This window comes from Gemella sp., assembly GCF_057272915.1.
On sequence record NZ_DBHIUF010000005.1, the window covers coordinates 1 to 55,685 of the forward strand.

45 protein-coding genes and 1 pseudogene are annotated in these 55,685 nt (G+C 32.1%); 37 read left to right on the forward strand and 9 right to left on the reverse strand.

What is annotated here, in order from left to right; genetic code table 11:
- The 9 genes and pseudogenes from ACO6OL_RS03150 to rpsI all read left to right on the forward strand — a co-directional run.
- Window positions 1–182 (forward strand): annotated as a pseudogene (locus ACO6OL_RS03150) (transposase); the annotation flags it as partial.
- A 418-nt stretch (window positions 183–600) separates the two neighbouring features.
- A complete protein-coding gene (locus ACO6OL_RS03155) occupies window positions 601–1,326 on the forward strand; it encodes a zinc metallopeptidase (RefSeq protein ID WP_399540766.1) in 726 nt (241 codons plus the stop codon).
- A 222-nt stretch (window positions 1,327–1,548) separates the two neighbouring features.
- Window positions 1,549–1,914 carry a holo-ACP synthase gene (gene acpS, locus ACO6OL_RS03160; protein ID WP_314160973.1) on the forward strand — a complete coding sequence of 122 codons (366 nt, stop codon included), beginning with the start codon at window positions 1,549–1,551 and terminating at the stop codon, window positions 1,912–1,914.
- Complete coding sequence (alr, locus tag ACO6OL_RS03165) at window positions 1,907–3,034, forward strand: alanine racemase (RefSeq protein WP_314160972.1); 1,128 nt, start codon at window positions 1,907–1,909, stop codon at window positions 3,032–3,034. The genes acpS and alr overlap by 8 nt, the downstream gene beginning before the upstream one ends.
- Window position 3,035: 1 nt before the next feature.
- Window positions 3,036–5,204, forward strand: coding sequence for a Tex family protein (locus ACO6OL_RS03170; RefSeq protein ID WP_485502107.1), 2,169 nt, complete (start codon window positions 3,036–3,038; stop codon window positions 5,202–5,204).
- Window positions 5,205–5,215: 11 nt separating this feature from the next.
- Entirely contained in the window at window positions 5,216–7,084 is a 1,869-nt protein-coding gene (locus tag ACO6OL_RS03175) for an acyltransferase family protein (RefSeq protein ID WP_485502108.1), read from the forward strand.
- A gap of 291 nt (window positions 7,085–7,375) precedes the next feature.
- Window positions 7,376–8,839 (forward strand): glutamate--tRNA ligase, encoded by a 1,464-nt coding sequence (gene gltX, locus ACO6OL_RS03180; RefSeq protein ID WP_314161113.1) that lies wholly within the window; start codon window positions 7,376–7,378, stop codon window positions 8,837–8,839.
- A gap of 258 nt (window positions 8,840–9,097) precedes the next feature.
- Window positions 9,098–9,535: a 50S ribosomal protein L13 gene (gene rplM / locus ACO6OL_RS03185; RefSeq protein ID WP_314161112.1), complete on the forward strand. Its 438-nt coding sequence runs from the start codon at window positions 9,098–9,100 to the stop codon at window positions 9,533–9,535.
- A gap of 19 nt (window positions 9,536–9,554) precedes the next feature.
- Entirely contained in the window at window positions 9,555–9,947 is a 393-nt protein-coding gene (gene rpsI, locus ACO6OL_RS03190; protein WP_003145894.1) for a 30S ribosomal protein S9, read from the forward strand.
- Window positions 9,948–10,236: 289 nt separating this feature from the next.
- Here the strand turns inward: rpsI and ACO6OL_RS03195 are convergent, their stop codons facing one another.
- Window positions 10,237–10,857 (reverse strand): hypothetical protein, encoded by a 621-nt coding sequence (locus tag ACO6OL_RS03195; RefSeq protein ID WP_314161111.1) that lies wholly within the window; start codon window positions 10,855–10,857, stop codon window positions 10,237–10,239.
- A gap of 229 nt (window positions 10,858–11,086) precedes the next feature.
- On the opposite strand from ACO6OL_RS03195, the gene ACO6OL_RS03200 reads away from it, so the two are divergent.
- From ACO6OL_RS03200 to ACO6OL_RS03220, 5 genes are all read left to right on the forward strand, one after another.
- Window positions 11,087–11,749 (forward strand): gamma-glutamyl-gamma-aminobutyrate hydrolase family protein, encoded by a 663-nt coding sequence (locus ACO6OL_RS03200; protein ID WP_485502109.1) that lies wholly within the window; start codon window positions 11,087–11,089, stop codon window positions 11,747–11,749.
- Window positions 11,750–12,023: 274 nt separating this feature from the next.
- Window positions 12,024–12,626 (forward strand): 30S ribosomal protein S4, encoded by a 603-nt coding sequence (rpsD, locus tag ACO6OL_RS03205; protein WP_003145898.1) that lies wholly within the window; start codon window positions 12,024–12,026, stop codon window positions 12,624–12,626.
- Window positions 12,627–13,053: 427 nt separating this feature from the next.
- Window positions 13,054–14,427, forward strand: a complete 1,374-nt coding sequence (locus ACO6OL_RS03210) for an amino acid permease (RefSeq protein WP_485502166.1) — start codon at window positions 13,054–13,056, stop codon at window positions 14,425–14,427.
- 722 nt (window positions 14,428–15,149) lie between these two features.
- A complete protein-coding gene (gene ald / locus ACO6OL_RS03215; RefSeq protein WP_314160543.1) occupies window positions 15,150–16,265 on the forward strand; it encodes an alanine dehydrogenase in 1,116 nt (371 codons plus the stop codon).
- 268 nt (window positions 16,266–16,533) lie between these two features.
- Window positions 16,534–17,907, forward strand: a complete 1,374-nt coding sequence (locus tag ACO6OL_RS03220; RefSeq protein WP_485502167.1) for an amino acid permease — start codon at window positions 16,534–16,536, stop codon at window positions 17,905–17,907.
- Between the two features lie 93 nt (window positions 17,908–18,000).
- On the opposite strand, the gene ACO6OL_RS03225 is transcribed toward ACO6OL_RS03220, so the two are convergent.
- The 4 genes from ACO6OL_RS03225 to uvrB all read right to left on the reverse strand — a co-directional run bounded on the left by ACO6OL_RS03225 (window position 18,001) and on the right by uvrB (window position 23,532).
- Window positions 18,001–18,546 carry a thermonuclease family protein gene (locus tag ACO6OL_RS03225; RefSeq protein ID WP_485502110.1) on the reverse strand — a complete coding sequence of 182 codons (546 nt, stop codon included), beginning with the start codon at window positions 18,544–18,546 and terminating at the stop codon, window positions 18,001–18,003.
- Between the two features lie 278 nt (window positions 18,547–18,824).
- Window positions 18,825–20,186, reverse strand: coding sequence for a UDP-N-acetylmuramoyl-tripeptide--D-alanyl-D-alanine ligase (locus ACO6OL_RS03230; RefSeq protein WP_485502111.1), 1,362 nt, complete (start codon window positions 20,184–20,186; stop codon window positions 18,825–18,827).
- A gap of 8 nt (window positions 20,187–20,194) precedes the next feature.
- Complete coding sequence (locus ACO6OL_RS03235; protein ID WP_485502112.1) at window positions 20,195–21,262, reverse strand: D-alanine--D-alanine ligase; 1,068 nt, start codon at window positions 21,260–21,262, stop codon at window positions 20,195–20,197.
- Between the two features lie 269 nt (window positions 21,263–21,531).
- Window positions 21,532–23,532 carry an excinuclease ABC subunit UvrB gene (gene uvrB / locus ACO6OL_RS03240; protein WP_485502113.1) on the reverse strand — a complete coding sequence of 667 codons (2,001 nt, stop codon included), beginning with the start codon at window positions 23,530–23,532 and terminating at the stop codon, window positions 21,532–21,534.
- Window positions 23,533–23,813: 281 nt separating this feature from the next.
- Between uvrB and ACO6OL_RS03245 the strand changes: the two genes are divergently transcribed.
- The 9 genes from ACO6OL_RS03245 to ACO6OL_RS03285 all read left to right on the forward strand — a co-directional run bounded on the left by ACO6OL_RS03245 (window position 23,814) and on the right by ACO6OL_RS03285 (window position 31,025).
- Entirely contained in the window at window positions 23,814–24,002 is a 189-nt protein-coding gene (locus ACO6OL_RS03245; RefSeq protein ID WP_485502114.1) for a hypothetical protein, read from the forward strand.
- A 140-nt stretch (window positions 24,003–24,142) separates the two neighbouring features.
- A complete protein-coding gene (locus ACO6OL_RS03250) occupies window positions 24,143–24,895 on the forward strand; it encodes an Rpn family recombination-promoting nuclease/putative transposase (RefSeq protein WP_485502115.1) in 753 nt (250 codons plus the stop codon).
- A 55-nt stretch (window positions 24,896–24,950) separates the two neighbouring features.
- Window positions 24,951–25,163: a hypothetical protein gene (locus tag ACO6OL_RS03255; RefSeq protein ID WP_485502116.1), complete on the forward strand. Its 213-nt coding sequence runs from the start codon at window positions 24,951–24,953 to the stop codon at window positions 25,161–25,163.
- Between the two features lie 310 nt (window positions 25,164–25,473).
- Window positions 25,474–26,373: an RluA family pseudouridine synthase gene (locus tag ACO6OL_RS03260; protein WP_485502117.1), complete on the forward strand. Its 900-nt coding sequence runs from the start codon at window positions 25,474–25,476 to the stop codon at window positions 26,371–26,373.
- Between the two features lie 390 nt (window positions 26,374–26,763).
- Entirely contained in the window at window positions 26,764–27,630 is an 867-nt protein-coding gene (fba, locus tag ACO6OL_RS03265) for a class II fructose-1,6-bisphosphate aldolase (protein WP_485502118.1), read from the forward strand.
- A gap of 232 nt (window positions 27,631–27,862) precedes the next feature.
- On the forward strand, window positions 27,863–28,900 hold the full coding sequence (locus tag ACO6OL_RS03270; protein WP_485502119.1) for a M42 family metallopeptidase: 1,038 nt from the start codon (window positions 27,863–27,865) through the stop codon (window positions 28,898–28,900).
- Between the two features lie 230 nt (window positions 28,901–29,130).
- Window positions 29,131–29,262, forward strand: coding sequence for a hypothetical protein (locus ACO6OL_RS03275; RefSeq protein ID WP_314160532.1), 132 nt, complete (start codon window positions 29,131–29,133; stop codon window positions 29,260–29,262).
- A 69-nt stretch (window positions 29,263–29,331) separates the two neighbouring features.
- Window positions 29,332–30,282, forward strand: a complete 951-nt coding sequence (locus ACO6OL_RS03280) for an Rpn family recombination-promoting nuclease/putative transposase (RefSeq protein ID WP_485502120.1) — start codon at window positions 29,332–29,334, stop codon at window positions 30,280–30,282.
- A 404-nt stretch (window positions 30,283–30,686) separates the two neighbouring features.
- Complete coding sequence (locus ACO6OL_RS03285; RefSeq protein ID WP_314160530.1) at window positions 30,687–31,025, forward strand: LPKTxAVK-anchored surface protein; 339 nt, start codon at window positions 30,687–30,689, stop codon at window positions 31,023–31,025.
- Window positions 31,026–31,164: 139 nt separating this feature from the next.
- On the opposite strand, the gene ACO6OL_RS03290 is transcribed toward ACO6OL_RS03285, so the two are convergent.
- Window positions 31,165–32,322, reverse strand: a complete 1,158-nt coding sequence (locus tag ACO6OL_RS03290) for an MFS transporter (protein WP_485502121.1) — start codon at window positions 32,320–32,322, stop codon at window positions 31,165–31,167.
- 9 nt (window positions 32,323–32,331) lie between these two features.
- Window positions 32,332–33,024, reverse strand: coding sequence for a CPBP family intramembrane glutamic endopeptidase (locus ACO6OL_RS03295; protein ID WP_485502122.1), 693 nt, complete (start codon window positions 33,022–33,024; stop codon window positions 32,332–32,334).
- Between the two features lie 368 nt (window positions 33,025–33,392).
- Here ACO6OL_RS03295 and ACO6OL_RS03300 point away from each other — a divergent pair, with 368 nt between their 5' ends.
- Both ACO6OL_RS03300 and ACO6OL_RS03305 read left to right on the forward strand, forming a co-directional pair.
- On the forward strand, window positions 33,393–34,766 hold the full coding sequence (locus ACO6OL_RS03300) for a glycine--tRNA ligase (protein WP_485502123.1): 1,374 nt from the start codon (window positions 33,393–33,395) through the stop codon (window positions 34,764–34,766).
- A 153-nt stretch (window positions 34,767–34,919) separates the two neighbouring features.
- Window positions 34,920–35,729: an HAD family hydrolase gene (locus ACO6OL_RS03305; RefSeq protein ID WP_485502124.1), complete on the forward strand. Its 810-nt coding sequence runs from the start codon at window positions 34,920–34,922 to the stop codon at window positions 35,727–35,729.
- A 222-nt stretch (window positions 35,730–35,951) separates the two neighbouring features.
- On the opposite strand, the gene ACO6OL_RS03310 is transcribed toward ACO6OL_RS03305, so the two are convergent.
- Together ACO6OL_RS03310 and ACO6OL_RS03315 are read right to left on the reverse strand one after the other, a co-directional pair.
- Window positions 35,952–36,347, reverse strand: a complete 396-nt coding sequence (locus ACO6OL_RS03310) for a type II toxin-antitoxin system HicB family antitoxin (RefSeq protein WP_485502125.1) — start codon at window positions 36,345–36,347, stop codon at window positions 35,952–35,954.
- A 28-nt stretch (window positions 36,348–36,375) separates the two neighbouring features.
- Window positions 36,376–36,558, reverse strand: a complete 183-nt coding sequence (locus ACO6OL_RS03315) for a type II toxin-antitoxin system HicA family toxin (protein WP_271965256.1) — start codon at window positions 36,556–36,558, stop codon at window positions 36,376–36,378.
- A 467-nt stretch (window positions 36,559–37,025) separates the two neighbouring features.
- Here ACO6OL_RS03315 and purE point away from each other — a divergent pair, with 467 nt between their 5' ends.
- From purE to ACO6OL_RS03375, 12 genes are all read left to right on the forward strand, one after another.
- Window positions 37,026–37,502: a 5-(carboxyamino)imidazole ribonucleotide mutase gene (purE, locus tag ACO6OL_RS03320; protein WP_485502126.1), complete on the forward strand. Its 477-nt coding sequence runs from the start codon at window positions 37,026–37,028 to the stop codon at window positions 37,500–37,502.
- Window positions 37,499–38,542, forward strand: a complete 1,044-nt coding sequence (locus ACO6OL_RS03325) for a 5-(carboxyamino)imidazole ribonucleotide synthase (protein WP_485502127.1) — start codon at window positions 37,499–37,501, stop codon at window positions 38,540–38,542. Before purE ends, ACO6OL_RS03325 begins: the two co-directional genes overlap by 4 nt.
- Window positions 38,535–42,212 carry a phosphoribosylformylglycinamidine synthase gene (locus tag ACO6OL_RS03330; RefSeq protein ID WP_485502128.1) on the forward strand — a complete coding sequence of 1,226 codons (3,678 nt, stop codon included), beginning with the start codon at window positions 38,535–38,537 and terminating at the stop codon, window positions 42,210–42,212. The genes ACO6OL_RS03325 and ACO6OL_RS03330 overlap by 8 nt, the downstream gene beginning before the upstream one ends.
- Window positions 42,212–42,913, forward strand: coding sequence for a phosphoribosylaminoimidazolesuccinocarboxamide synthase (gene purC / locus ACO6OL_RS03335; RefSeq protein ID WP_060914745.1), 702 nt, complete (start codon window positions 42,212–42,214; stop codon window positions 42,911–42,913). The genes ACO6OL_RS03330 and purC overlap by 1 nt, the downstream gene beginning before the upstream one ends.
- Window positions 42,906–44,357: an amidophosphoribosyltransferase gene (gene purF, locus ACO6OL_RS03340; protein WP_485502129.1), complete on the forward strand. Its 1,452-nt coding sequence runs from the start codon at window positions 42,906–42,908 to the stop codon at window positions 44,355–44,357. The genes purC and purF overlap by 8 nt, the downstream gene beginning before the upstream one ends.
- On the forward strand, window positions 44,357–45,361 hold the full coding sequence (gene purM / locus ACO6OL_RS03345; RefSeq protein WP_485502130.1) for a phosphoribosylformylglycinamidine cyclo-ligase: 1,005 nt from the start codon (window positions 44,357–44,359) through the stop codon (window positions 45,359–45,361). Before purF ends, purM begins: the two co-directional genes overlap by 1 nt.
- On the forward strand, window positions 45,358–45,921 hold the full coding sequence (gene purN / locus ACO6OL_RS03350; RefSeq protein ID WP_485502131.1) for a phosphoribosylglycinamide formyltransferase: 564 nt from the start codon (window positions 45,358–45,360) through the stop codon (window positions 45,919–45,921). Before purM ends, purN begins: the two co-directional genes overlap by 4 nt.
- Window positions 45,918–47,438, forward strand: a complete 1,521-nt coding sequence (gene purH / locus ACO6OL_RS03355; protein WP_485502132.1) for a bifunctional phosphoribosylaminoimidazolecarboxamide formyltransferase/IMP cyclohydrolase — start codon at window positions 45,918–45,920, stop codon at window positions 47,436–47,438. Before purN ends, purH begins: the two co-directional genes overlap by 4 nt.
- Window position 47,439: 1 nt before the next feature.
- Complete coding sequence (gene purD / locus ACO6OL_RS03360) at window positions 47,440–48,675, forward strand: phosphoribosylamine--glycine ligase (RefSeq protein ID WP_485502168.1); 1,236 nt, start codon at window positions 47,440–47,442, stop codon at window positions 48,673–48,675.
- Window positions 48,676–48,724: 49 nt separating this feature from the next.
- A complete protein-coding gene (gene purB / locus ACO6OL_RS03365; protein ID WP_485502133.1) occupies window positions 48,725–50,029 on the forward strand; it encodes an adenylosuccinate lyase in 1,305 nt (434 codons plus the stop codon).
- Between the two features lie 38 nt (window positions 50,030–50,067).
- Window positions 50,068–51,723 (forward strand): formate--tetrahydrofolate ligase, encoded by a 1,656-nt coding sequence (locus ACO6OL_RS03370; RefSeq protein WP_485502134.1) that lies wholly within the window; start codon window positions 50,068–50,070, stop codon window positions 51,721–51,723.
- Window positions 51,724–52,121: 398 nt separating this feature from the next.
- Window positions 52,122–55,685: trypsin-like peptidase domain-containing protein (locus tag ACO6OL_RS03375; RefSeq protein WP_485502135.1), on the forward strand; the 3,564-nt coding region annotated here is incomplete at its 3' end.

The window sequence follows — 55,685 nt, forward strand, 5'->3', positions numbered from 1 at the left end:
CTAGATATATGTTTACAGCTATTAAAACACTTAGAAAATATAAAAGACAGATTAAGAATACTATGTACTACAATGGGCTTTCTAACGGACCTTTAGAAGGAATTAACAACAAAATTAAAGTTATTAAGCGTATTTCTTATGGTTATAGATCTTTTAGTAACTTTAAAGCTAAAATACTCCTTGTATTCAGCTTATTTATACCTTCTGAAACTAACAAAAAACCTAGATATTCGAAAGAAGAGCGCCAAGATATTCTCAATAAAAAGAAAGAAATAAGACTAAAACGAAAAAATAGAAAAAAAGCTATACTACTTAATATAGCATAGCTTTCTCCTAATTTTCTAAATCAACCGAATTTGACAAAGAACCAATATATTATAGTACGATCTAGAAGTAAGTTACTTTTGGATCGTACTTTTTATGTTGAAAATTAAGCTGTAGATTAGATAATATTATGAAAAATAGAGAAAATCTAATGAAAAGTAATAAAAATAAATAATATGAATTATCAATGGTGAAATTTAGTCAAAATACTAGCAAATAATATTAGAACATGATATAATTCTTCTTATATACTTTACTAATTAGGAGGTAATCTATATGCCATTAGGATATTATGGAATGTCAGGAAGTTATATACTTTACTTTTTACTAATTATGCTGATTCCTTTATGGGCTCAATTCAAAGTAAAAAGAACATACGAAAGATATAAAAAAGTAAGAACAAAATCAGGATTAACTGGAAAAGAAGTTGCAGAAATTATAATGCAAGCAAATGGAATAACAGGTGTTAAAGTAGTAAGAGGAGAGGTTGAATTATCAGATCACTACGATCCAACTAATAACATAGTTGTACTTTCACCTATAGTTCATGATCAACCGACAGTTGCTTCAGTAGCGATAGCAGCACACGAAATTGGTCACGTTATTCAAGATAAAGTAGCAGACTATAAACCAATGAGATGGAGACACTCATTGGTACCGTTAGCAAATCTTGGAGGAAATCTATCAACTATTCTTATTATGGTAGGATTTTTATTAACGGGCTTAATTGGACAATATGGTTATACAATTGCTTGGATTGGAGTAGGATTAATGCTATTTGCAGTACTATTCCAAGTAGTAACATTGCCCGTTGAGTTCGATGCTTCAAAACGTGCATTAGAACAAGTGGTTGATTTAAATATCGTAGACGATCAAGAACACAGACACTGTCGAAAAGTTCTTGTAGCAGCAGCTTTAACTTATGTAGCAGCAGCAGTTGTAGCTTTAATGGAAATGCTGAGATTCGTCTTCATATTATTAAATAGTAATAATAGAGACTAATAAATTTTAAGATTGTCAATGAAAATTGGCAATCTTTTTGTTAAATTGGTACAATATTTTACAAAATATGCATTAAACGATTAATTTAATTATAGTGAAGAGTGTTTTAACAGAGTACTAAACTTATGTAAATAATAAAGCTGAATAACGAGCTAATATATCTTTCATAATATCTATATTAGTGATATAATATTGTAAGACTATATAATGAAGAGGTAAAAAATGATTTACGGAATCGGTTGTGATATCGTCGATATTCATCGCTTTGAAAAATATGTCGATGATAAAAAACGACTTGAAAAATTATATACAGAAAATGAATTAAATGAATTTTATAAAATAACAAATCATAGAAGGAAAATGGAGTTTTTGGCTGGACGTTTCGCTGTAAAGGAGGCTACTTCAAAAGCTTTAGGAGTTGGAATTTCCAAAGATTTTTCTTTTCATGATGTAGAAGTAAAAAAAGATGATAGAGGGAAACCTTATATTGAATACAAAGACTTTATAACACATTTAACGCTAAGCCATACTGATTCAACGGTTGTGGCATTTGTTATTTTAGAAAAAGGGGATAAGATTAATGATTAATGATAGACCAACACAATTAAGAGTAGACTTAGATGCAGTGTTAAATAACTACAATAAGTTAACATCTCTTAATAATAAAAAAATCGGCATAGCAATAGTAAAAGCTGATTCATATGGACTAGGTGCAAGAGTAATAGCTAATCATCTTTATAAAAATGGTGTTAGATATTTTGCTACTGCAACATTAGAGGAAGCATTAGAATTGAAAGATGTTATTTATGACAGTATGGTTCTTGTATTAGGAGTGACAAATCCCCAAAATGTAAAATATGCAGTAGAAAATAATGTATCATTAACGTGCCCATCTAAAGCATGGTTAGAAGAATGTTTATCTGAAATGAAAGATGTTGAAGGAAAATTAAAAATTCATGTTAAGATTGATACGGGAATGGGAAGAATTGGTATTTCTGATAAAGAAGAATTAGTTAAAATCGATAATCTACTTTCATCTGAGAAAATAGATTTTGAAGGGATATTCTCGCACTATTCTAATGCTGATGGTAGTGATAATAATTATGATGATTATCAAACTAAAAACTTCGATGAAAGAATAAAGCTATTTACGCATAAACCAAAATACATTCATATTGGGAATTCAGCTAGTACAGTAAAATATAGTGATAGAAAAGATCAGTATAATATGACTAGGCTAGGAATTACGTTATATGGATGTTATCCTAGCGAAAGTATCGAGATTTTAGATAAGGTTAAATTAGAACCGGTAGCTACATTATTAAGTAAGGTATCTCATGTTAAGAAGTTTTCAAAAGGAGAAAAATTAGGGTACGGAATTAGTTATGAAGCAAAACAGGATGAATATATCGCAACAGTTCCTATCGGTTATGCTGATGGTATTTTAAGGCGAGCTCAAGGATTCAAGATTAAAGTTGGGACAGAAGACTGTGAGATTGTAGGACGTGTTTGTATGGATCAACTTATGGTACGTTGTAGCGAAAATATAAAAGTAGGAGACGATGTTCTAATTTTTGGTGAGAATAATGGACAAAAAATATCAGTTGATGATTTTGCTACATATCAAGATACAATAAGTTATGAAATATTCTGTTGTATAAATAAACGTGTTCCAAGGGTTTATTATAAAAATAAAATGGAGTTATAGTATGTACGAGAAAATTACAAAAAATTTAGCTACTAAGTTAAAAATACAAGATAAGTATATAGTAAATGTATTAAACTTACTAGAAGAAGGTAATACAATTGCTTTTATCGCAAGGTATAGAAAGGAATTAACAAATTCTCTAGATGAAGTTGCTATTAAACAGATTCAGGATGAGTTTAATTATTTAAAATCGCTTGAAGAAAGAAAAGAAGAGGTAATTAGATTAATTTCAGAAAAAGGTCTACTTACTGAGGAATTGAAAAAAGATATCTTAGCTCAAGAAAAATTACAAAGGGTTGAAGACTTATATCGTCCTTTTAAAGAGAAAAAACGTACTAAGGCTACGATAGCTAAAGAAAAAGGCTTAGAGAAACTAGCTAACTATATTTTAAAACTTCCAAAATCTTTAGAAGATTTGAATAAAGAAGCTGCTAAGTATATAAATGCGGAAAAAGAAGTTAATAGTGTTGAAGAAGCTATCAACTATGCATTAGATATTATTGCAGAAAATATTTCGGATAGCGCTAAATATCGTGAGTACGTACTTGAAAACACTAGAAAATTCGGTCAGATTACATCAGTACTAAAAAAAGGCGGAGAAGAAAAAGACGAGAATGCTACTTATAAAAATTACTATGAGTTTGGAGAACAAATTTCAAAAATTGCTTCGCACAGAATTCTTGCATTAAATAGAGCGGAAAAAGAAGGAATAATTCGTGTAAGTATTGAAAATGATAAAGATAGACTACACAATTATATACTACGAGGATTAACGAAAAATCGTCAAACGGCTATTGGTGACTTGCTGTTAGAATGTATAGCTGATAGTATGAAGAGATTAATCTATCCATCAATTGAAAGAGAAATCCGTAGTGATTTAACGAAAAAAGCTGAGGAAGACTCTGTTGTTATTTTCTCAGAAAACTTAAAGCAACTATTAATGCAAAGTCCTCTTAAAAACAAAAAAGTTTTAGGAATAGATCCAGCATTTAGAACAGGTTGTAAAATGGCGATTGTTGATGAATATGGTAATTTTATAGATAAAATGGTAATCTATCCGCATAAACCAGCTTCAGCAGATAAGCAAGAAAAATCTAAAAAGGATTTAATTAAATTTATTAATAAACATAATATTAATTTAATAGCTATCGGAAATGGTACTGCATCACGAGAAACTGAGAAATTTGTAGTAGATAACTTAAAAGAAGCGGGATTAAAAATTGACTATGTTATCGTAAATGAAGCGGGAGCAAGTGTGTACTCAGCTAGTGAAGTAGCACGTGAAGAATTCCCAGACTTTAATGTAGAAGAAAGAAGTGCTGTGTCTATCGCACGTCGTATTCAAGATCCATTAAGTGAACTTGTGAAAATTGATCCTAAGTCAATAGGAGTAGGTCAATATCAACACGATATTACGCCTAAGTTTTTAGAAAAAGAGCTTACTTTCGTAGTAGAGACTGCGGTTAACAAAGTAGGGGTAAATGTTAATACGGCATCTGTTTCACTACTATCATATGTGTCAGGTGTTAATAAACAAATCGCTAAAAATATCGTAGCGTACCGTCAAGAAAATGGAAAAATAGAAACAATTAAAGAAATAGCCAAAGTACCAAGACTTGGTAAGAAGACATTCGAGCAATGTGTAGGATTCTTTAGAATACCTGATAGTAAAAATATTTTCGATGCTACAGGTATTCACCCAGAAAGTTATAAAGCAGCAGAGAATTTACTAAAAGAGCTGAAACTATCAACTAAAGAAGTAGGAACAGAAGAGTTTGCTACTGTAATAGATGGTGTAGATAAAAAAGCTCTAGCAGAAAAAATTGGTGTCGGTCTTGAAACGTTAGAAGATATAATTAAAGATTTAAAACAACCTTTGCGTGATGAGCGAGAGTCGTTTGCTAAGCCATTGTTAAAATCTGATATTTTAACTATTGATGATCTTCAGATTGGAGTTAAGCTAGCAGGAACTGTTAGAAATATTACGCAGTTTGGAGCATTTATAGATATCGGTCTTAAGCAAGATGCGATGGTCCATATTTCGAAAATTAGCAAAAATTATATAAAAAACCCACTTGACGTTCTTAGTGTAGGTCAGATTGTCGATGTTTATGTAATAGATGTAGATAAGCAAAGAGGTCGTGTCGCACTAGCAATGTTTAAAGATTAAAGGAGGTAAAAATGAGTAATAACAAATCAAAATACCTTCCAAGTATAGATAGTTTAAGGGCACTAGCAGTATTAGCCGTTATTATCTATCACGTTGATGTAAATTACCTACCGGGTGGATTTTTAGGGGTAGATTTATTTTTTGTTCTATCAGGATATTTAATTAGTTCATTAATTATTAAAGAACATAAAAATACAGGTAGTGTTAATTTATATAATTTCTACATAAGAAGGGCTAGACGTCTGTTACCAGCTGTTTACTTTATGATAACAGTTGGATTAGTAGTAATGGTTCTTTTCAATGAAGTACTGCTTCGTAAGAGTCACCTTGATGCTATATTTGGTTATATATATTCAAGTAACTGGTGGTATATTTTTCATAAACTAGATTATTTTGATAGTTTCGGTGCACAAAGTCCATTTAAACATCTTTGGTCTCTAGCGATAGAAGAGCAATTTTATATGATTTTTCCGTTGCTATTCTTATTAGTTAATAGAAGGGAAAAATCAAAAGATGGAACGTATAAATTAAATAAGAACTTTTTATATGTTGTTCTAGGATTAATATTAGTATCATTAATAGTGCATATACTTTTATTTGATATAAACAATATCAGTAGAATATATTTCGGTACTGATACTCGAGCATTTTCTCTACTTGTAGGAGTAGTAGGAGCAATCTTATATCCTATGGAGAGATTACATGCTAAGGTAACTCTGCAACAGAACTTAATATACAGCGTGGTTTCACTCGTGTCTATTGCTACTTTAATAACAGTAATGATTTATACATCTGAGTATAACACGTGGTTGTATAGAGGTGGTTTCCTATTAGTAGCAATTCTAGGTTTAATAGTTATAATCAGCAGCGGGAAACAACATACGCTAATGTCAAGATTATTATCATTTAAACCTGTGGTGTTTATTGGAAAAATTTCATATAGTTTATATTTGTGGCATTTTCCAATATTAGTATTGACTACACCAGTAGCAGAGGTCGGTAATCCTAATATTTATCTTGTAATATTAAGAGTTGTTTTAACATTTGTTGTAGCAATAGTTAGTTATGTATTTGTAGAAACTCCAATAAGAAAATTAGGTTTTAAAAAATATATAAGTGTAATTTTCAAAAGAATTATAAAACGTTCGAAAAAATCACGTAGAGTTTTTGCTAGTATTGCTACAGTAGTATCATTATTATTTGTTATGGGGATTACTGGAAAAGGTGTTCCATTTATTTCTACAGCTTTTGTAAAAGAGATGGAAGCAAATAAAGAAACTCAGTTTGTAAATAATGGGAATAATAAAGAGAATAAAGAAGAGCGAAATAATGATTCAAATAAAGAAAACAAAGATAACAATGAAAATAAAGATGAAAAAAATAATGCAGAGAAAAAATATAACTCTGTTGTAGTTATCGGAGATTCTTTAACAGTGGATATTGGAGAAAAATTCCAAGAATTATACCCAGGAGCTGTTATCGATGGAAAAATTGGTCGTCAGTTATACGTTGCTATAGAAGAAGCAAAAAGTTATTCTAAGTACAATAACGAAAATTCTGCGATAATCTTCCAATTAGGAACGAATGGACCATTTACTGAAAGTCAGATTGAAGACTTAGTAAAAGTGTTTGATAAAGCCGATATTTACTTTGTAAACATTAAGGTACCAAGAGCTTGGGAAAAAACTGTAAATGCAGCATTGAAACAAGCACAAGAGAAACATACTAACATTAATATAATAGATTGGTATTCAGTAGCAAACAGTAGTAAAAATTTATTTGAACCAGACAGAGTTCATTTAAATCAAAATGGTATTGTTGAGATGACAACATTAATTAAGAAAAATCTAAAACGACCAGTGGAAATTAAAGCAAATTAAAAATAATATAAAGAACTAAGTAGCAGGGAAATGCTATTTAGTTCTTTATTTTTCGCTTGTATAATAAATTGGTTGTATACTAAATCCGGGGCTTGGAAAAAATTCTAGCCGCTCATTTATTATATAACCATTTCTCTAAGATAAAGTGTTAATTTATTGATCTGTCATAGAAATAATAAAATTAAAGTGTCAATTCTGTTTGAAATATTTAACTTTCGTTGAAATATTAATATAGTTTGTGATATAATATTTTATGTTATAATTTATTGAATAATAAAAAAGGAGATTACTATGACAAAAGTAAGAGTAAGATATGCACCATCTCCAACAGGAAATTTACATATCGGAAATGCAAGAACTGCATTATTTAATTACCTTTTTGCTAAACACAACGGAGGAGATTTCGTATTAAGAATTGAAGATACGGATTTCAAACGTAACAAAGAAGAAGGTGAACGTAGCCAACTTAAATATATGAACTGGTTAGGTTTAGATTATGATGAAGGTATTGGAAAAGAAAAAGAATTTGGTCCATACCGTCAATCTGAGAGAATTGATATTTATCAAAAATATGCTGATCAGCTTATCGCTGAGGACAAAGCTTATAAATGCTACATGACAGCTGAAGAATTAGAAGCTGAAAGAGAAGAGCAAATCGCAAACGGATTACCACCACGTTACAGCGGAAAACACGCTCATCTTAGTAAAGAAGAGCAAGAAGCTTTTGAAAAAGAAGGTAGGAAACCTGCTATCCGTATCCGTGTTCCTCAAGACAGAACATACAAATTTGATGATATGGTTAAAGGTGAATTATCATTCGAAGGGCATGACTTCGGAGATTTCGTAATTATTAAAAATGATGGAGTAGCAACATATAACTTCGCTGTTGTTATCGATGACTACTTAATGAAAATTTCTCACGTATTACGTGGGGATGACCACGTTTCTAATACACCAAAACAACTTGTTGTGTATGAAGCATTAGGGTTTGAGCCACCAAGATTTGGTCATATGACGCTTATCGTTAATGAAAGTAAGAAAAAATTATCTAAACGTGATGAAAGTATCATTCAATTCATCGAGCAATATGATGAATTAGGGTACCTTCCAGAAGCATTATTTAACTTCATCGCTTTATTAGGATGGTCTCCAGAAGGTGAACAAGAAATTTTCACTAAAGAAGAATTCGTGAAAATCTTTGATGAAAAACGTCTGAGTAAATCACCAGCATTCTTCGATAATAATAAACTTACATGGATTAACAACCAGTACATCAAAGCTCAACCTTTAGAAAGAATCGTAGACTTATCATTACCGTTCTTCATTAAAGAAGGTGTAGCAACAGCTGAAGAAGTAGAAGCTAATAAAGCATGGTTTGAAAAATTAATTTCATTATACCAACCACAAATGAGTTACGGAGCTGAAATCGTTGAGTTAACAAAACAATTCTTCGTTGAGGATGTTAAATTTGATGAAGAAGAGTTAGAAATTCTAAAACAAGAAACTACAGCAACAGTATTCGAAGATTTCTTAACGAAAGTTGAAGAAGTAGAAGAATTCACAGCTGATAACATTAAAGCTTTAATCAAAGCGATTCAAAAAGATACAGGTGTTAAAGGTAAAAACTTATTTATGCCAATTCGTATCGCTTCAACAGGATCAATGCACGGTCCAGAATTAAACACAAGCTTAGAATTACTAGGTAAAGAACGTGTAGCTGCAAGAGTAAAAGCTGCATTAGAAACAATTAAATAATTCAATAAAGAAAATTAATAACGATAAATTAAGGGTGAAATAAATATATTAAAGTAAAAATTAGAGTATCCCTTAATTTTGATTTTTCGAGCTGAAAAAAGATAGAGAAATATAAATAAAAGTAAAGAAAATATCTTGACATTCGTCTTAAAATAAGGTATTATTACTTATGATATTGTTTATATATCTTCACGAGTAAGCCCCGGAAAACTTAGTCGTTATGACAGATTTAAAACAACATCTAGGAGGAAAAAAGACATGCGTCAAACATATATGGCAAAGCCATCAACTGTAGAAAAAAAATGGTATGTAATCGATGCTGAAGGTCAAACTTTAGGTCGCTTATCATCAGAGGTAGCTTCAATTTTAAGAGGGAAACACAAACCTACTTATACACCACACATCGATACTGGGGATAATGTTATCATTATCAACGCTGCTAAAATTGTGTTAACTGGTAAAAAATTAACTGATAAAATTTACCGTCGTCACACAATGCACCCAGGTGGGTTAAAAGAAAGAACTGCTGGATTAATGGTAGAAAAATATCCAGAAGAACTTTTAGAGCTATCTATCAAAGGTATGTTACCAAAAAATACTTTAGGTAGAGCTCAAGGTATGAAACTTCACGTTTACCGTGGAGCTGAACACCCACACGCAGCACAAAAACCAGAAAAATACGAATTACGTGGATAATATAGGAGGAAATTATTAAATGGCACAAGTAGAATATCGCGGTACAGGACGCCGTAAAAGCTCAGTAGCACGTGTAAGATTAGTACCTGGAACAGGGAAAGTTGTTATTAACAACAGAGAAATGCGTGAATACTTACCATTAGAATCATTAGTATTAGACTTAATGCAACCTTTAGAAGTTACATCTACTACAGGTAACTATGACGTTTTAGTTAACGTTAACGGTGGAGGATACACAGGACAAGCTCAAGCAATCCGTCACGGAATTGCACGTGCTTTACTAGAAGTAAACCCAGAATACCGTAAAGACTTAAAACCAGCAGGATTACTAACTCGTGACCCTCGTATGAAAGAACGTAAAAAATACGGTCTTCGTGGTGCGAGACGTGCTCCTCAATTTTCAAAACGTTAATATTGGTCTTATACCAAATTACGTCAAGACATCAGAGAATTTTCTCTGGTGTCTTTTTTTGTTTAAAAATAAAAATTGTTGATTTTAGTTTTTGGTAAATTGGGAGATGTAAAAATGAATGCACTAGAAAGCTAGGGTAGGCATCTAGGAAGCATTCTTCTACTTAAATTTTTCTCTTAGGCAGTATAAGGACAGTCTAGCAGTTCTTTATCTTGTATATTATGTTGAAAAAAACACTTGAAAAATTATCATATTTATAATAATCCTTCAAGTATTTTAAATTTATATATTATTCGTATATTTCTGAATCTTTAAGCGTAAATACTACTTCTGTTCCAGCTGGGTAATTATCTAACGATAATAGAAGTATTTTCTCTTCAACTTTTTTAGGTTTAATTTCGGCACTAACTTGAGCTATTTCATTTAACTCGTCGTATAAATTTTTAAACAATTTTGCATCTTTTACTTTAATTTTTGGATTGATTTGGTAAATAGGTGTTTCACCAAACCAAGTATCTTCATTTTGGAAATCAATCTCTGATTTTTCATTAACTTTTAATTTAATAGAAATATCATAGTCGAAAGTATATCTATCAAAAAGTTTAGCAAGACTGCTAATGTAGTCATGAGAACCTTTGTTAGAACGATTAATAAACTTTAGTTTAGCGCTGTAATCTATAGCATTAAGATCGAAAATCTCAGCCATTTTGAATACATCAAATTCATCGTAAACATCCGAAGTTACAAAATTGACTTTAACATCATATCCCACACGTTGAAATTCTTGATACTTTTCAAGGAGTAGTTCAGCTGAAGCATCTTCAATATTTTCCTTTATATTTGTAACAGATTCTTTTCCGTCTTCAATAACTTCTTGTTTAGGGTATTTAACTGTCAATATATAATTCATCCAATTATTCCTCCTTTAAATTTAGCACAATTATTATTATACATATCTTTCTAATTATTTACAATAGTATAGTATAACTTTAGAAAAATTAATATTTATCGGTGGAAAATATGTGCTAAAAAATTTATAATTTTCAGAAACATCTGAAAATAGTGAAAGCTTAATCTTGACATTTCTATATAAAATTTATATAATAAGTAACATGAATTTAAAAAGGAGGTCATTGCATATGAAAATAATTGCAATTTCAACAAGAAGTGTCGATTATCAATCGGATGCTGGTATAGCAAAAAGACGTTTATACATAAATGGTTATTTTTCAGAAGTCGCAGAAAAAGCTGGATTTATTTTATTCCCAGTTTGTTCTGATAACGGATTAGAGGAAATTGCAGCCATGTGTAATGGCCTAATAATTGCTGGAAGAGATAGAGACATAAATCCTAAGTATTATGGAGAAAAGCCATTAGAAGGATTAGAGTATCCAGATGATCCTTATGAGGATGAGTTGGACTTTAAACTTATTGAACTTTTTGAGAAGCTTAATAAGCCTATCCTAGGGATTTGCAGTGGATTACAAAGTTTAAATATCTATCACGGAGGAACTTTAAAACAACACATAGATGAACACTCTAGTAAAGAAGAGTTAATTCGTCATAATATTGATATAGAAGAAAATTCATTTGTTCATAGCTTATATGGAGATAAAACTGAAGTGAACTCAATTCATCATCAAGCAATAAAAGATGTTGCTGAAGGATTCAAAGTTACGGCTGTAGCAGATGATGGAACTATTGAAGCGATAGAGAAAGGAAATCTTATCGGTCTACAATGGCATCCTGAAGTGGATTATGAAGTAGATACGTTCAAAAAGTTTCTCAATCTATGTGAGTAAATAGGTAGTCTTAAATAAAACAAAATAAAGAAAAAAATAATAATATATTATCAAAATAGTTGACTATTATCTAAAATAATGGTAAACTATTCTTTGTGTAAAATAATAGCAGTGGATTAATTGTTATTGCCTCTATGTTATACATTTTTTAATGTGGCAACCCGTAGCCTATGCTGCTAGGCGAAGTTCCAGTTTTATAACATATACAACAACGATAATCGTGCTTTTTGTTTTCACAACAATAAAAACAAAAAGATAAAAGGAGGAGCACATAATGGCTCGTTTTACAGGTTCAACTTGGAAAAAATCTCGTCGTTTAGGAATTTCACTAAGCGGTACTGGTAAGGAGTTAGCTAAACGTCCTTACGCACCAGGACAACACGGTCCTAACTTAAGAAAAAAACTATCTGAGTATGGTTTACAATTACAAGAAAAACAAAAACTTCGTTACCTACACGGTATGAACGAAAAACAATTCCGTAAATTATTCGATAAAGCTGGTAAATTACAAGGTCTTCACGGGGAAAACTTCATGGCATTACTTGCTACACGTTTAGATTCTGTAGTATACAGCTTAGGTTTAGCTAGAACTAACCGTCAAGCTAGACAATTAGTAAACCACGGACACGTTCTTGTAGATGGTAAAAAAGTAGACATCGCTTCTTACGCTGTTAAACCAGGTCAAGTAGTTTCAGTAAGAGAAAAATCTAGAAACCTTGAAATCATTAAAGAAGCTGTTGAAATCACTAACTTTGTACCTGAGTACTTAACTTTTGATGCTGATAAATTAGAAGGATCATTAGTAAGACTTCCAGAAAGAAGTGAATTACACCCAGAAATCAACGAACAACTTATCGTTGAGTACTACAGCCGTTAATAAAACAAAGCCCTTTAAACTCATGTTTAAGGGGTTTGTTTTTGTTTTATGCGTAAAATCAGAGTAAATCTCTATAAATCATTGCTGAGTTTGAAAGCTAAAAATTCTGAATTTAAAAAAGTTCATATGAGAATACATAGACGCAGTAGTTTATTGAAATCTAAAAAAACTTTTTTGATTTCTAATAAACTTTGTGGGGGAACTAGATGGAATCATTACCCTGAAATTCTGATTTTTTAATCACTCTTTTTTATTGTAAAAATTATATCTTTAACAATAATTATATATTATTTTATTAAGATTATTCATAGTAAACTTTTTTCTTTACTTACATAAGTAAAAGCATTAGTAGTAATAATTATTTAATTGTGATATAATTAGTAAATATTATTAATAGTGAATAATATTTATTTTAAAATAGGAGGATATTATGAACGTTTTTAGAAAAAAATCGATTGACTCTATTTTAGCAGAGTCAAGAAATAAGACGTTAAATCCGACGATGAGAACAATGGATTTAGTTCTATTTGGAATCGGAGCGATTATAGGTTCAGGAATTTTAGTATTGACTGGTAAGGCTTCTGCAGAAGCAGGACCGGCAGTTGTATTTTCTTTCCTAATTGCAGGGTTAGCGTGTTGTTTAGCAGCACTTTGTTATGCGGAATTAGCTTCAACTATACCATCAAGTGGTAGTACGTATACTTACTTATATGTAGCAGTCGGTGAAATTGTAGCTTATACGATAGGTTGGGTATTAATAGGTGGATATGTTCTTACTGCAGCTACAGTAGCAAATGGTTGGTCAAGTTATTTCTCGCGTTTATTAGCAGGTTTAGGTATAGAAATTCCTAAAGAATTTTACACATTACCTGCAGTAGGTGGATATGGTAACATTCCAGCAATAATCATCGTATTATTAATTACTTTTATTCTATCAAAAGGTACTTCAAGTAGTAAACTTGTAAATAACCTTATGGTAGCTGCGAAAGTAGGTATTGTAGTTTTATTCATCGTGGTTGGTGTATTTTATGTAGAACCAACTAACTGGACAAATAACTTCGCGCCATCAGGTTTCTCAGGAGTAATGTTAGCTGCGACTACTGTATTCTTCGCATACTTAGGATTTGATGCGATTTCTACTTCAGCAGAAGAAACAATCAATCCAGAAAAAGCTTTACCAAAAGCTATTATTATTACAATGTTAGTTTGTACAACGTTCTATATTCTAGTGTGTTTAGTACTTACTGGAGTTGTTCAATATAATAGACTTGGAACTGGAGATGCCTTGGCATTTGTACTAGAAGAAGTAGGTCAAAATAAAGTAGCTGGTATCGTATCTCTTGGAGCGGTAATTGGTCTTATGGCTGGTATATTATCATTCATGTATGCAGGAATCCGTATTACTTATACAATTGCACGTGATGGATTGTTACCAGAAAAATTAACTAAAGTTAATGAAAATAAAGTACCAAGTACAGTAACCTGGGGATTAGGAATCGTGACAGCGTTATTAGCAGGATTTTTACCATTAGGAAAATTAGCTGATCTTGCTAATGTAGCATCAATTATTGCATTCGCATTAGTAAGTTATACAACTATCGTATTCTACAAAAAATTCCCAGATTTAAAACGTGGATTTAGAGTACCAGGTATGCCAATTTTACCGATTATTTCTATCATCTTATTTGGAGCATTACTATATAGTGTTACATTAACAACATGGATTATCTTTGTTGTTTGGGTTATAGTAGGTATGATAGTTTACTTTACATTCTCATATAAGAATAGTAAATTAAAATAAAAAATAGATTTATTTTAGAAATTAAAAAGAGTCATGAATTAAAGGTTCATGATTCTTTTAATTTAATATAAAATTAAAGTTTTAAAGTATGAATTGTATATTTTAACTTTAAAATATCAAATGAATGCTAGAATTAAGAGAATGACACTTTTGGTATTTGTAGTTTCATCATAAAATATAGAGAAAATTTATTCTTTGTAATTCTATATTGGCAATGAAAATAAAGTACTAAGTGTTAGAAAAGATAAAAAAATTAATAATGTTCAAAAAAATAGTAGTTATAATACATTGGGAAATATTGTGTTATTTATTTCGTATTATTTTCATGATTTAATAACATTTTATATAGGAATATTAGTATAAATTAATTTTTTATAAATTTTTTAGTGTTCTAGAAAAATAGAAAAATTTAGCAAATAATTTTGTATAATTTAATAGAAAAATAAATAAGAATAGTTATAGTACAATCTTAAAACAGTAATTAAAAGGAAATGAAACAGCTGTTTTTCAAATTTCTTTTCTTAAAATGATTGATACTTATTTTCATAAGAATTAGTATTAAATTATTTTTATAAAAACTGGTTTAATAACATTTTTAAGCTTACGTTTCTTAAAAAAATGTAGAAAATATTTTCATAAAAACTTTCATTAGAAAAACGCTTTCATAATTAAAAGGTTTGTGTTATTATATAAGTACAGAGAAAAATTAGGAGGTAAGGGAAATGATTATCGGAGTACCAAAAGAAATTAAAAATAATGAAAGTAGGGTATCTGCTATACCAGGTGTAGTGAATGAATTAGTATTAGATGGACACACTGTATATGTAGAAAAAGGAGCAGGTTTAGCTTCGGGTATTTCAGATGCTGAGTATGAAAAGGCAGGAGCTGTTCTTGTAGAAAAAGCTGAGGATGTATGGAATAAATCAGACTTAATATATAAAGTTAAAGAGCCAATTCCATCAGAGTATAAGTACTTTAGAAAAGGGTTAATTATTTATACATACCTACACTTAGCAGCAGACGCAGAATTAACGAAAGAAATGGTTGATTCAGGTACTATTGGTATAGCTTTTGAAACAGTAAAAGTAGGAAGAGGTTTGCCGTTATTAAGACCTATGAGTGAAGTTGCCGGAAGAATGGCTGTACAAGAAGGGGCAAGATTCTTGTCGAAAGTACAAGGTGGTAAAGGTATCTTATTACAAGGTGTACCAGGAGTTCAACCAGGACATGTTGTAATTATAGGAGCAGGTGTCGCGGGTACTGCTGCGGCAACGGCCGCTGTGGGTCTTGGAGCACGTGTAACAATGATTGATGTAAACTTAGATGCATTAACAGAATTATCACACGTTTTCGGTGGTAAAATTGAAACTCTTTACTCTAATAAGTTTAATATTGCAAATGCTATTAAATCAGCTGATTTAGTAGTAAGTACGGTATTAATCCCAGGAGCAAAAGCACCAAAATTAGTGACTAAAGAGATGGTAAAAGATATGCCAGATGGTGGTGTAATTGTCGACGTAGCTATTGACCAAGGTGGTACAACAGAATATACTGAAGGACGTCCAACAAGTCATGATAATCCAGTATTTGTAGAAGAAGGAGTATTACACTACTCAGTAGCTAATATTCCAGGTGCAGTAGCACAAACATCAACTTATGCACTTTGTAATGCAACGGCTAAGTATGTCAAAGTTATTGCCAAATTTGGGGTAAAAGAAGCAGTAGCTAAATTCCCAGAATTAGTGCCGGGTGTGAACGTAGCTAATGGAAAAGTTACATTTAAAGCAGTAGCTGATGATTTAGGATATGAATATACTCCTGTAGAAGTCGCTTTGTAATATAATAATGAATTTTAAAAATATAAAATAGTTGAAAATTTGTATAACTTGAGTGCTCTATCTGTTATAGGGCACTCGCTTATTGTTTCAGGAGTTTATAAAAAGAAAATTATATTCATTGAAATATATAAATAGTAAAATATTTATTGGAATATTAAGGAGAGAACTATGTGAGTCTAAGTAATGATAGTAAAAGGTTTACAAATATGCTATAATTTAATTAAAGAATATTAGTAGGGAGAATATTTAATAAATAATAGGAGGATTTATTATGAGTATTTTAAGAAAAAAATCAGTTGAATCTATTTTAGCAGAAGCTAGAAGTAAAACTTTAGCTCCAACGATGAAAACGATGGATTTAATTCTATTCGGAATCGGGGCGATTATAGGGTCAGGGATTCTAGTATTAACTGGTAAAGCATCAGCAGAAGCAGGACCAGCGGTAATCTTCTCATTCTTAATCGCAGGGGTAGCGTGTTGTTTAGCGGCACTTTGTTACGCGGAATTAGCTTCAACAATTCCATCAAGTGGTAGTACATATACATACCTTTATGTATCAATTGGTGAAATTGTAGCCTATATTATAGGTTGGGTATTAATAGGAGGATATGTTCTTTCCGCAGCCACTGTATCAAATGGTTGGTCTAGTTACTTCTCTCGTCTACTGGCAGGTTTAGGTATTGAACTCCCTAAAGTATATTACACTTTACCGTCAGATGGAGGATATGGTAACATCCCAGCTATCGTAATTGTATTATTAATTACATTCTTACTATCAAGAGGTACGTCAAGTAGTAAACTTGTGAATAACCTTATGGTAGCTGCAAAAGTTGGTATCGTAATCTTATTCATCATTGTTGGATCAATGTATGTTGAACCAACACACTGGACAAATGATTTTGCACCTACAGGTTTCTCAGGGGTAATGTTAGCAGCCACTACAGTATTCTTTGCTTATCTTGGGTTTGATGCGATTTCTACTTCAGCAGAAGAAACAATCAATCCAGAAAAAGCTCTACCAAAAGCTATCATTGTCACTATGATCGTATGTACAGCATTCTACATCTTAGTATGTTTAGTATTAACAGGGGTTGTTGAATACAACCGTCTTGGATCTGGGGATGCATTAGTATTCGTACTTGAAGAAGTTGGTCAAAACAAAGTTGCTGGTATTGTTTCTCTAGGGGCAGTAATCGGACTTATGGCTGGTATTTTATCATTCATGTATGCAGGTATCCGTATCGCTTATACAATTGCACGTGATGGATTATTACCAAAAGTATTCACTAAAGTTAATGACAACAAAGTACCAAGTACAGTTACATGGTCTTTAGGATGCTTAACTGCAGTATTAGCAGGGTTCTTACCACTAGGGAAATTAGCAGAACTTGCTAACGTAGCTTCTATTATCGCATTCGCATTAGTAAGTTACACTACTATCGTATTCTACAAAAAATTCCCAGATGTAAAACGTGGATTCAGAGTACCAGGTATGCCAGTATTACCAATTATCTCAATTGTATTATTCGCAGCATTACTATACAGTGTTACATTAACTTCATGGATTATCTTCTTCGTATGGGTAATCGTAGGATTAATCGTATACTTCACATATTCATATAAACATAGTAAAATTGAATAGAATATAAAAATAAGAATCGACTATAACTTTTAGGTTATAGTCGATTTTTTATGTCTTAAAATATAATGTATATAGTAATAAATTTTTTATAAATTAGGTATTTGACCATAGATTTCGTTTATTACTTTTTGCTTTATTTTGTGCTTTTTTATACTTATCTAAGTATCTTGTATCTGGTGGTTTTACATATTTTATTTCAGCCAGACCTGCCAGCAATAACTCTTCTTGAACACTTTTTCCGTCTGCATAAACATAGCACAATGCTCTATGATATTTATCTTCTTTTTCATAAACATCAAATTCAATTTCAACATCTTTAGCATTAGATAATAGTTTACCATTTAATTCACTAGCTTCTGGTCCATATTTCTGAACATCCACACCAGGTTTTACAGTTTCTGGTGTATCAATTAATAAATATCTCACTTTCAATTCATTGTTATTGAAGTTTACTATAATAGTGTCACCATCAACTTTTTTTATAAATTTAACCTTATATTTTGTCTTATCTCCCTTGATAGAAACTCCATTAATAGTTGCTTCCTTATAACTTTCACCAGTCTGATTAATTATTAAAGTGATAATTAAAAATATTGCCGTGAAAAAAATAAAGAAAATAATAAATACCTTTTTATTCATAATGATTCCCCCTCAATATTAATTTTAACACTTTTGAAGTTTGAGATAAAGTTATATCGATTTTAATTATAGAAATAACCGAGATAATAAAAAGGGAGTGACTCGACAAAATCGTGATTTCTTAAGAAACAAGATTTTGTCGAGTCACTCTCGGAAAGTTTATTAGATATCTAAAAGCTTTTATAAAGCGAATTTAGATATCAATAAACCATTGCGTCTATGAGTTCTCATATACACTTTGTTAAAATTTAGGATTTTTGGGTCATCACCATATTCTCTTACTTCGTTATCTCTTCAATAATAGTCTCTAGTTTCATAGAACGGCTTGCTTTGAATAAGATAATTTCGTTTTTATGTTTGTTATTTTTTAGATATTCACTAACTTCTGCTGTAGTATGGAAGTGTAGTGTTTTTATTTTGTCGTTTTTAATTTGTTTAGTAATGTTTTCTGCTAGTTCACCAACGCTGATTACTAAGTCAATATCGTTTGTGTTTTCAGATATATATTCTCCAACTTCACCGTGATAGTTAACTTCGTTAGGTCCTAGTTCGAACATACTTCCCAGTACAAGTGTTTTATAATCGAAGTCATCATAACTACTTACTACATCAACACCAGCTTTCATAGAAGTAGGGCTAGCGTTATATGCATCGTTGATTATTAGTGAATCCTCTTTGTAAGAAATACTTTGTAGACGCATGCCTGTTATTTCCACGGTATTTTCAATAGCTTTGCGGATTTCTTCGTTAGTTAATCCGATTTTACTCGCGATTGCTGTTGCGAACATAATGTTATATAGGTTATGTTTTCCTTTTAATTTTGTGAAGTATTGTTCGTCGCTTATATTAAGTTTGAAATCAATTTTATCACGTGTAATTGTGTAGTTTTCTAGAATAATATCGTTATAGCTATTTTCACCACATGATGTTGCGTTAATTTCTGAAGAATCTACTAATGTTTTTAGAAGAACTTCATCTCCGTTATATACGAAATATCCGTCTTTCTTCATACCGTTAGTAATTTCAAATTTTGCCTTAGCAATGCCTTCACGTGATTTGAAGAATTCAATATGACTTTCACCGATATTAGTAATTACTGTATAATCAGGTTCAACTAACTTAGATAAAAAGTCAAGTTGTCCGAAACCATCAGCCCCCATTTCAAGAACTAGTATTTCACTGTCTTCAGGCGCAGCAAGAATAGTTAATGGCACACCAAGTTCGTTATTAAAGTTTCCTTGTGTTTTGTGAACTTTATATTTTGTTGATAATACACTTGTAATAATATCTTTAGTAGTTGTTTTACCATTACTCCCTGTAATTGCGATAGTTTTGGCATTTAAACTTTCTAAATAGTGTTTTGCTAGAGTTTGAATTGCTTCGTAACTATCATCAACGTAGATAATATTGTTATTAGAAACAAAATTGTCTTTTAACGATAAACTTGCTGCAGCACCTTTTTCAAAGGCACTTTCTATATAGTTGTGACCATCGACATTTTCACCTAAGAAGGGAATGAATAAGTCACCTTGTTTAACTTTTCTACTATCAATAGCGATACCAGTAATTTCTATATTACTAGTAATATTCGCTTTTTTAGCATTTAATATTTTTTCTAAATCTGTAACTAAATATTTCATGGTTAATCCTATTCTTCAGTTAATAAGTTTTTACGATCTTCATAACGCTCTACAGCTAGTGCGAATAGTTCTTCGATAATTTCTGAATAACTCACGTTCATGTTTGCCCATAGAGAAGGGAACATTGAGAATGGAGTGAATCCAGGCATTGTATTTACTTCGTTAATGAAAATCTCTCCTTCTTTAGTGTAGAAGAAGTCAGCACGAACTAAACCAGAACCGCTGATTGCTCGGAATGCAGTTGCTGCCATTTCTCTAAATTTAGGATATAGAGTAGTATCGATTGGCGCTGGAATATCCATACGTGATTGTCCATCTGTATACTTAGTTTCGTAATCGTAGAAATCAGTAGTAGAAATATTTACGATTTCACCTGGATCTGTAGTTTTTACTTCATTGTAACCAAGAACGGCAACTTCGATTTCTTTAGCACCTACAGCTCCTTGCTCAACGACGATTTTTTTGTCGAATTTAAGAGCTTCTTCGATACCTTTTACTAATTCATCTTCATCGTTACAGCGACTAATACCAACTGAAGAACCTAAGTTAGCAGGTTTTACGAATAGAGGATATTTAAGATTTTCATTAATCTCAGCGACAAGAGCTTCTTTTTTGTTTTTCCAAGTGTATTCGATAAAGTGAACGTATGGAAGTTGTGGAAGGTCATAAGCAGCGAATAATTGTTTCATAACTACTTTATCCATACCAGCAGCACTTGAAAGTACATTGTTACCAACATAAGCAATATCCATGATTTCTAGTAACCCTTGGATTGTTCCATCTTCACCGTTTGGTCCATGAAGAACAGGGAAGACGATATCGAATTTACGTCCATCTTCAAATAATAATCCACTGATATCATTGTCAAAGTTAGAAAAAACTAAGTTGTGTTGATCAGTTACGTCTGATGTAATTTTTTCACCACGTGCCCAGTTACCTTCTAATGAGATAAAGATAGGGAATACGTTGTATTTTTCTTTGTCTATTGCGTTAATAATTGATTTCGCTGTTAAAAGTGACACTGAGTGTTCGGCACTTTTACCACCATATACAATTCCGATATTTTGTTTTGTCATGTTTAAATCTCCTAAGAAATAAAAATTGTTTTTTTTATTATAATGCATAAATTTCAATATACACATATTTTAATTCAGTTATGATCGAAATTTGTTAATTACGATGCAAAACTAACATACCTTATTATATCATAAAAACTTAAAAGTAGAATAAATTTGTAAGATATCATAGAATAAATTTTTTTGAAAATATAAATCATTTAAAATAGTATAGAAGCAACAGAGGACTATTAGTTAAAATAGCATAGTTGCTTCTATAATTCACTATTTTATAGTTTATATTTCTCCTTTAGTTCTGCGATAGTATCACGAAGTTTTGCAGCTTGTTCGAATTCGAATTTTTCTGCAGCAGCGAACATTTGTTGTTCTAATTCTGCTAAGTGCTCTTCAATATTATCATCGTTGATATTTGCAGTTTCTTCAAGTTCAAGAATCTCTTCATCGTTAGCGACTTCTTTCTTAGCGCTGATAGAATCACGAATATCTTTAATAATAGTTTGTGGGGTAATACCATGTTCCTCATTATATGCCATTTGAATTTCACGACGACGATTTGTCTCATCAATTGCTTTTCTCATACTTCGAGTAATATTATCTGCATACATTATTACACGACCATTCGCATTACGTGCAGCACGTCCAATTGTTTGAAGCAGTGCTTTATCTCCACGTAGAAATCCTTCTTTATCTGCATCCAAAATAGCCACAAGCGACACTTCAGGAATATCTAGACCTTCACGTAGTAAGTTGATTCCAATAAGAATATCGAATTTACCAAGTCGAAGATTTCTAATTATTTCTGTACGTTCTAATGTTTTGATATCAGAGTGTAGGTATTCTACTTTTAAACCATTTTCTTTCAGATAAGCTGTCAGAGATTCCGCCATTTTCTTTGTTAAGGTAGTGATAAGTACACGTTCTCCTTTAGCGATAATCTTCTCAGCTTCTTTAGTAATATCAAACACTTGGTCACTAACAGGGCGAATATCTATAATTGGATCTAGTAGACCTGTAGGACGAATGATTTGTTCAGTTATTTTTGTACTATGCTCTAATTCGAAGTCTCCAGGTGTTGCTGAAACAAAAATAGCTTGATTAAGTTTTTTCTCAAATTCCTCAAAGTTTAAAGGACGGTTATCCAACGCTGTCGGTAGTCTGAATCCATAATCAACAAGCACTTGTTTACGAGCTCTGTCTCCGTTAAACATACCACGAACCTGAGGAAGGGTAACATGCGATTCATCGACTACTAGTAACCAATCATCTGGGAAGTAATCTAGTAGTGTGTATGGGGTACTACCAGGCTCACGAAGTGTAAGATGAAGAGAGTAGTTCTCTATTCCTGAACAGAATCCCATTTCTTCCATCATTTCAAGGTCATAGTTAGTACGTTGTTCAAGACGTTGTGCTTCTAGAAGTTTATTTTCCATATTTAGAACTTTTAATCTTTCTTCTAGTTCAGCTCGTATTCTCTTAATCGCTTCTTTAGTTTTTTCATCACCCGCAACGAAGTGACTGGCAGGATATATTGCGATATGTTCAAGTTCACTTAATACTTCTCCAGTTAATGGATTAATTTCACGAATACGATCGATTTCATCACCGAACATCTCTATACGAACAGAATTTTCACTACGAGATGCTGGGAAGATTTCAATTACATCACCGCGAACCCTAAAATTACCACGAGTAAATTCGATATCATTTCGCATATATTGAATGCTGATTAGTTTTTCCATTATTTTATTACGATTAATTTCATCACCAACACGTAATGATAGAACTAGCGATGAATATTCTTCTGGTGAACCAAGACCATATATACAGCTGACACTTGATACGATAATAACATCATCACGATCGAATAGTGAAGATGTTGCACTGTGACGTAGTTTATCAATCTCATCATTCACAGATGAATCTTTTTCTATATATGTATCTGTAGATGGAACGTATGCCTCTGGTTGGAAGTAATCATAGTATGAAACGAAGTACTCAACTCGGTTATTCGGGAAAAATTCTTTAAGCTCATTGTATAATTGCCCAGCTAATGTCTTATTGTGAGCTAGCACTAAAGTCGGTTTCCCTACATTTTTTACGATATTAGCTATAGTAAATGTCTTACCAGTACCAGTTGCACCAAGTAATGTTTGATATTTTTCACCATTATTTAAACCTTCAGTAAGTTCAGCAATCGCATTAATCTGATCCCCCTTAGGATCGTACTTACTCTGAAGATCAAAATCAACATGTAATCTATTAATTTCCAAAAAATCCACTCCTTATATAGCTTGTTCTGTGAGTTAATAGTACAAATTAAAATAACTCACACAAAAAGTTAATTAATTCTTTCTATAACATTATAATATAGATAGGGGAATAGTGAAAGAAAAAGTAATTAGTATTAAAGATTATAATTATTCATATTTATAATTGAAAATCTAAAGAAATTAACCGTAAAATACTATATATCAATGGTATAGCGAATATTACTATGTTATAATAATGATATAGGAGATTGTAATTAATCACATTTGGGAGGTGTGCAATTATGAAAAAAGTTAGACATGAACATGTAAAGCCAACAGAGGATTTAGTGGCTAAGAAAATATTCTCTAATACAGAGATAACATCAGCTTTTATTAGCGATATACTAGGTCTTCCGGTTAAGTGTACAAAAATTTTAGATGGGACTCAAATTCATTCAAGTTTTGAGGACGATTGCCCTTTAAAGGTGTGAATTTTAAAAAAAGTTTATAAGAAAACTCATAGACGCAGTGGTTTATTGATATCTAAATTCGCCTTATAAAGGCTTTTTATATATCTAATAAACTGTGCGGGGGTGACTCGACAAAATCGATTTCTTCGAAATCACGATTTTTGAGTCACTCCCTAGACGTCTTAGCTGAATTAGATGATGGTACTCAAGTTATTATAGAAATACAAGTAGCTAAGCAGTTGGAATTTTTAAAAAGATTGTGGGTGTATATATGTAATCAGGTATCAAAAAATATGGATACAATAAGATTACAACTAGGTCGAACTAGTCCTATATATTCAGAGTTGATACCAGTTTATTCAGTCTCAATTCTAGAAAAAAATTATTTTGATGATGATACAGCTATAAGAAGTTTTAGTTTAAGAGATGATGATACAGATAAACAGCTAAAAGTTGATGTAAAAGGGATAAAGGAAAAAAGAAATTTGATAACTATGGCATTTTTAGAGCTGAGTAAATATAATCCTGATATCAGAGAAAACTATAATAAAAAAAGATGGTTAGAATTATTCTCTAATCAACCGTTTACTCAAAGTCAAGACGAAATAATAGAAAGTGCTGATAGTTTGATGGAGTATAAAAATTGGAGTGAGGAGGAAAAAGCTATGTATGATGAAAAGACAAGGAAATATGATGCATATGTAGATGCATTGCAATATAAGTTTGTGGAAGGTTTAGAGTTAGGACGAAATGAAGGAATAGAACAGGGAATAGAGCAAGGGCGAACTGAAGAGCGAGAGAATTCAGTAGCGAGATTTATTAAATATGTAAAATTAGGAGTAATCTCAAAAAAAGATGCATGCCAAGATTTAGGTATGACAGAAAAAGAACTTGATAAATATTTACAAGCATAAAAAAATTGAGATGTAAATAAAATTCTTCATTGATAAATGAGGTGATTGAGAGAAGATGTATGATGAAAAGATAAGGAAATACGATGCATATGTAGACGCGTTGCAATATAAGTTTGTAGAGGGAATAGAAAAAGGACGAAGTGAAGAAAGAGAGAATTCGATAGCTAGATTCATTAAGTATGTAAAATTAGGAGTAATCTCGAAAAAAGATGCCTGTCAAGATTTAGGTATGACAGAAAAAGAACTTGATAAATATTTACAGGCTTAGTAGCTAAAAAATACTATGCAAAACCAATCATATCACTAAAATTGTATACAATAACTGAGAGTGATAAAGAATCATAGTTTGAATAAACAGATTCTAAATTGTCGCTCTCATTTTTTGTTCTCGATAAATATAAATTGCATCAAATTTCGAAGCGGTATTTATTTCTGATTTAATTTATATTTGAAATTTTTCATTGAAAAATTTTGAATAGTGTAATAAATACTATATTTTTAAATATTTCTACTATATTTTATTTTGTTTTTTCGAGTGTATATGTTAAGATAGTATAGTATGAAAAAAGGAGGAAGTAATGGATACACAAAAAATTATATATACTTCACCGAAAAGTGAGAGAATTGATAAATTTTTACAACAAGAATTAACAGATGTTTCTAGAACAAATATCCAGAACTTAATATCTGAAGGTTATATTAAAGTAGATGGAGATAATATTAAAACAAATTATAAATTAAAAGAGGGTAATGTTGTTACTATCGATTACAAAGAGCCTGAAGAGTTAGACGTTGTAAAACAAGATATCCCAGTGGATATTGTTTATGAAGATAATGATTTAATCATTGTAAATAAAGCTAAAGGTATGGTTGTTCATCCATCTGTAGGACATAAAGATGGAACATTAGTTAATGCCTTATTATTCCACAGTGAACTTTCAAGTATTAATGGTACAATTAGACCAGGTATTGTTCACAGAATAGATAAAGATACATCTGGATTATTAATCGTTGCAAAAAATGATAAAGCACACGTTAAATTATCAGAAATGATCGCGAATAAAGAGGTTAAGAGAAAATATTACGCACTAGTACACGGAAGTATTAAGCATGACTACGGGACTATTGATGCACCAATCGCTCGTAATCCGAAAGAACGTAAAGAAATGGCAATTATCGATGAAGGTAAACCATCTATTACACACTTTAAGGTTGTAGATAGATTTGAAAAATATACGCTTATCGAATGTGAATTAGAAACTGGGCGTACTCACCAAATTAGGGTACACATGAAATATATTAATCACCCATTAGTAGGGGATCCAGTATATGGTCCAAGAAAAACATTAAATACAAATGGACAGTCACTTCATTCGAAAAGTATCGAATTTAATCACCCAATTACTGGTGAACATCTATACTTTGAAACAGAAATTCCAGAGTATATGGTCGAAACAATGTCTAAATTAGATAAATAGAATATTTTATAACATATCACTTCAAATGTTGGTAATTGTTGCCAACTTTGAGGTGTTTTTTTAAAAATTTCATTCTGTATTAGTATAGATTTGCAATATAAGAATTATTTTCTTAGAAAATTAAAAAAGTAAAAATTTTAGAAAAAACAGTAATGTAATTGTAGAATAAAAGACTAAAATAGCGATTAAATTAAATCTGTATACGTTATCAATTAAACCTTGAGATGGCAAAGAATAGAGGAATTAATATACAAGGATTTTGTTAATAACATACATAATTTTGTTAATAACATACATAATTGAAAATTATTAAATAAAATAGTTTATTTTTTCTAAAAAGTGTAGTATTATAATATATATATTAGTAGTTATTTAAGGAGGACAAATAACATGGTATTAGTACCAGCAAAAGACATGCTTGTAAAAGCAAGAAAAGAAGGATATGCAGTAGGGCATTTCAATATCAATAACTTAGAATGGACAAAAGCTATCTTAGCAGCTTGTGAAGAAGCGAAAAGTCCAGTAATCTTAGGTGTAAGTGAGGGAGCAGCTAAATACATGACTGGTTTCAGAACTGTTGCAGCTATGGTAGAAGCTATGGTTGAAGAAATGAACATCACAGTTCCTGTTGCATTACACTTAGACCACGGTTCATACGAAGGAACTCAAAAAGCTATCGAAGCTGGATTTAGTTCAGTTATGTTCGATGGATCTCACTATCCATTCGAAGAAAACATTGCTAAATCTAAAGAAATGATCGCTTTAGCTCACTCTAAAGGATTATCAATCGAGTGCGAAGTAGGTTCAATTGGTGGTGAAGAAGATGGAGTTATCGGTACTGGTGAATTAGCTGATCCAAACGAATGTAAAACAATGGCTGACTTAGGAATTGACTTCCTAGCTGCAGGTATTGGTAACATTCATGGTAAATACCCTGAAAACTGGGCTGGATTAAGCTTTGAAACTTTAGAAAAAATCGCTGAAATCACTGATGGTATTCCATTAGTATTACACGGTGGTTCAGGTATTCCAACTGACCAAATCCAAAAAGCGATCTCTCTAGGAGTATCTAAAGTTAACGTTAATACTGAATGTCAATTAGCGTTTGCTGAAGCTACACGTAAATATGTTGAAGAAGGTGGAGATCTTAAACCTAAAGGATTCGACCCTCGTAAATTATTAAACCCTGGATTTGAAGCTATTAAAGCTATGGTTCACGAAAAAATCGATATCTTCGGTTCAAGAAACAAAGCATAATAACTACGCAATTTTATATAAAGGGCTGAACCAAAAGTCCTGAACTAAAAAAAGTGTATATGATAACTCATAGACGCAGTAGTTTATTGATATCTAAATTCGCTTTATGAAAGCTTTTTAGATATCTAGTAAACTATGCGGGGGTGACTCGACAAAATCAATTTCTACGAAATCACGATTTTTGAGTCACTCCCTTTTGTTTATATACAATTTTAGATAAAGGAGCATTTCTATGCAACAAACAATAGATTATTTAAAAAAACTTACAAGCATTCCTTCACCAACAGGTTATACGAGAGAAGTCGCAGATTACATAGTAGGGGAAGTAGAAAGATTAGGTTATACAGCAATCCGTACTAATAAAGGTGGAGTAAATGTAGTAGTTAAAGGTAGGGACGATAATAAACACCGTGTCGTAACAGCTCACGTAGATACATTAGGAGCGATGGTACGCGGTGTTAAAGCAGATGGTCGCTTAAAAATGGCTAAGATAGGTGGTTATCCATGGAATATGATAGAAGGTGAAAACTGCCTTGTTCACGTAGCTAGTACAGGAAAAACTGTTAGTGGAACTATCTTAATACATCAAACTAGTACTCATGTATATAAAGATGCAGGAACTGCAGAACGTACTGAAGATAATATGGAAGTAAGATTAGATGCGAAGGTAAGAAATGAGAAAGAGACACGTGACTTAGGTATTGATGTAGGTGATTTTATAAGCTTTGATCCTCGTACAATAATTACAGAAACAGGATTTATAAAAAGTCGTTTCTTAGATGATAAAGTTAGTGCTGCGATTCTTTTAGATTTACTAAGAAAATATAAGGAAGAAAATATAGAGTTACCTCAGACAACACACTTTATGTTCAGTGTTTTTGAAGAAGTAGGGCATGGTGCTAATTCAAATCTTCCGAAAGAAGCAGTAGAATACCTAGCCGTTGATATGGGAGCTATGGGAGATGACCAACAGACTGATGAATATACAGTATCAATCTGTGTAAAAGATGCAAGTGGTCCGTATAATTATGAATTCCGTAATCATCTAGTACAATTAGCAAAAAATAATGATATTCAATATAAATTAGATATTTATCCATATTATGGAAGTGATGCGTCAGCTGCGATGCGAGCAGGTGCTGAAGTAAAACATGCATTGCTAGGTGCAGGGATAGAATCGAGTCATTCTTATGAAAGAACACATATAGATTCAGTTAAACAAACACATAAGATGGTAGATGTATATTTACGAAGTGAATTAATAAAATAAGTATGAATTAAGTTGAGAAAAAAATAGTGATAAAATTTAATGTAAATTGATTTAATAAGCTTTTTAGATATATAATAAACTTTGCAGGGGAAGACGATAAAATCGATTTCTTAGAAAATACGATTTTTGAGTAATTCCCCTGTTTAAAGTTTTTTTGGCGTTAATTAATATTCGCATAAATTATTTATATATGATATACTTTAGGTAACAGCAAAAGGGAGGTGGATGCAATGGGAGAGCGTCATAAAAATATATATACAATTTATGATTTAGCGGTTAAAAAAGTATTTCGTAATGAAGAAGTGGCATTACAATATGTAAAGAATATTTTCGGATTGCAGCGGAAAGGGCGAAGCTTATAGATTGATGACTTACTTAACTGTTTATAATAAAATAGTTCTCTATAATATAAAATGGGGAGGGAGAATACAATGAAAGAACGACATAAAAATATAAAACCAATTTACGATTTAGTGGTTAAAAAGGTATTTCGTAATGAAGAAGTGGCATTGCAATTTGTTAAGGATATTTTCGAATTACCCGCAAAAAGTGCTAAGCTTATTGAAGGAAATCAAATATTCGCAGCAAACAGTAATGTAGAATCAGACTTTAACATAGCTGTGGATATTCTTGTCGAATTAGATAACCACGCACAGGTAATTATCGAGGTGCAACTTGCTAAACAAGTATTTTTCATTAATCGAATTTGGGCATATTTATGCAAACAGGTTAATGATAATATTGAGAGACTAAAACAAAACGAAGAAGAGAAGTTGGCGATTTATAAAAAATTACCACCAGTATACGTAGCAGCTATCGTCGATAAGAACTACTTTGAAGGCGATGAAGCTATAAGTACTTTTTTAATCAAAGAAGAAACTAGAAATACAGAATTAAAAATGTACGTAGAAAATAATACTAAAGACATTCCGTTATTAAAAATAGTATTTCTAGAATTAAAAAAATATAGAGAAAACTTAAACAACGATTATAAAAAAATTAGATGGCTGGAATTTTTTGGAAACAAACAGTACACAAACGAACCTGATGAGGTACTTGTTAAAGCCGATAATTTATTAAATCTTAGAAACTGGAGCAAGGAGGAAAAACGTATGTACGATGAAGCAACAAGACAACAAGACCACTACTGGGCATCATTGGCTTATGCACAGGAAGAAGGACGTGCTGAGGGTATGAGACTGGGGATTGAACAAGGAATTGAACAAGGAATTGAACAAGGAATTGAACAAGGAATTGAACAAGGTATTGAGCAAGGAAGAATAACGGCAATAGTGAACTTAGTAAAAGAAGGTATTATTACAAAAGAGTTGGGAGCACAAAAATTAAATCTAAGTGAGCAGGAGCTCGGAACCTATTTATAGGAGAACAGAAATGTATGTACGATGAAGCAACAAGACAACAAGAGTATAACGGGGCTTCATATACAGATTTATTAGTAGTTTATTGGGAAAGATAGTGTGGGATAGTGAATTAATAAAATAAGTATGAAGAATAATACTTAGTTTAATGTAATATTTAGTTTAGTTAAATGAAAGTTCAAGTTATTTACGTAACTTATAACTAAAGGTTTAGCTTTAAAATAAATACTATATAAAAAATATAAAACGGCTAATTAATAGCACTTTTCTATTACATTTTAACGAAAAATAATAAAAAACTTAAGAAAAAAACTTGACTTTTAACATGAAAATCACTATAATAACTATATACGATAATCTGTCGTATAAAAATCAAAAAATTATTATTTAAAAGGAGACTTAATACTATGAAAAAACAAGTATTATTATCAGTATTTGCTGCATCTCTATTCGCAGCAGCACCTGCAGCATTAGCTCAAGAAGTATCAGCACCAAACGGAGTTACAGCATCAGATAACGCTGTTACAGGAACTTCAAAAGATGATTCACACGACTTAACTTTTGAACAAGTAACTCCAGAGCCATTCAACAAAGCTCAAGTAGATTCTTCAAAAGCTAAAACTGGAAAAGCTAACAACGCTACTGTAGATAAAGACGGTGTTGTACGTGGAAAAGGAAAAGCTATGGCACCAGCTAAAAAACCAGCTGGACAAAAAGCTTTACCAAAAACTTCAGCAGTTAAATAATACTGATACAAGTAAATAGAAAAGGATGTTTGATTAATCAAACTCCTTTTTTATTTTATATTTCATTTTATGTATTTATTATATACATAAAGACCTCAAGATTTCAGAGTCGCATCTGGTTCTTGAGGTCTTTTTTCTGTTATCTAATTGTTTTTATTCTTGTCGCGACTGCTGTACCGAGAGCTGCGATAATTGCTGATGCGTAGAATACGTATGAAGTACTAATATCCCATAGAGCACCCATGATGTACAGTCCTACTGCCATACTAAGTTGGAAACAGATGGCTGTGTATAGATTTTGCATATCGATAATTTCTTTATTGTTGTAATCTTTATTCAGTATTAAAATAAAGGCGATATGAGCAACCGCGAATGTAATCGCATGGAATGTCTGCATAATTGTGAAAACATAGATGTTGTGGAATATAGCTAATGCTCCCCAACGAATGATAGCACAAACACCAGCGAATACCATTAGATTTTTTGGCTTGATTCTTTTAACCAATCTTTTCGAGAAGATAAAGAATATTATTTCCGCAATAACTGATACGTTAAGAATAACACCAGAAAGCCATTTTGCTGATATGTTCATACTTTCTAAATATAGTGCATTGTAGTTATTGTATGCAGTATGTGAAAGTTGGTATAGAAATACAGTGATAATAAGTAAAATTGCATTTCTATCTTTTAAGACCCAACTGTATAAGCTTTCTTTTTCTTTTTTCGTATTTGGTTCTTCAAAGCTTAGACTTTTTACCAGCTTAGGCTGTGGTAAGAACATGAATACTAAATATAATGCAACTAAGAATATTAGTATGTAATATAAAGCTTCGTTACCAACATAACCTAAGATTCCACCGATAATTATACCGATTACCGTAAATCCTAATGAACCATATGTTCTAGCTTTTCCGTAGTCTATATTTTCTTCACGTAAAAATAATGACGCTAGTCCTTCGACTAGGGGACTCACCATGAAGTAAATCATACCGAATAAAAATGTAATTAATCCAAGTACTATTTTTTCATTAGTAAAGCCGTAACTCACCGCAAGAATTAATCCAATTCCCACAGATAGTTTCAAAGTGATATCAATATTATATTTTTTTATTAAATATGGACTTAAAAATATTCCACTAATAACCCTTGCAATATAAAGCATTGAAAATATCGAACTAGCCTCTAAGACACTCAAGTTTTTTACCGATGTTAGATAAACCATCCAGAATGGTAAGAACGTCCCAGTTACTAAAAATTGTAAAAAGTAGTTAGTGGATAACCATGTTTTTGATGTCATATTTACCTCCTATGTGAAATATAGTTGAACTAGCACGACTAAGCTATTCATAAGAATATGCGACACTATTGGTGTAAGTATACTTTTAGTCTTTACATATAGAAAACTAAACACAAAAGACATCCCGATATAAACTATCATAATAGCAGAAATACCATCATGAGGTAGAGCGAAGATAATTCCTGTTACTAATGCTGGAATCGTAAATCTAATCCATTCCTTACTACCAATCATAGCATCATAAAAATATCCAAAGACTGCTTTCCTAAAGAATAGTTCTTCCATAATAGGTCCAAGAACCGCGACATAGAGAATGAAATAAGGTTTTACTCTTATGATTTCAACGACATTATTTGTGTTTCTACTTTTAGTCTCAAAACTAAAAAAGTTTGATAGGTATACTAACAAACCATTTATAAAACCTTGTAATAACATCATTGAAACAAATCCAATAATTCCAATCGCGATTAATGTAATAGGATTATATATACTCTTTTGTCTATCAATATCATTTCTGCTTTTTCTGGATAAGATACTAAGAATTAGTGTTGCAATTAATGACAGAAATAGTACAATGGTAACACGTCTATCTATAGTTATATTTCGAGGGAGTTGTAGTGGAAGAATAAATACAGCGAGTAAATAAATCAATCCACTAAGAAGTAAGTGGCTCACATTGCCACGAGTGAATGAAAATCTCATAAACCCTCCTTAAATTATTTTGTTAAATTCTATTATAGCATCTATAATTTACATATACAACTGTTATTGTTTAATATATAAGTAAATTTAGAATGATAAATCATTGCTATAATATGATTTCAAGAAATTTTCAGAAAATATTCGTTTATTTCTCTTGAAAGTTTATCAATTTAATGTTAGAATAAAATAAAAGTAAGCGAGCTGATGATGGTGAAAGTTCAGCAACAATATTGGCATTAAATACAACTTAATATTGATAAAGTTGAGTTTTTACTAATCAGGGTGGAACCGCGGAAATTATTTCGTCCCTAGATGTGCTACGGCATATCTAGGGCTTTTTATATTTTAAAATTAGGAGGAAAAAAACAATGGAGAAAATTTTATCTCTTGCAAAAAATAGAGGATTCGTATTTCAAGGATCTGAAATCTATGGTGGACTAGCTAATACTTGGGATTACGGTCCATTAGGAATTGAATTAAAAAATAACGTAAAAAAAGCATGGTGGAAAAAATTCATTCAAGAATCACCATATAATGTAGGATTAGATGCAGCTATCTTCATGAACCCACGTACTTGGGAAGCATCTGGACACGTAGGTAACTTCAGTGACCCTATGATGGACTGTAAAGTTTGTAAATCACGTCTTCGTGCTGACAAACTTATCGAAGAATATTACTTCAATGAAAAAAATGAAGATGTAGTAGTTGATGGTCTTCCGTTTGAAGAATTAGAAGCTATTATCGACCGTGAAAACATTAAATGTCCAGAATGTGGTAGCCATGACTACACTAACATTCGTCAATTTAATCTTATGTTCAAAACGAACCAAGGTGTAGTAGAAAACTCTACAAGCCAAATATACCTACGTCCAGAAACTGCGCAAGGTATCTTCGTAAACTTTAAAAATGTTCAACGTAGTATGCGTAAAAAATTACCATTCGGTATTGGACAAATCGGTAAATCATTCCGTAACGAAATTACACCAGGGAACTTCATCTTCCGTACTCGTGAATTTGAACAAATGGAATTAGAATTTTTCTGTGAACCAGGAACAGAATTAGATTGGCACAAAACTTGGAAAGATAATTGTGAAAAATTCTTACTAGACTTAGGTATGACTAAAGAAAATATCCGTCTACGTGACCACGATCAAGAAGAATTATCACACTATTCTAATGCAACTACTGACATCGAGTTCAAATTCCCATTCGGTTGGGGAGAGCTTTGGGGTATTGCTTCAAGAACAGACTACGACTTAAAACAACATATGGAACACTCAGGTCAAGATTTAACTTACCAAGACCTAAGCACAAATGAAAAATTCATCCCATATTGTATCGAACCATCTGTAGGGGTTGATCGTGTTCTTCTAGCATTCTTATGTGATGCTTACAACGAAGAAGAGGTTGGGGAAAATGATACTCGTACAGTTCTTAAATTCCATCCAGCGTTAGCTCCATACAAAGTTGCTATCTTACCGCTTTCTAAAAAATTAAGTGATAAAGCTGTTGAAGTATATCAACAATTAGCTGTGGACTTTATGGTTGATTTCGATGAAACTGGATCAATTGGTAAGAGATATAGAAGACAAGATGAAGTTGGTACTCCATTCTGTATCACTTATGACTTCGAATCAGAAAACGATGGAATGGTAACAGTTCGTGATAGAGATACTATGGAACAAACTCGTATTCCAATCGCTGAATTAAAACAATACATCGAAGAAAAAATTAAATTCTAATTAATGAACACTCGGAACGTTAGTTCTGGGTGTTTTTTTGCTCTTTGTTAAATTCGGAGCATGGGAAAAATCTCTTAAGAAATATAGAGGGCACTTGTAATTATCTAAAGAATAATGATATTATTTAATTATAGAAGATTACGGAGGTAATTTATGATTAAACATTTATTTTCTGATATAGATGGAACAGTTCTTAACAGTAAGGGAGAAATATGTGAAGTGAATATTAACGCTATAAAGAAAAGTGGATTACCTTTTACTTTAGTATCAGCGCGTTCGCCTCAAAAAATGGAGAATATAATCAATACACTAGGGATAGATGGTATTCATGTTTCATTTAATGGCGCATTAATTTTCGAAAAGAAAAATAATGAGAATATAATTTTATATAGACAGCCGTTAGATTTTATAGTAGCAAAAAATTTGGTATTAGACATAAGAGATAAATTTCCTAGTACTGGAATTAGTTTGTATGATGAGCTAAATTGGAATATTGATTTAGAAACTGATGCGATAATAGGAGAATATAATATTGTAAAAGTTGCTTATAGTATTGTAGATTTTAAAGAGTTTTTCAAAGAAGAAAAAGATATTTATAAAGTCTCTTTTATTGAATATAATAAAGAAATTTTTGAAGAGATAGTAGATTATGTGCAAAAACAATATTCAAATGAAGAATTAACATTTCAACAATCACTTAATGGATACTTAGAAATTACGCATATGAACGCTAAAAAGTCTAAGGGGATAGAATTTATTAGTGATTTTGAAAAGCTAACTAAAAATGAATTAGCAGCATTCGGTGATGGACAAAATGATATACCAATGTTCGAGACTGTAGGATATTCAGTTGTTATGGGAAATGCTACTGATGATGTGAAAAAGTATGCAGATTATGTTACAAAATCAAATAATGAAGATGGAGTAGCATATGCTATCGAGAATTTTATTAAAAAGATATAATAATTTTAAAATAGTGTATATGAGAACTCATGAACGAGGTTTATTGATATCTAAATTCGCTTTATAAAAGCTTTTTAGATATCTAATAAACTGTGCGGGGGGGTGACTCAACAAAATCTTGTTTCTTAGAAATTATAATTTTTGAGTCACTCCCTTTATTAATTACTTATATTAAATTAAAAATAAAAACAGTGGATTTATTCCACTGTCTATTTAACTTTGTTATACTCCTAATTCGTTTTTTAACGCTTGCTGTAATACTTGTGAAAAGTTTATTTTTTTCTCTTTCCCTAAGTCTACTAACCATTTTGGTAAAGTAACCATTTTATTTACTGCTTTGTTTTCTTCTCTACGTCTAATAAAATCAGTATCAACATTAATTAATTGTAATTGTTGATTGGTGTCTAATTTAGCTTGTAACTCTTGATATGTACTTGGTTTTGGTATACTCATTTTTTCATCTTCTAATACTAATAAATAACCCTCTAGAGCGTCTTTACTCATGTATAAAGCTTCTTCTAAATTATCACCAAAAGTAATACAACCTTTTAAATCGGGAAATGTTATATCTATATAATCTTTTTCTTGTGTAAATACTGCGTAATACATATATTTCATGTGGTTAACCTCCTAAAATCAAGGGGCTTTATTTCAAGCCCGCTTGTTTTAATATCTTTTGTGCCGTACCTTTTGGTAAATCTCTCTTTGGGTGTGGTACGGTTATAAGATAATCTTTGTTAGGGTGCTTAAATTGGTGGTGACTTCCTTTTATTCGGACTTCTTGCCAACCTAATTTATTAAGCTGTTTTATTAATTCTTTCGAACTCATGAGTTTACCTCCTAACGATATATATTTTAACATATGTTTTAACATATGTAAATATTTTTTTAGAAGATTATTAATTTTAATTTTTTTCATCTTAAAATATTCTTATTTTGCTTTTCAGTTTCTAAAATGATTTATACCAAAAAATAGGTTTTTTCATCTAACTTTGGAGAGCTTTCGGAGAGTATTTTTTAAAAGTCAAGTGTATCAAGGATCTAGAGTGCTTAAAAATTAAATGTCTGTATTTAATTATGCAAATCAATATTTGGAATAAGAATTAAACGAAAAAAGTTCATGAAATATTTAGTAATTCAGATTAAAAATAAAAAAATATCCGATTTTTCTCTAGATACTACTTGATAAATATTTAAACAAGTAGTATAATTTTATTTGTAGACGTACGATAAAGATATTTTACGCAAATATATGATTAAAAAACGTACATTTAAATAAAAAAAGGAGCTTAAAGTATGAAAGTTGCGGTGATTATGGGTTCGAAATCGGATTATACGACGATGGAAGAAACTTGTAAGTTGTTAGAAGAATTCGAAATTCCTTTTGATAAAAAAGTAGTAAGTGCACATAGGACACCAGATTTATTAGTTGAATTTTCAAAGAATGCAAGAAGTAATGGCTATTCTTTAATTATAGCTGCGGCAGGAGGGGCAGCACATCTTCCGGGTATGGTTGCTTCTATGACGACATTACCAGTCATTGGTGTTCCGATTAAATCGAGTGTTCTTAGTGGAGTTGACTCATTGTATTCAATAGTTCAGATGCCTGCAGGTGTTCCGGTCTTAACTATGGCAATAGGTGTAGCAGGTGCAAAAAATGCGGCTATTAGTGCTTTGTCAATACTAGGAATCACTAATAAAAAGTATGCTGATAAATACGAACAATTCAAAAAAGAACAAGAAAGAATAGTATTGGAAGAGATGAAACTATGATTAAGACAATTTTACCAGGAAAAACTATTGGAATAATCGGTGGCGGTCAACTAGGAAGAATGCTTGCTATGAGTGCCAAGGAGATGGGTTATAAAATTGCTGTTCTAGATCCTAGCGACAGCTGTTGCGCTAAAATATTTAGCGATGTTTTTATTCAAGCAGAGTTTAATGATTTCGCAAGTGTAGAAAAGTTATGCTCGCTTAGTGATGTCATTACTTTTGAATTTGAGAATATTGATGCCGCTTCTTTAGAAAAGTTAGAGAAAAAGTATAACATTGTTCAAAGTGCGGAAGTATTAAGAACTACGCAGCATAGATATTATGAAAAAGAATTTGCTAGAAAACTAGAGATACCAACAGTAGACTATATATATGTTGAAGAAGATACAAATGTGGAAATAACAAAACCTTATTTAATGAAAACTGTACGTTTTGGTTATGATGGAAAAGGTCAGAAAATGATAAATTCTAGTGAAGAAGTAGAACCGCATACGTTATTAGAAGAATTCGTTAAACTTGATAAAGAAATCTCGGTAGTTGCGGTTAAAGATAAAGATGAGGTAAATATTGTCGCAGTAGTAGAAAATGAACATAGAAATAATATCTTATATCGTTCGAAAGTTCCTACTACAGCAACTAAAGAACAAGAAGCTCTTGCGATTGAGTATACTAAAAGAATCCTTAGCAATTTTGACTATTATGGGGTACTTACAGTTGAGTTCTTTATAAGTGAAGGTAAGGTGATTTTTAATGAAATAGCACCACGAGTTCACAATTCAGGGCATATAACGATGCAGAGTGCAACTAAGAGTCAATTTAGAGCTCATATTGAAGCTATTTGTGGCTTAAAAGTAGGTAAGATAGAGAATAAAGAAACAACACTTTATAATATACTTGGTCAAGATTTAGAGTATTTTATAGATGTGTATAAAAATAATGGTGGGTACTTACATTTATATGAAAAAGAACCACGCCAAGATAGAAAAATAGGACATATTAATTTTTACGGTGATGTAATTTTAGGAGGAGAACATGACTAATAAACGAATTTTTGTAAAGAAACGCAATGGATATAATAAAGAAGAATTACAACTAAGAGATAACTTGAACTTAGAGTTTAATCTAGGTCTTGACTCTGTGGAGTTGTATGTAATTTATGATGTCTTTAATATTGATGAAGAAACTTATGAACTGGCTAAAACTTCTGTGTTTTCTGAGATTGTTGTTGATGAAGTATTTGAAGATATTGAGCTTAATGATGGGAAGTACTTTGCTTATGAAGTTCTACCTGCTCAATACGATCAAAGAGCTGACAGCGCAAAAGAAAGCATAAGATTGCTTAACTCAAAAAGTAAAGCAACTGTACGAAGTGGCAAGCTAGTTCTTTTTAATAAACAGTTAACAGATGAGCAACTAGAACTTGTAGAAAGCTACTTAGTAAATCCTATTGAAGCTCGTAAGAAAGATTTATCAATTCTTGACTTCACACTAGATTCTACTCCAAAACCACTAAAAGACTTAGCTGGATTTTTAGAGTTTGACAAAGATGCGTTACTTGGTCTTAAAAAAGAATTTTCTCTAGCGATGAATATTGAAGACTTAGTATTTATTCAAGATTATTTCAAAAAAGAAGGTCGTGTACCAACTGAGACTGAAATCTATGTGTTAGATTGTTATTGGAGTGACCATTGCAGACACACTACATTTGAAACTGTATTGGATGAAGTTAAAATTGAGTCAGAACTTTTCCAAAAAGAGATGCAAGATGCATTTGATTATTACTTAAATGTCCGTGATGAGCTTGATCGTAACGATAAACCTATCACGCTTATGGATATGGCTAGTATCATTGGTAAATACCATGTAAAAGTACTAAAAGATGAAAATATTGAAGTAAGTGAAGAAATTAATGCGTGTTCATTCTTTACTACTATAGAAAATAATGGTGAAAAAGAACGTTGGTTAATCCAATTCAAAAATGAAACTCACAATCACCCAAGTGAAATCGAGCCATTCGGGGGAGCGAGTACTTGTATAGGGGGAGCTATTAGAGACCCACTATCAGGACGTAGTTACGTATATCAAGCTATGCGTATTTCAGGAAGTGGTAATGTATTACAAAAACGTGAAGATACTCTAAAACACAAACTTCCTCAAGTGGATATAGCTAAAGGAACTGCACATGGTAACTCATCATATGGTAACCAGATTGGTCTTGCGACTACTTTTGTCCGTGAATTATATGACGATAGCTATGTAGCTAAACATATGGAAGTTGGTGCTGTAGTCGGAGCCGTTAAAGACGGAGATTATAAACGAGAAACTCTTGTCAATGGTGATATTGTTGTAATGATAGGTGGTAGAACTGGTCGTGATGGTATTCAAGGTGCGAGTGGTTCAAGTGTAGAACATACTAACGATTCATTAAATACAATGTCTAGCCAAGTTCAAAAAGGTAATGCGCCTGAAGAACGTAAGTTACAACGTTTATTTAGAAAACCAGAAGTTACAAGACTTGTTAAAAAATGTAATGACTTTGGAGCTGGTGGTGTTTGTGTAGCTATCGGTGAACTTTCTGATGGTATTGAAATTCATTTAGAAAAAGTTCTTACTAAATATCAAGGTCTTAATGCGACAGAACTTGCTACTAGTGAATCTCAAGAACGTATGGCAGTAGCGATAGATAAAAAAGATTATGAGACATTTATTCGTGAATGTGAAAAAGAAAATATTGAATACGCTCATGTTGCTACGATAACTAATAGACGTAGATTAGAAATGTATTATAACGATGAGAAAGTTGTTGATATGAGTGCTGATTTCTTAGAAACTAGTGGTGTTCGTCAAAGATCATCAGTTACGATGAAAGATAATACTGCCGCTAATCCATTCTTAAATAAAGAGGTAACTCGTGAAAACATCTTAAGCGAATTAGGTGAGTTAAATGTAACTTGTCAAAAAGGCCTAGCGCAAAAATTCGACTCATCTATTGGTGTAACTACAGTGCTTATGCCTTTTGCTGGGAAACATAAACTTACACCAGTTCAAGCGAGTGTTCAAGCTTTACCAACATTACATACAACAAGTGATACTGCGACAATCTTAACATATGGATTTATTCCGAAAATTTCGTACTACTCACCATTCCTTTCATCTATTTACGCGGTGTTAGAATCAGTAGCAAAAGTTTACGCAGTAGGTGGAAATAAAGACAGCTTATACTTCTCATTCCAAGAATACTTCGAAAAATTAGGAACTGATAGTACTAAATGGGGTAAAGTTACTCAAAGTTTATTAGGAAGTATTTATGCTCAAAAAGAAATAGGTAGACCAAGTATCGGAGGTAAGGATAGTATGTCGGGTACTTTCAATGACTTAAATGTAGTTGAGACATTAATTTCATTTGCTTGTACACCTGTAAAAATAACTGATGTAATTACTCCTGAACTGAAAAAAGTTGGCAATAGTTTATACTATGTTCCTGTAGAAAAAGATGAAAAAGGATACCCAGATATTAAGAAAACTTTAGAAAATTACGAACTTGTTCATAAATATATTAAAGAAGGTAAGATAGTATCTGCATATGTCCAAGAAGAAGGAAGTATTGCCGCTTCATTAGTGAAAATGTCACTAGGTAATGATCTTGGTTTTGAAGTTGAAAAAGAAAACATTCTTAACTTTGATCCAGCGTCTCTTGTAGTAGAAGCAACGGTAGAACTACCGTTTGAAAAATTAGGAAAAGTTAGTGAAAGAATTATAATTAATAACGAAGTGTTTATGCATAAAGATATTTACGAAGCGTATACAAAAACACTAAATAAAGTTTATCCATTGTATCAAAATGAAGATAAAGGTAATGTTGAAAATCTTCATACAGAATATAAAGAGAAAAAATATTATCCAGAATATGTAGAAGATGTAAAAGTAGTTATTCCAGTATTCCCTGGTACTAACTGTGAGTACGATAGTGAAAAAGCCTTCTTAGAAGCTGGAGCTACACCTATTACAGTAGTTATTAGAAATACTCGTGAAAATGATATTGAACAATCTATAGATGAATTCACTAAAGCTATAGAAGAATCTCATATAATTATGTTCCCTGGAGGATTCTCGAGTGGGGATGAACCGGATGGAAGTGCTAAATACATTGTAAACTTCTTAAAAAACGAAAAAGTTAAAGATGCGATTCATAAACACCTTGCTCAGAAAAAATTAATTTTAGGTGTATGTAATGGATTCCAAGCATTACTAAAATCAGGGCTATTACCATACGGTGAAGTTAGAGAGTTGGCAGAAGATGACCTAACACTATACAGGAATGATAGTTATGAACATATTTCAACTACAGCTTTTACTCGTGTAGCTAATACAAACTCACCTTGGTTACAAGATTTTAATATTGGAGATCAACATGAAGTAGTGTTCAGTCATGGTGAGGGTAAAGTAGTAGGACTTAATATTAACAAATTTAAACATCTTGTTGCTTTCCAATATAGTGATTTCGATGGGAATGCTACATTAAATGGTCGTTTCAATCCTAACGGTTCACTTCTAGCTACTGAAGGATTAATTAGTGAAGATGGACTTATCCTAGGGAAAATGGGACACAGCGAGAGATACGGAGCTACATTATATAAAACAAATACAATAAAAGTAAAACAAGATATATTCAAAAATGGAGTGAATTACTTCAAAGGGGGAAGAAAATAATGAAACTTTTATACGAAGGAAAAGCTAAACAACTGTTCGAATGTGAAAACAATGATGAAATATATGTACATTATAAAAATAGTGCTACTGCCTTTAACGGTGTAAAAAAAGAAGAGTTTGAAGGAAAAGGAGTATTCAATAATACAATTACTTCATTAATCTTTGAATACTTAGAAAAACAAGGTGTAAAAACACACTTTATTAGAAAAGTTAATGAAACAGACCAAATTTGTAAGCATGTTACTATTATTCCTTTAGAAGTAATTGTACGTAATATAGTAGCAGGTTCTATGGCGAAAAAATATGGACTTGAAGAGGGGAAAAAATTAAAAAAACCTGTCTTTGAGTTAAGTTATAAAAATGATGAACTAAACGACCCACTAATTAACAATGATCATGCAGTGGCATTAGAAATCGTTACAGAAGAAGAGTTAGAAAATATCAGAAATCAAGCTTTAAAAATCAATGAACTATTACAAAAATTGTACTTAGATGCAAACTTAGTACTTGTTGATTTTAAAATTGAATTTGGGAAAACTAAAGATGGTGAAATAATTCTTGCTGATGAGATTTCTCCAGATACATGCCGTCTTTGGGATAAAGATACAAATGAAAAATTAGATAAAGATAGATTTAGAAGAGATTTAGGTTCTGTAATGGAAGCTTATGAAGAAGTTTTAAGGAGATTAAAAAATGCGTAGTCTTAATGAAGAATGTGGAGTATTTGGTATTTGGGGACATCCTGAAGCAAGTAATGTGACGTACTTTGGGTTGCACAGTTTACAACATAGAGGTCAAGAAGGAGCAGGAATTGTTTCTAAAGATGGTACTAAATTACGAGGACATCGTGATCTTGGTTTAGTATCAGAAGTATTTCGTGATAAGGAAAAACTAGAAAGACTAGTTGGAGAAAGTGCTATTGGGCATGTTAGATATGCGACTAGTGGTAGCAATAGTATTCAAAACATTCAACCATTTCTATTTCATTTTTATGATATAAGTGTTGGTATTTGTCACAATGGTAACTTGATTAATGCTAAAACTCTAAAAAAAGAATTAGAACAGCAAGGTGCAATATTCCATTCTTCTTCAGATACTGAAGTACTTATTCATCTTATTAGAAGAAGTAAAAAAGAAACTTTTAAAGAACAGCTTAAAGAAAGTCTAAATATTATTAAAGGTGGATTTACATATCTAGTCTTAACTGAAAATACTCTTTACGGAGCAGTAGATCCAAATAGTTTTAGACCTTTAGCGATAGGTAAGATGAAAAATGGAGCGTACGTTGCAGCAAGTGAAACTTGTGCACTAGATGTAGTCGGTGCTGAGTTCGTGTGTAATGTAGGTGCAGGTGAGTTAGTTACTATTAATGATAAAGGTATAAGAATCGAGAAATATACAGAAGATACACAAGTAGCAATCGCTGCGATGGAATATGTGTATTTCGCTAGACCAGACTCTAATATAGCTGGTATTAATGTACATAGTGCTAGAAAAAGAACAGGGCGTACACTTGCTAAAGAACAACCTACACCAGACGCTGATATGGTAATTGGTGTACCTAACTCATCTTTATCAGCAGCTAGTGGTTATGCAGAAGAAAGTGGACTTCCATATGAAATGGGATTAATTAAAAATCAATATGTAGCTCGTACATTTATTCAACCTACTCAAGAACTTCGTGAACAAGGTGTAAGAATGAAACTGTCAGCGGTTAGAGGTGTAGTTCAAGGTAAGAGTATTGTCTTAGTCGATGATTCGATTGTTCGAGGAACTACTAGTAAAAGAATAGTTCAATTGCTAAAAGAAGCGGGAGCAAGAGAAGTACACGTAAGAATTGCTTGTCCACCACTTATGTTCCCAAGTTTTTATGGAATAGATATATCTACTACAGAAGAACTTATTTCAGCAAACAAAACAAATGAAGAAATATGTGAAATTATTGGAGCTGATTCACTAGGTTTCTTAAGTGAACAAGGATTGATAGATTCTATTGGTTTAAATTATGATGCTCCTTATACGGGATTATGTATGGAGTGTTATAACGGGGATTATTCAGCAGGTCTATATGACTATGAAGAAAGCTACGTTAATTCTATGACAGATATTCAAAAACAATTTCTAAAAGAGAGAGGTAGAATGTAATGAGTAAGAAGTATGAAGAAAGTGGTGTAAGTCTGCAAGCAGGTTATGAAAGTGTGGAACGTATTAAAAAACACGTAGCTCGTACTAAAAATCTTGGTATGATGTCAGCTATCGGTGGTTTTGGGGGAGCGTTTGACCTTAGTAGTTATAACTTTAAAAATCCAGTATTAGTTAGTGGTACTGATGGTGTCGGAACTAAATTAAAACTTGCATTCGAATTAGATATTCATAATACTATCGGTATCGATGTAGTAGCGATGTGTGCTAACGATATATTAGCTCAAGGTGCTATTCCGTTATTTTTCCTAGATTATCTAGCGGTAGGTAAAAACTACCCTGAACAAGTAGAAGCGATAGTTGAAGGTGTTGCCGAAGGTTGTGTCCAAGCAGGATGTGCGATAGTAGGTGGGGAGACTGCTGAGATGGCAGGATTTTATGAAGACGGTGAATACGATATTGCTGGATTCTGCGTAGGTGCTCAAGAAAAAGAACTATTATTAAGTACAGAAAATACAAAAGCAGGTCAAGTTGTGATAGGTCTTCCGTCAAGTGGAGTACATTCTAATGGATTCTCTTTAGTAAGAAAAATTTTAAAAGATAATAATATTGGTTTAAACGAAGAATTTAACGGAAGTACAGTAGGAAAAACTTTATTAACACCTACTAAAATCTATGTAAAAGAAGTACTAAAAGTACTAGATGAGGTAAGAGTAGCAGGGATAGCTCATATTACTGGGGGAGGTTTCCATGAGAATTTACCTCGTGCTCTAAAAGATGGACTAGGTATGAAGATTGATAAAGGTTCATATGTAGTACCAGAAATATTTAAGTACCTACAAGAAAAAGGTAAGATTGATGAGGAAGAAATGTATCATATCTTTAATATGGGTGTAGGTATGGCATTAATAGTAAACAAGGAAGACGTAGATAAAACTTTATCATTAATTGATAATGCGTTTGTCCTTGGTGAAGTAACAGATGAAAGTGGAATAAAAATTGTATGAAGAAAGTAGCGATATTTGCATCAGGAACAGGAAGTAATTTCGAAAAAATTGCTGATGATGAAAGATTAAAAGACAAAATTTCAATTGAGCTATTAGTGTGCGATAGAAAAGATGCAGCGGTTATTAGAAAAGCACATGATAGAAATATTAAAGTATTCATATTCTCTTCGAAAGATTTTGAGTCGAAAGAAGCATATGAAAGTGTAATATTAGAGAAAGTTAAAGATTTAGACTATATATTTTTAGCAGGATATATGAGAATCATTTCACCGTATTTCTTAGAAAAATATAAAAAGACAATTCTTAATTTACATCCGTCTTTATTACCAAAATTTAAAGGAAAAGATGCTATCGAACAAGCGTTCAATGCAGGTGAGAAAGAGATAGGAATTAGTATCCATTATGTAAATGAAGAACTTGATGGTGGAGAAGTAATCGCTCAAAGATCATTTGAAGTTTTAGAAGATGATACTATAGAAACTGTTACTGAAAAAGTACATAAACTAGAACATAAATTATATCCAGAAGTAATATTAAAGTTAGTTGAGGAGGCACTATGACTAAAAGAGCATTAATAAGTGTAAGTGATAAAACGAATATTGTAGAATTTGCAAAAGGTTTAGAAAAATATGGTTTCGAAGTAATTAGTACAGGTGGAACTTATACGCATTTGAAAAATAATGGTGTGAGCTGTATTAGTATCGAAGATGTTACACATTTTCCAGAAATTTTAGAAGGTCGTGTAAAAACTTTGCACCCTAAAATTCATGGTGGATTACTTTCAAAACGTGGAAACGAACTTCATAATAAACATGTAGCTGAAAATAATATCGAGTATATCGATTTAGTTTGTGTAAACTTATATCCTTTTGAAGCTACTGTAAAAAAAGAAGGGGTTAGTGAAGAGGAAATTATCGAAAATATTGATATCGGTGGTCCTAGCATGCTTAGAAGTGCTGCTAAAAACTTCAACGATGTAGCAGTAGTTACTGATATCAATGACTATGAAAAAGTTCTAGAAGAGCTTGAGCAAGGTGGCATAACGTATGAAACACGTCGTGCTTTAGCTATAAAAGTATTCAATACTACTGCAAGTTACGATGCTGCTATCGCCAATTACTTTAATAAAAAAGATAAACTTGTACCTGAAAGATTAACATTATCTTATAAACTTCAAGATAGTCTTCGTTACGGGGAAAACCCTCATCAAAAAGCTTACCACTACGTACAAGATAATAATGAAAGCTATGCTTTGCAAAATGCTGTTCAACTGCACGGTAAGGAAATGTCATACAATAATATCCAAGATGCTTCTGCAGCTTTAGATATTCTTTCAGAGTTTGATGAAACTACATGTGTTGCTGTTAAGCACATGAATCCATGTGGAGTAGCGACGGGAAATTCTGTGTTTGAAGCATATAGTCGAGCTTATGAAGCGGATCTTGTGTCTATTTTTGGCGGAATCGTTGCAGTAAATGGAAAAGTAGATAAAGAAACTGCTGAAAAAATGCACAGTATCTTTTTAGAAATTATACTAGCAACAGATTATGATGAAGAAGCATTAGAGATACTGACTAAAAAGAAAAATCTACGTATTTACAAACTATCAGAAAAAAATAATAATCATGAACAACAAATTAAAAGTGTTCGTGGTGGAATCTTAGTACAAGATTTTAATGATAAACTTGCTGATGAATATGAAAGTGTAACTGAGAAAAAAGTTGATGAAAGTCAACAAAGAGATATTGAGTTTGGCTTAAAAGTGGTAAAACACGTTAAATCAAACGCAATAGTAGTAGTAAAAGATGGGCAAACTTTAGGAATTGGTGCTGGGCAGATGAATAGAGTAGGTTCATGTAAAATAGCTTTAGAACAAGCAGGGGAAAAAGCAAGAGGTGCAGTGCTAGCTTCTGATGCATTCTTCCCGATGAGAGATAATGCTGATATTGCGGCTGATTACGGTATTGCTGCGATAGTGCAACCAGGTGGATCTATACGAGATCAAGAAAGCATAGATGCATGTAATGAGAAAGGTGTGGCAATGGTCTTCAGTAAAATACGCCACTTTAAACACTAATATGGCTAAAGTATTAGTAGTAGGAAGTGGTGGTAGAGAGCACGCTATCGCTTATAAATTCCATAAAGAAGGTCACGAAGTACATATGGCAGGAATCAATCCTGCAGTTGAAGAATTTGGAGTATGTGTAGCATTAACAGAAGACCAAATACCAAACTACGCAAAAACAAATGATATCGACCTTGTTTTCGTTGGACCTGAAGTGCCATTAGTAAATGGGTTAGTAGATGAACTGCAAAAAGTAGGTGTTCGTGCCTTTGGACCATCTAAACTTGCGGCACAACTAGAAGGAAGTAAAGTATTCTCAAAAATGATGATGAGAAAATACAATATCCCTACAGCAAAATATGAAAGTTTTAATGATTATGAACAGGCAAAAGAGTACTTAAGTAAACAAAAAGCACCTATTGTCCTTAAAGCAGATGGCTTAGCTGCGGGTAAAGGTGTAATTATAGCGAATACTCTAGAAGAAGCACAAGCTGAACTTAAAGAAATGATGTGTAATGCTAAATTCAATAAAGCTGGATCTAGCGTCGTTATTGAAGAATTTCTTCAAGGTGAAGAATTTTCGTTAATGTGTTTCGTCTCTGATAGAAAAGTTTATCCAATGGAAATTGCACAAGATCATAAACGTGCATTTGATAATGATGAAGGTTTAAATACTGGAGGTATGGGAGCATATCTACCACTTAAGAAAATCACTCAAGAAGATATTGATGAAGGTGTTAGAAATGTAGTTCAACCTATGGTTGATGCAATGAGTGATGAAGGAATGCCATTTTACGGAATATTATATGCCGGTCTTATGAAATGTCAAGACGGAGTAAAAACTATTGAATTTAACGTTCGTTTTGGTGATCCAGAAAGTGAGATATTACTTCTGTCATTAGAGAGTGATTTGTACGAAATAGCAAATAATATTATCGATGGTAGAGAAGTAAAATTATCATGGAGCAAAGATGCTTTTATCGGTGTTGTAATGGCAGCGAAAGGATATCCGGAGCACAGTGAAAAAGGGGCTGTAATACATGGCTTAGATAAAGTGTCTACACCAGTATTCCATATGGGGACTAAGCGTGTGGATGATGATATAGTAATTAATGGTGGTCGTGTATTATTAGTCTGTGCACAAGGAAAGAGCTTGCAAGAAGCATATAAAAAAGTGTATAATGAGATAGTAAAAATAGAATGTGAAGAACTATTTTACAGAAAAGACATCGGTCACTTGTCTTTATAGTATTTTGATATAAACCGATTGAAAAATATAACATCAGGAGATTATTGCAATGATTGAAAGATATAGTAGAGAAGAAATGCGAAATATCTTTAGCGATGAAAATCGTTTTAAAGCATATTTAGAAGTAGAACTTTATGCAACAGAAGCTTGGAGTACATTAGGGGTTGTACCAAAAGAAGATGTTGAGAAATTATTCGCTAATGCAAAATTTGACCTACCAGGAATTTTAGAATTAGAAAAAGAAACAAAACATGATATCGTAGCTTTCACTCGTAATGTTTCAAGTTATCTAGGTGATGAGAAAAAATGGGTGCACTATGGATTAACATCTACTGATGTTGTTGATACTGCTTATGGATATTTATATAAACAAGCTAACGATATACTTTATAGAGATTTACTAAACTTCCAAGAAGTATTAAAAGAAAAAGCACTTCAATATAAATTTACACCTTGTATCGGACGTACTCACGGAGTGCATGCTGATATCAGCAGTTTCGGATTAAAATTTGCACTTTATTATGATGAATTTAATCGTCATATCAAACGTTTCAACGAAGTTAGAAAAATTATCGAAGTAGGGAAAATCTCTGGAGCAGTAGGTACATTCTCAAATACACCACCAGAAGTTCAAGACTATGTTTGTGCAAAATTAGGAATTGAATCAAGTAATATTTCTACACAAACTTTACAGCGTGATAGACACGCAGATTACTATGCAACTTTAGCGTTAATCGCAAGTTCAATCGAAAAAATCGGAGTAGAGATTCGTCACTTACAACGTACAGAAGTAAGAGAAGCAGAAGAATTCTTCTCGAAAAATCAAAAAGGGTCAAGTGCAATGCCTCACAAACGTAATCCAATCTCAAGTGAAAACATGGCAGGATGTGCTAGAATTATGCGTGGATATATGTTTGCAGCTTACGAAAATATTCCATTATGGCATGAGCGTGATATTTCTCACTCAAGTGCAGAAAGAATATTAAGTAATGATGCAACAACATTATTAGACTATATGTTAAACAGATTTACTAATGTTGTGAAAAATCTAACAGTATTTACAGATAACATGATTAAAAATATTTATGCTACTAATGGTGTAATCTTCGCTCAAAGAACTATGAGTAATCTTATTGAAAAATACTCATTCTCACGTGAAGAGGCGTATGATTTAGTGCAACCATTAGCGATGAAATCATGGTTCGAAGGTATTTCATTTAGAGAACTTCTAGAAGAAAACGAAACTATAAAAAATACAGTGTCTAAAGAAGTATTAGATAGCTGTTTTGATCTAAATGTACACCTTGTAAATATTGACAAAATATACAAACGTATTCCAGGATTGGAAGATTAAAATAATAAAATAAAGTCCAAAGAAAAGAGGTAGATTAAATGAAGTCAGACTTTCAAATTTCAAACGAATGTGAAAAGAAACATATTGCTGAAGTAGCAGGTAAATTAGGGATAAAAGAAGAAGATTTAATATTATACGGAAATCACAAAGCAAAAATCCAAACAAAAAATATTAAAAAAGATATTAACGAAGATGCAAAACTAGTATTAGTTACATCTATTAACCCAACATCAAGTGGTGAAGGGAAAAGTACTGTAACTATTGGTTTATCTGATGGGTTAAATAGAATCGGGAAAAAATCTTGTGTAGCGCTACGTGAACCATCTTTAGGTCCTGTATTAGGAAGAAAAGGTGGAGCAGCTGGTGGAGGATATGCTCAAGTTGTACCTATGGAAGACATTAACCTTCACTTTACTGGAGATATGCACGCTATTACTACGGCTCACAATGCAATCGCAGTGTTAGTAAATAACCACGTATTCCAAGGAAACGAATTAGAAATAGATAAAATCGTCTTTAACCGTGTTATGGACATGAACGCTCGTGATTTACGCCATGTTAAAGTAAATGCAGGAACAGACTTAGAACGTCTTGACGGATTCGATATTACTGTAGCTAGTGAAGTAATGGCTATTCTATGTCTGTCAGAGGGTATTGCTGATCTTAAAGAAAAATTAAGCAATATTCTTGTAGCTTACAATAAAAAAGGTGAACCAGTTTACCTAAAAGATTTGAAAATTGAAGGTGTAATAACTTCATTATTAAAAGATGCAATTAAACCGAATATTGTTCAAACATTAGAAAACAACCCAGCAATTATTCACGGTGGACCATTCGCAAATATTGCACACGGATGTAACTCAATCTTAGCTACAAAAACAGCTTTAAAATTTGCTGATTACGTAATTACAGAAGCAGGATTCGGAGCTGACCTAGGAGCTGAGAAATTCTTAAACATTAAATGTCGTAAAGCTGGTCTTAAACCAAAGGCTGCTGTAGTAGTAGCTACAGTTAAAGCATTAAAACTACACGGAGACATTGAAGAAAAAGATCTAAAAGAAGAAAACTTAGAAGCATTAGCTAAAGGTGTTCAAAACTTAGAAAAACACATCGAAAACTTACGTAAATTCAATTTACCGATAGTGGTAGCTCTAAATGTCTTTGTTACTGATACAGAAAAAGAATTAGCATTCTTAGAAAATTGGGCAAAAGAACAAGGTGTAGAATTCTCTCGTACAGAAGTATGGGAAAAAGGTGGTCTTGGTGGAGTAGACCTAGCAGAAAAAGTAGTAAAAGCTGTAGAAGGAAATGACAAAGAACTACAATTATTATACAAAGATGAAGCTTCAATTACTGAAAAAATCGAAACAGTATGTCGTGAGATTTATGGAGCAGATGGAGTTAACTTCTCTGATGAAGTTAAAGCTGAAATCGAAAGAATCGAAAGACTTGGATTCAAGCATCTACCAGTATGTATGGCAAAAACTCCAGCTTCATTAACAGATAATGCGAAAATTAAAGGTCGTCCTACAGGATTTAACATTACTATCAATGATGTTAAACTACGTAGTGGTGCTGGATTCGTAGTAGCTTATGCGAATAAAGTACTAACAATGCCAGGACTTCCAAAAGTACCAAGTGCATTAAATATCGATATCGATGAAGAAACAGAAACAATAGTTGGAATCTTCTAATATAAAATATACGACAGATTAAAATAAAGAGTTAGATAAAAGTTCGAGGTAAGGGAAATCCCTATCTCGAACTTTTTTTAGTATACAACCAATATCTAATAAATTTAGCGGTGGTAATTCATTAAAATCGATTTTTTCGAAATTACGATTTTTGAATTACTCCCTTTTTTCTTGTTTTTTAATGTATTTTTTGTGAAAATTCAAGCTAGATTTAGTTCTTGTATGTATAAGTAACTAATGTAATTATAAAAATAAGAAAATGGATAGTAAATTTACGGTTATTTAGGGTATAATATAATAGAAGAAATGTATTTATAAATCGTGATATACTGGCTATAACATAGATTTATTATTATAAACGATTAAAAATTATGTATAATGTTTGGAGGGAAATATAAATGATAAGAAAAGAAAGAACTTATGGTTTTTTCAGAAAGACTAAGAAATATGGATTAGTAGGTTGCATAAGTTTTTGCGGAATATTAGCATACGGTGCAATGGATAATAGTCAAATAATAAGTAAAGAAGCTCATGCCGCAGTTGTAAAAGGTGGAGCTGATATTGTGGATGCAGATGTCCATAATAAAGAAACTAGCGGTGTTGCTATGACGTATACTAGTTTTGACAGCAATGGATCAAAACAGGTTGCTTCAGGTAGTGGAGTATTTGTCGCACCGAATGTTATGGTGACAGTTGCTCACAATTATTTAGATAAAGACAAAGCTTCTGGTTCAGGTTATGTTCGTGGAGGTAATAGTGCTCAAAGCTATGTTGTTATGAACTCTGATACGGAAAAACGTAACAATGCACCAGCGAATGGAACTAGCGATATCATACCAAAAGGAAATATTTATTACTATAATCAAAAAGAATTTGCTAAATCTTACGAAAATGATTTAGCAGCTGTAGTTACAGAACGTCCTGTAGAGGCGATGACAAACGGTGAAGATAAACCACGTGAAATTGGTGTCGCTAGTCAAGGTGATAATATTACTTTAATAGGTTATCCAAATGATTTCTCTTCGAAAAGATTGTCAGAAGCAACGAAAGCAAGATTAAAAGATGGTAAAATGTATAAAATCTCTGGTACATTATCAAGTCTAAATACAACTACTGGTGACGGTACTTATAATACGAGTGCTTTAGGTGGATTCTCAGGAGGTCCAATTTTTAATGATAAAGGCGAAGTTGTAGGTATTCATCAACATGGTACAAATACGGATGCAGGAACTGATGCTGAGCAGCATGGTGGAGGTTTATTTTTCACCGATAAACATAGATCTTGGATAAATAAAATGATAGAAGAACATGGTATCAAAGGTTGGTTTGTTAGTGGTAATGATAAATATTATTATGATGACAACCATAGGGCGTTAGTAAGTACAGAGCGTGAAATAGATGGTGCTAGATATTCATTTGATAGCAATGGTCGTGGAAGATTACTATCAGGTACAGAAAAAGGTAAAGTAGTACTTAGAATTAAGAATGAAGCTGGAGAAAAGTTAGTAGAAAGAGTCGTCGCGCAAGGTGACGTAGGCTCTGCGGTTAATTACGACTTTAAACAAGATAAGGAAAATAAAGAACTATTTGGCAAAAATCCTAACGCTACAATTGTATCTATTGATGGAGAGGCGATCAATAAGAAGTTTAATGAAAATTGGTCTAAAGATTTTGTAAGTAAATTATCATTAGGAAATACATATATTGATGCTGTTATTAAAGGAGACAACTTCGTTAGAACACAACCTGGGCAAGTCGATACATCTGGTAATGTTACACTTCCTAAACCAAGCGATGAGGTGAAGAATGCACCGAATGGACTTCGTAATTTTGATGCAACAGCGATTATAGTAACACCTGATGGTACAGGTTCTGGTACACTAATTGAAAAAGATTTATTACTTACGGTCGCTCATAATTTCTTGAAGTTTGAGAATGGTAAGGTGACGGAAAAAGCTACTGATAATAATGATAAGAAATATTACGCAGTACTTCCAAATGGTAAAAAGGTATTCTTTACAGACTCTGATATTCATTATTGGAAAAAAGATGATTCAGTTGTTGGATTTACGCATGATCTTGCTTTAGTTAAGTTTAAAGAGGTTGTGGATAATGTTACGCCTGCTGCTGTAAAAAAAGATGTTTCTGTTGTAAATAGTGGTGATAAAGTGTCAGTTTATGGTTTTCCTGATGGTAAATTAAAGCCAGTTATCGACACTAAGGTTACCGATGTAGTAGACCGAGGTGCTGGTTTGACTGGAATTGGATATACGGGTACTAAACCAGGTGCATCAGGTGGTGGACTTTATAATGATAAGGGTGAAATTATCGGAGTACATCAAAATGGAGTTGTTGGGGAAAGAAGTGGTGGATTAGTCTTTTCTAAAGAACAACTCGATTGGGTAAAATCTTATATTGATGGGAATCCGAAAGAACCTGTATATAGAAAGGAAGAAAATGTAGACTACAGCGATGTTGCTGAGTTCGAGTTAAAGGATTTAAAAGATGATTCTAAATTAAAACAATGGTTTAGCGACAGAGTAAAAAAAATAGGAACTGAAGATAAAATAAGATTATCTGTTGATGGAAATATATTATTTGAGAAAAAAATAGATACCGCTACTAAAGAAGATTTTGAGATAAAAACAGGATTATATAAAATTGAATCAATAGTTGAAAAAGAAAAAAACATTCCTTTCAGTACAAAATATGTAGCAGATAAAGAATTAAACAAAGGGGAAAGGTCTGTAATTAAAAAGGGTATTGACGGAGTAATTAAAACGACTTATATCAAGGATGAAGATGGGAATTTAACATTAGATAAAGAAACTAAAGAACCAGCTGTTGATGAGGTAGTTAATGTAGGGGTTAAGTCTACAGAAAATACAAAGGAAATTCTGTCAAAAACAGTATATGTCGCAGATAAAGAAAAAGCAAGAGGATTATCTAACGAGCGTATAGAAGGTTCTAATGGTTATGAAAAAGAAATTATAAGATATACACTTAATGAAAAAGATGGAACAATAAGTGAAACTGTAGAAAAAACAGAAAAGAAAGCAACTGATACAATAATAAAAGTTCCCGCGAAGGATAAAGTAGAAGTTACAGAAATACCAAGTCCAATAAGATACGAAAAAGATAGTACGAGAGAAAAAGGACAAAAAAATATTACTATTCCTGGAGAAAAAGGAACAAGAAAAGTAACGACAACGTACGAAGTAAATCCAAAAACAGGAGAAGTAACAGAACGAACAGGAACGCCAGAGGTGAAAGAAGCAACTGAGACAGTAGTAAAAGTTGCGGTGAAAGATAAGGTAGAAGTTACAGAAACACTAAGTCCGGTAAGATACGAAAAAGATAGTACGAGAGAAAAAGGACAAAAAAATATTACTATTCCTGGAGAAAAAGGAACAAGAAAAGTAACGACAACGTACGAAGTAAATCCAAAAACAGGAGAAGTAACAGAACGAACAGGAACGCCAGAGGTGAAAGAAGCAACTGAGACAGTAGTAAAAGTTGCGGTGAAAGATAAGGTAGAAGTTACAGAAATACAAAGTCCGGTAAGATACGAAAAAGATAGTACGCGAGAAAAAGGACAAAAAAATATTACTATTCTTGGACAAAAAGGAACAAGAAAAGTAACGACAACATACGAAGTAAATCCAAAAACAGGAGAAGTAACAGAACGAGTAGGAAATCCGGAAGTAACAGACGCAACAGAGACAGTAGTGAAAGTTGCGGCGAAGGATAAGGTAGAAGTAGTTCAAAGAGAAAATGGGAAAAAGGTAAAAGTAACAACTATATATACCGTTGATGTAAAAACAGGAAACATAACACAAACAGAAAGAGAAGAAGAAATCTCTAGTGAGGTTATAACATCAAAATCAGATGAAAAAGTCCCAACTGTAGAAGAATTGAAACCATTCGAAGGTGGAGTGAATCCTTCAGAATCAGTAGTGACA

Coding starts and splice junctions, on each gene's coding strand:
- purC (WP_060914745.1), top strand. CDS start 42,212: ATGAAACTTTTATACGAAGGAAAAGCTAAACAACTGTTCGAATGTGAA.
- ACO6OL_RS03290 (WP_485502121.1), bottom strand. CDS start 32,322: ATGACATCAAAAACATGGTTATCCACTAACTACTTTTTACAATTTTTA.
- ACO6OL_RS03245 (WP_485502114.1), top strand. CDS start 23,814: ATGAAAAAAGTTAGACATGAACATGTAAAGCCAACAGAGGATTTAGTG.
- rplM (WP_314161112.1), top strand. CDS start 9,098: ATGCGTCAAACATATATGGCAAAGCCATCAACTGTAGAAAAAAAATGG.
- ACO6OL_RS03255 (WP_485502116.1), top strand. CDS start 24,951: ATGTATGATGAAAAGATAAGGAAATACGATGCATATGTAGACGCGTTG.
- ACO6OL_RS03175 (WP_485502108.1), top strand. CDS start 5,216: ATGAGTAATAACAAATCAAAATACCTTCCAAGTATAGATAGTTTAAGG.
- ACO6OL_RS03315 (WP_271965256.1), bottom strand. CDS start 36,558: ATGAGTTCGAAAGAATTAATAAAACAGCTTAATAAATTAGGTTGGCAA.
- acpS (WP_314160973.1), top strand. CDS start 1,549: ATGATTTACGGAATCGGTTGTGATATCGTCGATATTCATCGCTTTGAA.
- purN (WP_485502131.1), top strand. CDS start 45,358: ATGAAGAAAGTAGCGATATTTGCATCAGGAACAGGAAGTAATTTCGAA.
- rpsI (WP_003145894.1), top strand. CDS start 9,555: ATGGCACAAGTAGAATATCGCGGTACAGGACGCCGTAAAAGCTCAGTA.
- ACO6OL_RS03225 (WP_485502110.1), bottom strand. CDS start 18,546: ATGAATAAAAAGGTATTTATTATTTTCTTTATTTTTTTCACGGCAATA.
- ACO6OL_RS03370 (WP_485502134.1), top strand. CDS start 50,068: ATGAAGTCAGACTTTCAAATTTCAAACGAATGTGAAAAGAAACATATT.
- ACO6OL_RS03260 (WP_485502117.1), top strand. CDS start 25,474: ATGGATACACAAAAAATTATATATACTTCACCGAAAAGTGAGAGAATT.
- fba (WP_485502118.1), top strand. CDS start 26,764: ATGGTATTAGTACCAGCAAAAGACATGCTTGTAAAAGCAAGAAAAGAA.
- purE (WP_485502126.1), top strand. CDS start 37,026: ATGAAAGTTGCGGTGATTATGGGTTCGAAATCGGATTATACGACGATG.
- ACO6OL_RS03330 (WP_485502128.1), top strand. CDS start 38,535: ATGACTAATAAACGAATTTTTGTAAAGAAACGCAATGGATATAATAAA.
- purB (WP_485502133.1), top strand. CDS start 48,725: ATGATTGAAAGATATAGTAGAGAAGAAATGCGAAATATCTTTAGCGAT.
- ACO6OL_RS03170 (WP_485502107.1), top strand. CDS start 3,036: ATGTACGAGAAAATTACAAAAAATTTAGCTACTAAGTTAAAAATACAA.
- ACO6OL_RS03310 (WP_485502125.1), bottom strand. CDS start 36,347: ATGAAATATATGTATTACGCAGTATTTACACAAGAAAAAGATTATATA.
- alr (WP_314160972.1), top strand. CDS start 1,907: ATGATTAATGATAGACCAACACAATTAAGAGTAGACTTAGATGCAGTG.
- ACO6OL_RS03295 (WP_485502122.1), bottom strand. CDS start 33,024: ATGAGATTTTCATTCACTCGTGGCAATGTGAGCCACTTACTTCTTAGT.
- purH (WP_485502132.1), top strand. CDS start 45,918: ATGACTAAAAGAGCATTAATAAGTGTAAGTGATAAAACGAATATTGTA.
- purD (WP_485502168.1), top strand. CDS start 47,440: ATGGCTAAAGTATTAGTAGTAGGAAGTGGTGGTAGAGAGCACGCTATC.
- purF (WP_485502129.1), top strand. CDS start 42,906: ATGCGTAGTCTTAATGAAGAATGTGGAGTATTTGGTATTTGGGGACAT.
- ACO6OL_RS03325 (WP_485502127.1), top strand. CDS start 37,499: ATGATTAAGACAATTTTACCAGGAAAAACTATTGGAATAATCGGTGGC.
- rpsD (WP_003145898.1), top strand. CDS start 12,024: ATGGCTCGTTTTACAGGTTCAACTTGGAAAAAATCTCGTCGTTTAGGA.
- ACO6OL_RS03270 (WP_485502119.1), top strand. CDS start 27,863: ATGCAACAAACAATAGATTATTTAAAAAAACTTACAAGCATTCCTTCA.
- ACO6OL_RS03200 (WP_485502109.1), top strand. CDS start 11,087: ATGAAAATAATTGCAATTTCAACAAGAAGTGTCGATTATCAATCGGAT.
- ald (WP_314160543.1), top strand. CDS start 15,150: ATGATTATCGGAGTACCAAAAGAAATTAAAAATAATGAAAGTAGGGTA.
- ACO6OL_RS03275 (WP_314160532.1), top strand. CDS start 29,131: ATGGGAGAGCGTCATAAAAATATATATACAATTTATGATTTAGCGGTT.
- ACO6OL_RS03235 (WP_485502112.1), bottom strand. CDS start 21,262: ATGACAAAACAAAATATCGGAATTGTATATGGTGGTAAAAGTGCCGAA.
- ACO6OL_RS03300 (WP_485502123.1), top strand. CDS start 33,393: ATGGAGAAAATTTTATCTCTTGCAAAAAATAGAGGATTCGTATTTCAA.
- ACO6OL_RS03285 (WP_314160530.1), top strand. CDS start 30,687: ATGAAAAAACAAGTATTATTATCAGTATTTGCTGCATCTCTATTCGCA.
- ACO6OL_RS03195 (WP_314161111.1), bottom strand. CDS start 10,857: ATGAATTATATATTGACAGTTAAATACCCTAAACAAGAAGTTATTGAA.
- ACO6OL_RS03280 (WP_485502120.1), top strand. CDS start 29,332: ATGAAAGAACGACATAAAAATATAAAACCAATTTACGATTTAGTGGTT.
- gltX (WP_314161113.1), top strand. CDS start 7,376: ATGACAAAAGTAAGAGTAAGATATGCACCATCTCCAACAGGAAATTTA.
- purM (WP_485502130.1), top strand. CDS start 44,357: ATGAGTAAGAAGTATGAAGAAAGTGGTGTAAGTCTGCAAGCAGGTTAT.
- ACO6OL_RS03305 (WP_485502124.1), top strand. CDS start 34,920: ATGATTAAACATTTATTTTCTGATATAGATGGAACAGTTCTTAACAGT.
- ACO6OL_RS03230 (WP_485502111.1), bottom strand. CDS start 20,186: ATGAAATATTTAGTTACAGATTTAGAAAAAATATTAAATGCTAAAAAA.
- ACO6OL_RS03155 (WP_399540766.1), top strand. CDS start 601: ATGCCATTAGGATATTATGGAATGTCAGGAAGTTATATACTTTACTTT.